This window comes from Nitrospira sp. Kam-Ns4a (assembly GCF_965152595.1).
In genome coordinates, this window is record NZ_OZ224218.1 from 3,826,516 (window position 1) to 3,879,474 (window position 52,959).

At 67.0% G+C, this 52,959-nt stretch carries 59 protein-coding genes, 1 tRNA gene and 3 pseudogenes (2 of these 63 cut by a window edge); 22 read left to right on the forward strand and 41 right to left on the reverse strand.

Annotated features, from left to right (window positions below):
* The 5 genes from rsmA to larC all read right to left on the reverse strand — a co-directional run.
* On the reverse strand, positions 1-118 hold the 5' end (the start) of the coding sequence (rsmA, locus tag ACWHYQ_RS18965; RefSeq protein WP_447973654.1) for a 16S rRNA (adenine(1518)-N(6)/adenine(1519)-N(6))-dimethyltransferase RsmA. The gene continues 686 nt to the left of window position 1, outside the view; only the first 118 of its 804 coding nucleotides appear in the window; its start codon is at positions 116-118; its stop codon lies off the left edge, out of view.
* A gap of 14 nt (positions 119-132) precedes the next feature.
* Positions 133-462, reverse strand: coding sequence for a hypothetical protein (locus tag ACWHYQ_RS18970; protein WP_447973655.1), 330 nt, complete (start codon positions 460-462; stop codon positions 133-135).
* Positions 463-464: 2 nt separating this feature from the next.
* Positions 465-1,541: a 4-hydroxythreonine-4-phosphate dehydrogenase PdxA gene (pdxA, locus tag ACWHYQ_RS18975; protein ID WP_447973656.1), complete on the reverse strand. Its 1,077-nt coding sequence runs from the start codon at positions 1,539-1,541 to the stop codon at positions 465-467.
* Between the two features lie 147 nt (positions 1,542-1,688).
* The gene (locus ACWHYQ_RS18980) at positions 1,689-2,687 is read right to left on the reverse strand and encodes a sodium:calcium antiporter (RefSeq protein WP_447973657.1); all 999 of its coding nucleotides are present in this window, start codon (positions 2,685-2,687) and stop codon (positions 1,689-1,691) included.
* Positions 2,684-3,892 (reverse strand): nickel pincer cofactor biosynthesis protein LarC, encoded by a 1,209-nt coding sequence (gene larC / locus ACWHYQ_RS18985; RefSeq protein WP_447973658.1) that lies wholly within the window; start codon positions 3,890-3,892, stop codon positions 2,684-2,686. The genes ACWHYQ_RS18980 and larC overlap by 4 nt, the downstream gene beginning before the upstream one ends.
* 205 nt (positions 3,893-4,097) lie before the next feature.
* On the opposite strand from larC, the gene ACWHYQ_RS18990 reads away from it, so the two are divergent.
* On the forward strand, positions 4,098-4,688 hold the full coding sequence (locus ACWHYQ_RS18990) for a hypothetical protein (RefSeq protein WP_447973659.1): 591 nt from the start codon (positions 4,098-4,100) through the stop codon (positions 4,686-4,688).
* A 67-nt stretch (positions 4,689-4,755) separates the two neighbouring features.
* Here ACWHYQ_RS18990 and larB read toward each other — a convergent pair whose 3' ends face one another.
* From larB to ACWHYQ_RS19005, 3 genes are all read right to left on the reverse strand, one after another.
* Positions 4,756-5,517, reverse strand: coding sequence for a nickel pincer cofactor biosynthesis protein LarB (gene larB / locus ACWHYQ_RS18995; protein ID WP_447975603.1), 762 nt, complete (start codon positions 5,515-5,517; stop codon positions 4,756-4,758).
* A 4-nt stretch (positions 5,518-5,521) separates the two neighbouring features.
* Positions 5,522-6,559 (reverse strand): NAD(P)H-dependent glycerol-3-phosphate dehydrogenase, encoded by a 1,038-nt coding sequence (locus ACWHYQ_RS19000; RefSeq protein ID WP_447973660.1) that lies wholly within the window; start codon positions 6,557-6,559, stop codon positions 5,522-5,524.
* Positions 6,560-6,706: 147 nt separating this feature from the next.
* Positions 6,707-7,309 carry a hypothetical protein gene (locus ACWHYQ_RS19005; protein WP_447973661.1) on the reverse strand — a complete coding sequence of 201 codons (603 nt, stop codon included), beginning with the start codon at positions 7,307-7,309 and terminating at the stop codon, positions 6,707-6,709.
* 194 nt (positions 7,310-7,503) lie between these two features.
* Between ACWHYQ_RS19005 and ACWHYQ_RS19010 the strand changes: the two are divergent.
* The 3 genes and pseudogenes from ACWHYQ_RS19010 to ACWHYQ_RS19020 form a co-directional block, all read left to right on the forward strand.
* Positions 7,504-7,569 (forward strand): annotated as a pseudogene (locus ACWHYQ_RS19010) (zinc-ribbon domain-containing protein); the annotation flags it as partial.
* A 54-nt stretch (positions 7,570-7,623) separates the two neighbouring features.
* A complete protein-coding gene (locus ACWHYQ_RS19015) occupies positions 7,624-7,866 on the forward strand; it encodes a hypothetical protein (protein ID WP_447975620.1) in 243 nt (80 codons plus the stop codon).
* A gap of 60 nt (positions 7,867-7,926) precedes the next feature.
* Positions 7,927-8,676, forward strand: a complete 750-nt coding sequence (locus ACWHYQ_RS19020) for an ROK family protein (protein ID WP_447973662.1) — start codon at positions 7,927-7,929, stop codon at positions 8,674-8,676.
* Between the two features lie 3 nt (positions 8,677-8,679).
* On the opposite strand, the gene ACWHYQ_RS19025 is transcribed toward ACWHYQ_RS19020, so the two are convergent.
* The 3 genes from ACWHYQ_RS19025 to truD all read right to left on the reverse strand — a co-directional run bounded on the left by ACWHYQ_RS19025 (position 8,680) and on the right by truD (position 11,964).
* Complete coding sequence (locus ACWHYQ_RS19025) at positions 8,680-9,480, reverse strand: dimethylarginine dimethylaminohydrolase family protein (RefSeq protein WP_447973663.1); 801 nt, start codon at positions 9,478-9,480, stop codon at positions 8,680-8,682.
* A 50-nt stretch (positions 9,481-9,530) separates the two neighbouring features.
* Positions 9,531-10,778 (reverse strand): ornithine cyclodeaminase, encoded by a 1,248-nt coding sequence (locus ACWHYQ_RS19030; RefSeq protein ID WP_447973664.1) that lies wholly within the window; start codon positions 10,776-10,778, stop codon positions 9,531-9,533.
* Positions 10,779-10,905: 127 nt separating this feature from the next.
* Positions 10,906-11,964 carry a tRNA pseudouridine(13) synthase TruD gene (gene truD / locus ACWHYQ_RS19035; RefSeq protein ID WP_447973665.1) on the reverse strand — a complete coding sequence of 353 codons (1,059 nt, stop codon included), beginning with the start codon at positions 11,962-11,964 and terminating at the stop codon, positions 10,906-10,908.
* A 36-nt stretch (positions 11,965-12,000) separates the two neighbouring features.
* On the opposite strand from truD, the gene ACWHYQ_RS19040 reads away from it, so the two are divergent.
* Positions 12,001-12,636, forward strand: a complete 636-nt coding sequence (locus ACWHYQ_RS19040) for a hypothetical protein (RefSeq protein ID WP_447973666.1) — start codon at positions 12,001-12,003, stop codon at positions 12,634-12,636.
* Positions 12,633-13,466: a metallophosphoesterase gene (locus ACWHYQ_RS19045; RefSeq protein ID WP_447973667.1), complete on the forward strand. Its 834-nt coding sequence runs from the start codon at positions 12,633-12,635 to the stop codon at positions 13,464-13,466. Before ACWHYQ_RS19040 ends, ACWHYQ_RS19045 begins: the two co-directional genes overlap by 4 nt.
* A gap of 5 nt (positions 13,467-13,471) precedes the next feature.
* Here the strand turns inward: ACWHYQ_RS19045 and ACWHYQ_RS19050 are convergent, their stop codons facing one another.
* Entirely contained in the window at positions 13,472-14,104 is a 633-nt protein-coding gene (locus ACWHYQ_RS19050; protein WP_447973668.1) for a HEAT repeat domain-containing protein, read from the reverse strand.
* Between the two features lie 123 nt (positions 14,105-14,227).
* Between ACWHYQ_RS19050 and ACWHYQ_RS19055 the strand changes: the two genes are divergently transcribed.
* The 3 genes from ACWHYQ_RS19055 to ACWHYQ_RS19065 are packed head-to-tail and all read left to right on the forward strand — an operon-like array spanning position 14,228 to position 16,022.
* Positions 14,228-14,686 carry a MarR family winged helix-turn-helix transcriptional regulator gene (locus ACWHYQ_RS19055; RefSeq protein ID WP_447973669.1) on the forward strand — a complete coding sequence of 153 codons (459 nt, stop codon included), beginning with the start codon at positions 14,228-14,230 and terminating at the stop codon, positions 14,684-14,686.
* 40 nt (positions 14,687-14,726) lie between these two features.
* A complete protein-coding gene (locus tag ACWHYQ_RS19060) occupies positions 14,727-15,248 on the forward strand; it encodes a cytochrome C (protein ID WP_447973670.1) in 522 nt (173 codons plus the stop codon).
* A gap of 21 nt (positions 15,249-15,269) precedes the next feature.
* On the forward strand, positions 15,270-16,022 hold the full coding sequence (locus ACWHYQ_RS19065; protein ID WP_447973671.1) for an MBL fold metallo-hydrolase: 753 nt from the start codon (positions 15,270-15,272) through the stop codon (positions 16,020-16,022).
* 10 nt (positions 16,023-16,032) lie between these two features.
* Here ACWHYQ_RS19065 and ACWHYQ_RS19070 read toward each other — a convergent pair whose 3' ends face one another.
* The 4 genes from ACWHYQ_RS19070 to ACWHYQ_RS19085 are packed head-to-tail and all read right to left on the reverse strand — an operon-like array spanning position 16,033 to position 19,403.
* On the reverse strand, positions 16,033-16,905 hold the full coding sequence (locus ACWHYQ_RS19070) for a SirB1 family protein (RefSeq protein WP_447973672.1): 873 nt from the start codon (positions 16,903-16,905) through the stop codon (positions 16,033-16,035).
* A gap of 7 nt (positions 16,906-16,912) precedes the next feature.
* Positions 16,913-17,692, reverse strand: a complete 780-nt coding sequence (locus ACWHYQ_RS19075) for an ABC transporter permease (protein WP_447973673.1) — start codon at positions 17,690-17,692, stop codon at positions 16,913-16,915.
* Between the two features lie 53 nt (positions 17,693-17,745).
* Positions 17,746-18,720 carry an ATP-binding cassette domain-containing protein gene (locus ACWHYQ_RS19080; RefSeq protein WP_447973674.1) on the reverse strand — a complete coding sequence of 325 codons (975 nt, stop codon included), beginning with the start codon at positions 18,718-18,720 and terminating at the stop codon, positions 17,746-17,748.
* Positions 18,721-18,725: 5 nt separating this feature from the next.
* Positions 18,726-19,403 (reverse strand): LON peptidase substrate-binding domain-containing protein, encoded by a 678-nt coding sequence (locus ACWHYQ_RS19085; RefSeq protein ID WP_447973675.1) that lies wholly within the window; start codon positions 19,401-19,403, stop codon positions 18,726-18,728.
* A gap of 133 nt (positions 19,404-19,536) precedes the next feature.
* Between ACWHYQ_RS19085 and ACWHYQ_RS19090 the strand changes: the two genes are divergently transcribed.
* From ACWHYQ_RS19090 to ACWHYQ_RS19100, 3 genes are all read left to right on the forward strand, one after another.
* Positions 19,537-20,706 carry a lipocalin-like domain-containing protein gene (locus ACWHYQ_RS19090; protein ID WP_447973676.1) on the forward strand — a complete coding sequence of 390 codons (1,170 nt, stop codon included), beginning with the start codon at positions 19,537-19,539 and terminating at the stop codon, positions 20,704-20,706.
* Between the two features lie 126 nt (positions 20,707-20,832).
* Complete coding sequence (locus ACWHYQ_RS19095) at positions 20,833-21,891, forward strand: WD40/YVTN/BNR-like repeat-containing protein (RefSeq protein WP_447973677.1); 1,059 nt, start codon at positions 20,833-20,835, stop codon at positions 21,889-21,891.
* A gap of 14 nt (positions 21,892-21,905) precedes the next feature.
* Complete coding sequence (locus ACWHYQ_RS19100) at positions 21,906-22,550, forward strand: histidine phosphatase family protein (RefSeq protein ID WP_447973678.1); 645 nt, start codon at positions 21,906-21,908, stop codon at positions 22,548-22,550.
* Here the strand turns inward: ACWHYQ_RS19100 and ACWHYQ_RS19105 are convergent.
* Positions 22,505-22,969 (reverse strand): hypothetical protein, encoded by a 465-nt coding sequence (locus ACWHYQ_RS19105; RefSeq protein WP_447973679.1) that lies wholly within the window; start codon positions 22,967-22,969, stop codon positions 22,505-22,507. The two genes, ACWHYQ_RS19100 and ACWHYQ_RS19105, sit on opposite strands and share 46 nt — an antisense overlap.
* A 422-nt stretch (positions 22,970-23,391) precedes the next feature.
* On the opposite strand from ACWHYQ_RS19105, the gene ACWHYQ_RS19110 reads away from it, so the two are divergent.
* On the forward strand, positions 23,392-23,958 hold the full coding sequence (locus tag ACWHYQ_RS19110; protein WP_447973680.1) for an HTH domain-containing protein: 567 nt from the start codon (positions 23,392-23,394) through the stop codon (positions 23,956-23,958).
* A 201-nt stretch (positions 23,959-24,159) separates the two neighbouring features.
* Here ACWHYQ_RS19110 and lpxC read toward each other — a convergent pair whose 3' ends face one another.
* On the reverse strand, positions 24,160-25,104 hold the full coding sequence (gene lpxC / locus ACWHYQ_RS19115; protein WP_447973681.1) for a UDP-3-O-acyl-N-acetylglucosamine deacetylase: 945 nt from the start codon (positions 25,102-25,104) through the stop codon (positions 24,160-24,162).
* 271 nt (positions 25,105-25,375) lie between these two features.
* Between lpxC and ACWHYQ_RS19120 the strand changes: the two genes are divergently transcribed.
* The gene (locus tag ACWHYQ_RS19120) at positions 25,376-26,029 is read left to right on the forward strand and encodes a sulfite oxidase-like oxidoreductase (RefSeq protein ID WP_447973682.1); all 654 of its coding nucleotides are present in this window, start codon (positions 25,376-25,378) and stop codon (positions 26,027-26,029) included.
* 49 nt (positions 26,030-26,078) lie between these two features.
* On the opposite strand, the gene ACWHYQ_RS19125 is transcribed toward ACWHYQ_RS19120, so the two are convergent.
* From ACWHYQ_RS19125 to rplI, 5 genes are all read right to left on the reverse strand, one after another.
* Positions 26,079-26,753 carry a response regulator gene (locus ACWHYQ_RS19125; RefSeq protein WP_447973683.1) on the reverse strand — a complete coding sequence of 225 codons (675 nt, stop codon included), beginning with the start codon at positions 26,751-26,753 and terminating at the stop codon, positions 26,079-26,081.
* On the reverse strand, positions 26,740-27,855 hold the full coding sequence (locus tag ACWHYQ_RS19130; RefSeq protein WP_447973684.1) for a histidine kinase: 1,116 nt from the start codon (positions 27,853-27,855) through the stop codon (positions 26,740-26,742). The genes ACWHYQ_RS19125 and ACWHYQ_RS19130 overlap by 14 nt, the downstream gene beginning before the upstream one ends.
* Before the next feature lie 104 nt (positions 27,856-27,959).
* Positions 27,960-28,424, reverse strand: a complete 465-nt coding sequence (gene nrdR, locus ACWHYQ_RS19135) for a transcriptional regulator NrdR (protein ID WP_447973685.1) — start codon at positions 28,422-28,424, stop codon at positions 27,960-27,962.
* A gap of 22 nt (positions 28,425-28,446) precedes the next feature.
* Positions 28,447-29,703 (reverse strand): serine hydroxymethyltransferase, encoded by a 1,257-nt coding sequence (locus ACWHYQ_RS19140; RefSeq protein ID WP_447975604.1) that lies wholly within the window; start codon positions 29,701-29,703, stop codon positions 28,447-28,449.
* Positions 29,704-29,760: 57 nt separating this feature from the next.
* On the reverse strand, positions 29,761-30,249 hold the full coding sequence (gene rplI / locus ACWHYQ_RS19145; protein WP_447973686.1) for a 50S ribosomal protein L9: 489 nt from the start codon (positions 30,247-30,249) through the stop codon (positions 29,761-29,763).
* A 177-nt stretch (positions 30,250-30,426) separates the two neighbouring features.
* Here rplI and ACWHYQ_RS19150 point away from each other — a divergent pair, with 177 nt between their 5' ends.
* The 3 genes from ACWHYQ_RS19150 (at position 30,427) to ACWHYQ_RS19160 (ending at position 33,406) form a co-directional block, all read left to right on the forward strand.
* Entirely contained in the window at positions 30,427-31,905 is a 1,479-nt protein-coding gene (locus tag ACWHYQ_RS19150; RefSeq protein WP_447973687.1) for an AAA domain-containing protein, read from the forward strand.
* Positions 31,906-32,086: 181 nt separating this feature from the next.
* Positions 32,087-32,173, forward strand: a tRNA-Leu gene (locus tag ACWHYQ_RS19155).
* A gap of 204 nt (positions 32,174-32,377) precedes the next feature.
* Positions 32,378-33,406 (forward strand): hypothetical protein, encoded by a 1,029-nt coding sequence (locus tag ACWHYQ_RS19160; protein ID WP_447973688.1) that lies wholly within the window; start codon positions 32,378-32,380, stop codon positions 33,404-33,406.
* A 186-nt stretch (positions 33,407-33,592) separates the two neighbouring features.
* Here ACWHYQ_RS19160 and ACWHYQ_RS19165 read toward each other — a convergent pair.
* The 11 genes and pseudogenes from ACWHYQ_RS19165 to ACWHYQ_RS19215 form a co-directional block, all read right to left on the reverse strand.
* Positions 33,593-35,837: pseudogene (locus ACWHYQ_RS19165) on the reverse strand (type I restriction endonuclease subunit R); the annotation flags it as partial.
* Between the two features lie 13 nt (positions 35,838-35,850).
* On the reverse strand, positions 35,851-36,117 hold the full coding sequence (locus ACWHYQ_RS19170) for a hypothetical protein (protein ID WP_447973689.1): 267 nt from the start codon (positions 36,115-36,117) through the stop codon (positions 35,851-35,853).
* Positions 36,114-39,971 (reverse strand): AAA domain-containing protein, encoded by a 3,858-nt coding sequence (locus ACWHYQ_RS19175; protein ID WP_447973690.1) that lies wholly within the window; start codon positions 39,969-39,971, stop codon positions 36,114-36,116. The genes ACWHYQ_RS19170 and ACWHYQ_RS19175 overlap by 4 nt, the downstream gene beginning before the upstream one ends.
* Before the next feature lie 130 nt (positions 39,972-40,101).
* Positions 40,102-40,782 (reverse strand): hypothetical protein, encoded by a 681-nt coding sequence (locus tag ACWHYQ_RS19180; protein ID WP_447973691.1) that lies wholly within the window; start codon positions 40,780-40,782, stop codon positions 40,102-40,104.
* Positions 40,766-40,891, reverse strand: coding sequence for a hypothetical protein (locus tag ACWHYQ_RS19185; RefSeq protein ID WP_447973692.1), 126 nt, complete (start codon positions 40,889-40,891; stop codon positions 40,766-40,768). Before ACWHYQ_RS19185 ends, ACWHYQ_RS19180 begins: the two co-directional genes overlap by 17 nt.
* Positions 40,888-41,133 carry a hypothetical protein gene (locus tag ACWHYQ_RS19190; protein WP_447973693.1) on the reverse strand — a complete coding sequence of 82 codons (246 nt, stop codon included), beginning with the start codon at positions 41,131-41,133 and terminating at the stop codon, positions 40,888-40,890. Before ACWHYQ_RS19190 ends, ACWHYQ_RS19185 begins: the two co-directional genes overlap by 4 nt.
* On the reverse strand, positions 41,091-41,417 hold the full coding sequence (locus ACWHYQ_RS19195; RefSeq protein WP_447973694.1) for an ORF6N domain-containing protein: 327 nt from the start codon (positions 41,415-41,417) through the stop codon (positions 41,091-41,093). Before ACWHYQ_RS19195 ends, ACWHYQ_RS19190 begins: the two co-directional genes overlap by 43 nt.
* 94 nt (positions 41,418-41,511) lie before the next feature.
* A complete protein-coding gene (locus ACWHYQ_RS19200; protein ID WP_447973695.1) occupies positions 41,512-41,736 on the reverse strand; it encodes a type II toxin-antitoxin system MqsA family antitoxin in 225 nt (74 codons plus the stop codon).
* 302 nt (positions 41,737-42,038) lie between these two features.
* On the reverse strand, positions 42,039-42,998 hold the full coding sequence (locus ACWHYQ_RS19205; protein WP_447973696.1) for an IS110 family transposase: 960 nt from the start codon (positions 42,996-42,998) through the stop codon (positions 42,039-42,041).
* 86 nt (positions 42,999-43,084) lie between these two features.
* On the reverse strand, positions 43,085-43,375 hold the full coding sequence (locus ACWHYQ_RS19210) for a DUF4258 domain-containing protein (protein ID WP_447973697.1): 291 nt from the start codon (positions 43,373-43,375) through the stop codon (positions 43,085-43,087).
* A gap of 319 nt (positions 43,376-43,694) precedes the next feature.
* Positions 43,695-44,147: pseudogene (locus ACWHYQ_RS19215) on the reverse strand (type I restriction-modification system subunit M N-terminal domain-containing protein); the annotation flags it as partial.
* 623 nt (positions 44,148-44,770) lie between these two features.
* On the opposite strand from ACWHYQ_RS19215, the gene ACWHYQ_RS19220 reads away from it, so the two are divergent.
* Positions 44,771-45,064, forward strand: a complete 294-nt coding sequence (locus ACWHYQ_RS19220) for a hypothetical protein (protein WP_447973698.1) — start codon at positions 44,771-44,773, stop codon at positions 45,062-45,064.
* Complete coding sequence (locus tag ACWHYQ_RS19225; RefSeq protein WP_447973699.1) at positions 45,061-45,369, forward strand: DUF4410 domain-containing protein; 309 nt, start codon at positions 45,061-45,063, stop codon at positions 45,367-45,369. The genes ACWHYQ_RS19220 and ACWHYQ_RS19225 overlap by 4 nt, the downstream gene beginning before the upstream one ends.
* 179 nt (positions 45,370-45,548) lie before the next feature.
* Here the strand turns inward: ACWHYQ_RS19225 and ACWHYQ_RS19230 are convergent, their stop codons facing one another.
* Positions 45,549-46,154 carry a hypothetical protein gene (locus tag ACWHYQ_RS19230; protein ID WP_447973700.1) on the reverse strand — a complete coding sequence of 202 codons (606 nt, stop codon included), beginning with the start codon at positions 46,152-46,154 and terminating at the stop codon, positions 45,549-45,551.
* A gap of 96 nt (positions 46,155-46,250) precedes the next feature.
* Between ACWHYQ_RS19230 and ACWHYQ_RS19235 the strand changes: the two genes are divergently transcribed.
* A complete protein-coding gene (locus tag ACWHYQ_RS19235; protein ID WP_447973701.1) occupies positions 46,251-46,787 on the forward strand; it encodes a hypothetical protein in 537 nt (178 codons plus the stop codon).
* Between the two features lie 69 nt (positions 46,788-46,856).
* Positions 46,857-47,438, forward strand: a complete 582-nt coding sequence (gene pyrE / locus ACWHYQ_RS19240; RefSeq protein WP_447973702.1) for an orotate phosphoribosyltransferase — start codon at positions 46,857-46,859, stop codon at positions 47,436-47,438.
* Positions 47,439-47,475: 37 nt separating this feature from the next.
* Here pyrE and ACWHYQ_RS19245 read toward each other — a convergent pair whose 3' ends face one another.
* On the reverse strand, positions 47,476-47,784 hold the full coding sequence (locus ACWHYQ_RS19245) for a hypothetical protein (RefSeq protein WP_447973703.1): 309 nt from the start codon (positions 47,782-47,784) through the stop codon (positions 47,476-47,478).
* Between the two features lie 69 nt (positions 47,785-47,853).
* Between ACWHYQ_RS19245 and ACWHYQ_RS19250 the strand changes: the two genes are divergently transcribed.
* Positions 47,854-48,282 (forward strand): rhodanese-like domain-containing protein, encoded by a 429-nt coding sequence (locus ACWHYQ_RS19250; protein ID WP_447973704.1) that lies wholly within the window; start codon positions 47,854-47,856, stop codon positions 48,280-48,282.
* Positions 48,283-48,306: 24 nt separating this feature from the next.
* On the opposite strand, the gene ACWHYQ_RS19255 is transcribed toward ACWHYQ_RS19250, so the two are convergent.
* The 5 genes from ACWHYQ_RS19255 to ACWHYQ_RS19275 form a co-directional block, all read right to left on the reverse strand.
* The gene (locus ACWHYQ_RS19255; protein WP_447973705.1) at positions 48,307-49,176 is read right to left on the reverse strand and encodes a phosphodiester glycosidase family protein; all 870 of its coding nucleotides are present in this window, start codon (positions 49,174-49,176) and stop codon (positions 48,307-48,309) included.
* Between the two features lie 165 nt (positions 49,177-49,341).
* Positions 49,342-49,758: a hypothetical protein gene (locus ACWHYQ_RS19260; RefSeq protein WP_447973706.1), complete on the reverse strand. Its 417-nt coding sequence runs from the start codon at positions 49,756-49,758 to the stop codon at positions 49,342-49,344.
* A gap of 288 nt (positions 49,759-50,046) precedes the next feature.
* Entirely contained in the window at positions 50,047-50,838 is a 792-nt protein-coding gene (locus tag ACWHYQ_RS19265; protein WP_447973707.1) for a group II intron maturase-specific domain-containing protein, read from the reverse strand.
* A 39-nt stretch (positions 50,839-50,877) separates the two neighbouring features.
* On the reverse strand, positions 50,878-51,303 hold the full coding sequence (locus tag ACWHYQ_RS19270; RefSeq protein WP_447973708.1) for a hypothetical protein: 426 nt from the start codon (positions 51,301-51,303) through the stop codon (positions 50,878-50,880).
* A 946-nt stretch (positions 51,304-52,249) separates the two neighbouring features.
* Positions 52,250-52,959 carry the 3' end of an NADH-quinone oxidoreductase subunit N gene (locus tag ACWHYQ_RS19275; RefSeq protein ID WP_447973709.1) on the reverse strand. It continues 784 nt past the right edge of the window, so 710 of the gene's 1,494 nt are visible here — the last part of the coding sequence; its start codon lies off the right edge, out of view; the stop codon is at positions 52,250-52,252.

Consider the following 52,959-nt stretch of genomic DNA (forward strand, 5'->3'; position numbering starts at 1 on the left):
AGACCGTGTCCGTGGAACCCAGCGCCGCCGCGGCGACGATCTTGCGGACGATATTCTGGTCGATGAGGAAGTGCTGGCCGAACCGTTTGAGAACCCGCGGGGCGGCAGGGGTGGTCATGGGCAGCGAGCTTGTCAAGATGGCGGGGGCCCCGGGTGGGCCGCGCGCTTCCTCAGGTCCTCCAGCAACGAGAGGAGAAAGGTCCGGTACTCCTCGGCCTCATCCTGCATCTCCTCCTGCAAATCGTTGGCGAAGGCGGGGCCGGTCCCCTTAGCCGAGAACCGCTGCGCCTCGGCCGCGCCGACCTGTTCGGCGAGCAGGCCGGCGGTCCGGGCCTTCCATTTCCTCATGGTCTCAATCCCGCGGATGGCGTTCAAGTCCTTCATCGCCTGGGCAACGATCTGATCCAGCTCCTTGACTTGCCGCCGAATCATCTCCATGGCGGAATCGGTGTGGCCGGGCATGCTCAACGCTCCTTTGACCGGAGCCGCCGGCCGTCGCCCGCTTGGACGGAGGACCGGTTGGCTCTCCCACGCCGCCGCGCTGCGAGCCGCGCCGCGAGCCGGGCCGCCGCGACCAGGCTGCCGCAGTCGGCCACACCCTGCCCGGCGATGTCGTAGGCCGTTCCGTGATCCACCGAGGTCCGGATGATGGGGAGGCCGACGGTCAGATTGACGCAGGTTCCGAAGGCTAGCAGCTTGAGCGGGATCAGCCCCTGGTCGTGGTACATGGCTACGACCGCGTCGTAGTCGCCGCGCGCCGCCTTGACGAACAGCGTGTCGGCCGGCAGAGGATCACTGACCGTGAGGCCACCGGCCCGCGCCCGGCGCACCGCGGGCAGGATGCTCGTGCGCTCCTCCCGGCCGAACAGGCCGCCCTCCCCGGCGTGGGGGTTCAGCGCCGCGACCCCGAGAGAGGGGCGCGGCACGCCGAACAGCTCCCGCATCGCCCGGTCGGCCAGCCGGATCGCCCGCCCCACACGCTCACGAGTCAGTGCCTGGGGCAGATCGCCGATCGCGACGTGGGTCGTGGTGAACATGATCCTGAGCGGCCCGCCGACGATCATCATCCCCACTTCCTGGCTCCCGGTCAGGTCGGCGAGCAATTCCGTGTGCCCCGGATAGGCATAGCCCGCGAGATTGATCGCTTCCTTGTTGATCGGCGCGGTCACGATCGCGTCCACCCGGCTGGCTTGCGCCAGACGGACGGCCGCGGCCACGAAGGCCACGGACGCGGCACCGGTGCTCCGAGCGACCGCCCCCATCCGCACCGGTCCCAACGGCCGGTCCAGCGGGTCCAGGACGGGCAGCGCGCCGCGGCGGCCGAGCCCGTCCTCCGGAGCCTCAATCGGGATGACGCGCAGCGGCAGCCGCAAGGCGCGGACCGTGGCCTCCATCACCGGGACGGAGCCGATCACGAGCGGGCGGCAGACGCGGGGCAGATCCCGGCCCGTGAAGGCCTTGGCCACCACTTCAGGCCCGATCCCCGCCGGGTCGCCCATCGTGATGCCGAGGATGGGCTTGTCCGCAGTCTGACGTGTCATGATGACGAATAAGCCTTCAGACTCGTCCTCCCGGCGACTGCCAGGATCCAGAAACGGCCAACTAGCCTCAGCCGGAACCCTGGCGGGTGCCGAGGGAACAGCCTTGGGGCGGCGGCTCGCTGATGGCTGATCGCTGACCGCTTCAGTTCATCCCGCCAGATAGATTGTGTACCCGATGTACAGCACCGCGCACCCACCGAGCAGCCAGGGCCGCCAGTGCCCGCCCCAGAACAGTTGCGCCAGGCTGAACGCGGCCCCGACCAGCGCGAGCCCCATGGTCGCCACAGCCGGCGGCGCCAGAACCCAGGACGTCCCGAGCAAGCCGACCGAAACGGGGAAGGTTGCCTGGAACACCATCGCCCCGGTGACGTTCCCCACAGCCAGGGCGTCCTTGCGCCGGTAGAGCCAGAGAAAGCTGTTGGACATCTCGGGCAGCTCCGTCGCCAGCGGCGCGACGAGCAGCGCGAGCAGCAGCGGGGAAACGGACAACGAGGCGGCGATGGACTTGACCGCCGTCACGAACAGGTGCGCGCCGGCGACCAGGGCGACCAGGCCGACCGTGCCCTGCAGCCCGATGATCGCATAGGCCGGCCGGGCCGACCGCCGCGCGAAGATGAGCGGATCGAGCCCGGATGGGCCAGCGTCAGGCTCCGCGGAGAACTTCTTGTAGGCATAGACGACGTAGAGCAAGACCAGCCCAGCGGCGACGACGTAGTGGACCGGCTTCGCCGGAACGAACGCGCAGGCGACGCCGAGCCCGTAGGCAACCAGGAAGAACCAGAGATCCATGCGGACCTCGCGGTAATCCAGCTTGAACGCCGGCGCCCGCTTGCCCAGCCGCGCGTACAGCAGCAGCAATCCCGCCAGGATCGGCAGCACCAGCGTGCTCAGCATGAACGGCGCCCCGAGGATCGCCCCGATCCCCACCTCCGCCCGTTCCTGCCCAGTGCCGAAGAAGATGGCGATGACGGGGATCGAGGTCTCGGGCAGCGTCGTTCCCACGGCCGCGAAGATGCTCCCGACCGCCCCCTCCGGGACCTTCAACCGCTTGCCGAGCCATTCAATCCCGTTCGTGAACAGCGCGCAGCCTCCGAGCGTGATGATCACGGAGGCCGCGAACATCGCGACGTACAGCAGGATCGTCACCGGGCCTCCGCTCTCTGCCCCTTATTGCCTTTGCGTTTCGCAAACGCCAACAGGGCTTCCTCCATGATCTCCCGAAGGGGGCGGCCCGTCCGCTCCGCGAGACGCCTGCAGTCCTGGTACTCGGGAGCCGCCTTGACCAGGCCCGGCTCAACCTCGGCCACCTTGACCCGCACCGCGCCGGCGCGCGTCCGGACGGACATAAGCCGGCGCGGCAGCACGCGCCGGTGCAGCTCCTGCAGTCGGACCCCGAGCGTGGTGGTCTCCCGTAGCACCGCGTCGGCGACCGCGTCGGCCCGCTCGGGCGGGGCCAGAGCTGCGAGCACCACCCCCGGCCGACCCTGCTTCATGATGACCGGCGTCAGCGTGACATCCAGCGCGCCGGCCTTAAAAAGCCGCTCCATCACGAGGTCGTAGGCCTGCGGGCTGAGGTCGTCCAGATTCGTCTCGACTTGGACCACGCAGTCGGTCCGGCCGATCGGGCTGGCGCCGCTCTCGCCGAGAAACACGCGGAGCACGTTGGGCCAACTCTCGGGATCGGCCCCGCCCGCGCCGTAGCCGACGGCGGTCGGGCGCATCGGCGGCAGCGGCCCAAAATCCCGGGTCAGGACACGCAACAGGGCCAGCCCAGTCGGGGTCGTCAGCTCATAGCTCGGCCCGTGACTGTACACGGGAATCCCGCGGGCCAGCGCGGCGACGGCCGGGCCCGGGACCGGCAGCGTGCCGTGGGCCGCCTCCACCATGCCGGCGCCCAGGTTCACGGCCGACGCCGTGACCCGCTCCACGCCCAGCAGGTGGCATCCCAGCAGCCCTCCCACCACATCCACGAGCGAGTCGATCACCCCGACCTCGTGGAACCGCACTTCGTGGCGCCCCACCCGATGCGCGACGCCCTCGGCGCCAGCCAGCCGCTCGAACACCTCCCGCGCCTGGCGCTTCACCCGTTCGGGCAGGCGGCTGGCCGCGAGGAGCCGATCAATCCTCCGCAGGCTCAAGGGCGACCGGAACCCATCCCGGATGAGGACGTCCACCTTCGTGGCATGCAGTCCGGCGCGCAGGACGCGCCGGGCCCGAAGGGTATAGCCATCGGCCGGCAACGCCTTGAGGCCCCGCGCCAGCTCTTTCAGCGGGAGCCCGGCGTCCACGAGCGCGCCGAGAATCATGTCGCCGCTGATCCCCGAGAAGCAATCGAAGTGCAAGTGCGTCATCGCGGCACCGGCTCCGAGACCTCTACGCAGAAACCTGCGGCCATCTTACACGGAAGCGAGCCTTCCCAGCAATGCGCCGAGGCGGCAACCGGCACGCCGGAACACAGCCGCCGCAGGCGGGTGGTTGACAGGGTGCACGCCCTATGTTATCCACGGGGCGGCGTTGCACCTCCGCAGGCAATCTGTTGCGACCCCACGGATCCGGATGCCGCTCGTTCCCAGTCAGCCAGGCTCCTTCTTCGCCCGCGCCAGGAGCGCGTACGCGCTGGCGGCGCTCGTGGGCACGCTCTGCCTGTTCTGCTTGCCGGACCAGGTCGCCGCCAAGCGCAAGCGCGTGCCCGTCAAGGAGCCTGATCTCAAGATCCTCGCCGTGACCCTCTCGCCGACCCCCTATTCCCCCCAGGAAGGCAGCCTGGACCTGTCGGTGCGCGTCCAGTTGCCCAAGGAGCTGGACGGCGCCTCGATCCTCGAAGTCTCGTCCTTGATCAGCTCGCCGTCCAAGCGCTCGATGCGATTTCTCTCCAAGCGCCAGCCGGTCGAGACCCCGTCGGCGGACGCCCCGGCCGACCCGGGCGCCGCGCCGAGGCAGCCCGCAGTCGAAACCGGCCAGCCAGGCGCCGGGGCGGGCTACGTGGACGTGACGCTGACGTGGGACGGAACCGACCAGAGGAAACAGGTCGTCGGGCAGGGCGAGTACCATTACGAAGTACGGGCTAAGCTCCTGGCCTCCGGCGACAATGGCATCCGCACGCAGATGGTTTCCTGGCCGAAGCGGGGCGTCCTCGAAGTGAAGTGATCGGTGATGAGTGATGCGTGCTGGGGCGTGCCTGAAGAATTCTTCTCATCACTTCGCTGATCGCCCATCACCCTTCCCGCTTTCCTCCCAGGATGTTGATCCGGTGCGCCAGGCAGCCGGCGCCGAACCCGTTGTCAATGTTCACGACGCCGACCCCGGCCGCGCAGGAGTTTAGCATCGTCAGGAGCGCCGCGAGTCCTCCGAAGCTTGCGCCGTAGCCCCGGCTGGTCGGCACGGCGATGACCGGCCGGTCGACCAGCCCGCCCACCACGCTGGGCAGCACGCCGTCCATGCCGGCGACGACGACGAGCACGCGCGCCTGCCGCAGCCGCGCGTGGCGGTCCAGCACGCGATGCAACCCGGCCACGCCGACGTCGTGGAGCACGCTCACCCGGCTGCCCATCACCTCCGCCGTCACGCGCGCCTCCTCCGCGACGGGCAAGTCGGCGGTTCCCGCCGTCACGATCAGGATGTCCCCCTTCGGCCTCGCCTTCTGCGTGCGCACGACGACGGTCCGGGCTAGCTCATGGTAGGTGGCGCGCCGATCTAGCTTGGCCAAGGCCGCCGCCACCTCTGGAGTCGCGCGGGTGGCGAGCAGCGGCCCACCCCGCTTGAGGAGCCCCCGCGCAATCGCCGCGACCTGCTGGGAAGTCTTCCCCTCACAGAAGATCACCTCGGGAAAGCCCTGGCGCAGCGCACGATGGTGGTCCACCGAGGCGAACCCCAGGTCTTCATACGGGAGGGACCGCAGACGCTCGAGCACCTGCGGCACGTCGGCGCGCCCGGCCCGCAAATCCTGCAATAGCCGCCTCAGGCGAGTCAGCTCCATCGCGTCACCCGGCGCTCCCGTCCAGCTCATCCTTGGCAGCCCGCTCCATGAGGTCGGCCACGGCCCGGGTCGGGGCCTTGCCCTCGAAGAGCACCGCACAGACCTCGCGCACGATGGGCATGTCCACCCCGTAGCGCTGCGCCAGGCCCCAGGCGGCTCGCGACGTCCGCACGCCTTCGGCGACGGTCCGGGTCTCGCTCAGGACGCGTTCCAGCGAGTCCCCCCGTCCCAGCCGCACGCCCACCGCGTGGTTCCGGCTGAGCGGGCCGGTGCAGGTCAGGACGAGATCGCCCAGGCCGGATAACCCGTAGAAGGTCCTGGGGTCGGCTCCCATGGCGGTGCCGAGGCGGATCATCTCGGCGAGCCCCCGCGTGATCAGCGCCGCACGAGCGTTGTGCCCGAGCTCCAGGCCGTCCACGACGCCGGCCGCGACGGCCATGACGTTTTTGAGCGCCCCCCCGAGCTGCACGCCGATCAGGTCGGCGCCCGCGTAAACCCGGAAGACCGGCGTCATCAAGCAGGCCTGGAGGCGCCGGACCAGGGCGGCGTCCTGTCCGGCCAACACGACCGCGGTCGGCTGCCCGCGGGCGACCTCGATGGCGAAGCTCGGGCCAGAGAGCACCGTCAGCCGGCGGCCCATGCCGGACGGCAGCGTGTCCTCTATGACCTGGGACATCAGTGCAAAGGTGGTCTCCTCGATGCCCTTGGTGGCGCTGATCAGCGGCACGGGCTCCGTCAGCAGCGGGGCCATTCGTTCGAGCACCGAGCGGGCGGCATGGGAGGGAACGGCGAAGACCAGCAGGCTGCAGCCACAGACGGCCTCCGCCAACACGTTGGTCGCCGATACCGGCGCCGGCAGGCTGACGCCAGGCAGAAACAGTTGGTTCTCCCGTTTCCCGCGGATCGCTTCCACCACGTCCGGCTCGTAGGCCCAGAGCCGGACCTGGTAGCCCTTGCCCGCCAGGTGCTTGGCCAGCGTCGTGCCCCAGGCGCCCGCCCCGACAACCGCGATCTGCTCGATCGGTTCTTCGTCACCGGTCATACGTCCGTCCTCGCCCCTCCTCCCTGGGAGCCGGACCGTCAGGGCACCGATCGGAGCCCGCAGCGAGCCTGCTCGCAGACGATCGCCTCGGCCAGGGCCGCCAACATCTCATCCACGCCGCGATCCAGGGCCTGCCAAACGCCGGGATCATACCCCCCCCTCCCGCGCGATGTGGTGCCCGGCCGACCGGGTGGGCACCGTGACCTCGTAGGTCCAGAGGACGAGCCCGGTCTCGACGCCCACGACCTTGGCTAGGACAGAGACGGGCGACAGCGCAGCGCCGCTCTCCGCGAACATCCGCTCGGCGAGGTCGGGGGTGACGATTCGGTACAGCACCAGCGCGTCGGCCCCGACCAGCCGGCCCAGCGACACGAGGCTGTCTTCGGCCGCCGGCTGGGCATACTGCCAGTGCTGCTCCGCCTGGACCGACGGCAGGTCCGTCCGCTCGGCGACCTGGCTCCCGAGGACGGTCTGGAAGAGATTCGCCGTTCTGGACTCCAGCTTCGCATAGGCGGTGGCGAGCATGCGGTCCGTGGTGTACGGCACAAGGATGGCGACCCGCGCCGGCTGCACGCCCAAGGCCGGGACGCGCTCAGGCTTGGTCGTCCGCGGCTCACCGCCCGTGGCGCAAGCCGAGAGGACCGCGACGAGGAGCACCCCCCAGACAACCGGGCCTGGCGAGCCGAGCCACGCCGCGGGTGAGCCTCCAACCCCCTTGCGAGCGCGCGCCCTTCCTGTCACGGTTCCCATCTCACAATTCTCACAATGCGCCTCTTATCGCACAGACGCCGCCCGACTGTCTATTATGGCTGGCCGACCCCTGGAACACCCGCCATCCCCTGGACGGGCAGGCTCGGACAGGATCGGCGAGCCGCAAGCTCGAACTGGAATCCTGGCGCGATTCCAGGTAGGCTTCAATTCCGACGCTGCCGACGAGGTCGCCGATGAGCCTCTGCAGCCATTGCGGGCAATCCCTGCCGGAGGAGAGCCGGTTCTGCATCCGCTGCGGCCGTGTGGTGTGGCCCGGCGCAGGTTCCACACCGGGTAGCCGTGAGGCTGAAGCGATGAACATGACGGCACTCTACGTCATGGTCCTCTGCCTCGTCCTGGCGGCGCTGTTTCCCCCGTGGGAGACCCCGCCGGGGCAGCCGCCGGAATTCTTGGGCTTCCACTTCGTCCTGAACCCACCGCGCCTGAAGGGGAACGGAACGGGGGTCATCAGCCGCGCCCTGATGACGGTCGAGTTCGTCACGATCGCGGTCGCGGGCTTTTACGCTTCGTGGCTGTTGCGGTCCCGCCCGAAGTGACGGCGCACCTGACCGGGGACCGGGCGAGCCGCAAGGCTCTCGGCGCGGGGAGGAGTAGCTATGCCTCAGGAACGAGCCACGGACCGTGCCGCACCGCGGCCCCGCACGCTCGCCGTGGACATCGGCGGGAGCGGGATCAAGGCGATGGTCCTGGACGCGGACGGACGGCCGCTGACCGAACGGGCCCGCGTGGCGACCCCGCGGCCGGCAACGCCGGCGGCGGTGCTCGCCGCCGTGGTCGCCCTCGCCAAGCGACAGGGCGAGTTCGAGCGCGTCTCGGTCGGCTTCCCCGGCGTCGTCCGGCACGGGATCACCCGCACAGCCCCCAATCTCCATCCCTCGTGGGCCGGCTTCCGTCTGGCCGAGACCCTGGCCAAGCGGCTCGGCAAGCCCGTCCGCGCCGCCAACGACGGCGACGTCCAGGGTTACGGCGCGATCGAGGGCCGGGACGTCGAGCTGGTGCTCACCCTCGGAACCGGCCTCGGGTCGGCCTTGTTCGTGGACGGTGTCCTGGTGCCGAACCTGGAATTGGCCCACCATCCGTTTGAGGACGGCAAGACCTATGAGCAGCGGCTCGGCAACCGGGCGCTCAAGCGGGCCGGAGTCAAGAAATGGAACAAGCGGCTACGGCGGGCCATCGCGCAGCTTGAGCAAGTCTTCAACTACGATCGGCTCTTCATCGGGGGCGGAAATGCGGAGAAGATCACGGGCGCGCTGCCGCCGAATGCGAAACTCGTGTCCAACCGCGCCGGCCTCCTCGGGGGTATCGCCCTGTGGCGGGAGGACGCGAAGACCGCGGGACCACGTTAAGAGTCAATCGAGCGCGAGCGTGAGGCACTTGGCCGAGCCACCGGCCTTCATGAACTCGTCGAGCAGGACGGGGTGCGACCGGTAGCCCTTCGCCGCCAGCATCCGCATCGTCTCGGGGCAGCCGGTCGGCAGCACCACGTCCCGCCCGACGCAGACCGCGTTGCAGGCGAACCGGAGGGCCTCGGCGGCGGGCACGACGAGCCGCCGGTCGGCGGGGACACGGTCGGCGATGACGGCTTGGGCATAGGGGTCGAAAGCTGGCGGGTAATACAGCAGCTCGCCGCTGCTCAACGGGCAAAAGCAGGTATCGAGGTGGTAGAAACGGCTGTCCACCAGCTCGACCGGGATGATCTCCTGCCCGAAGATCTCGCTCAGCCGGACGTAGGCCCGGATGTCCGACCGTTGCCGGTACCCCCCGAACCAGAGGCCCGGCCAGCCGAGGAGATCCCCCGCCCCCTCAAAGTACAGGTCCCCGTCCAGCCGGACCACCTCATACCCGTGGTTCCGGAACCAGGCTTCGAAATATCGCTCCTCGCCCTGCCGCTCCGGATGCCGGAAGCGGCTCAGCACGGCGAGGTGGCCCATCACTGCGCCCGCGTTGGCGGTGAAGACCAGGTCGGGCTGCTCCGGCACCGGCGCCATCCGCTCCAGCGTGACGCCGATGTCCTTCTCCAGCACGGCCATCAGGCCCTCCCACTGCTCGCGCGCGCGGGGCGGATCCACCCGATTGGACCGGCGCATCCAGGGGTTGATCTCGTAGTCAATGCGGAAGTAGTCGGGTGGGCAGACCAGGAACCGGCTCATACCCCCTCCGCAGAACCTATCACGCAGCACCTCGCCGACGTCCGCAGGACTCAGCCCTTCCAACCCAGCTCGCGGGCCAGCTCGCGGAGGAACGAGGCCGCGTCCATCACGAGGCCGACGGCCTGGAAGCTCCCGCGGTCAGCCAGCTTGGTCGGGACGGCGGGATTCACGTCCACGCAGACCGTGGGGACCGTCGCCGGCAGCAGGTTCCCGGTCGCCACGGCATGCAGCGTCGAGGCGACGAGCAGCGCGAGGCTCACGCCGGGTAGCGCCGCCCGCATCGCCGCCTGCGCCGCCATCGTGTCCGTGATGACCCCGGGGAGCGGACCGTCGTCCCGGATCGAGCCGGCGAGGACAAAGGGCACGCCGCGACGGACACAGGCCGCCATGATCCCGTCGGTGATCACGCCGGTCTCGACCGCCCGTTGGATGCTCCCGATCGCACGGATGCGGTTGATGGTGCGGAGGTGATGCTCGTGCCCGTGGGGCACCGCGCGCCCGGCCGCGAGCGCATAGCCGAGGGAGGTGCCGAACAGGTGCGCCTCCATGTCGTGGGCCGCGAGCGCGTTGCCGCAGAACAGGAGGTGGATGAACCCCGCGTCAATCAACCAGGCGGCGGCCTCGCGGCCGCCGGCGTGGATGATGGCCGGCCCGCCCACCAGTAAGACCTTCCCGCCCGCCTCGCCGTGCCGCTCGCGCGCCTCGCGAATCGCCCGCATGCGGCGGGCGATGTCCGCGATGATGTGGGTGTGAGGGCGCTCGGCCGACACCTGCGCCTGCATGAAGCTGAAGACGTCCCGCTCCTTGGGCCGCTCCAAGGGAAGCACCCGGATCCCCTGCCGGCCCGTGACGATCAGGTCGCCGCGCTGCACCGCGCCCATGGGGATGGCGCGGGCGGAGGCCAGACCGGGGTCCACGCGGATCCCCAGGTCCATTTCGATGGCCTCGACTTCCACCCATCGCCCCTGCAGACAGACCTGAGTGGGAAAGTGGCTCGTCGCATAAAACGCGTCCGGGAACACCCCGTCGGCCGGGGCGGGCTCGACCGTACAGTCGCCTTCGCGCTCGACCGAGGCGCCGTGCGGCTGGATCGCGCGGAGAATCTCGGCCAGCAGTTCCGGCGTAGCCGCCTGGACCACGATCTTCGCGTGGGACGGCTCCTCCCTGGTCTTCCCGATTCGCACCTCGCTGAAGTCGAAGGTGCCGCCCATCATCAGGATGGTATCCAGCACCTTCGCCAGGATCAGCGAGTCGATGATGTGGCCCTGGAGAACGACGGTCTCTTGAGAAGCGGCCATACCGACCTCAGCGTTCGACGCTCAGCCGTCAGCAGTCAGCCCGCACCCGATTCCTCCCCGCGAATGCCTCGCGACGAGCCGACCGCCGTCGGTCCGCCGATTCTACCACGCCGCGCGCCCCTGGCCTCTAGTCCGTTTTCATCAGCTCGCGGAGCACGTTGGTGGCGTAGGCGCCGGGAGGGAGGGTGAACGAGAGGGTGAGGACCGAGCCGTCCAGCGACCAGTCCAGGTCCCTGAGCGGGACGCGCAGGGCGCGGCGCTCCCCGCGGAATCCGCAGGCGGCCGCCGCCCGGCGGAGGGAGTCCGGCGTGGCGCCGAACTCGCGGGCGACCGCCAGCTCGATGGCGCCGGGCTCGCCAGTCGCCCAGGGTGCGCGCGAGCCGAACAGTGGACCCGTGGGGCTGATCTCGAAGGCCGCGGCCCGGGGTTGCTCGCGCTCCGCGTCCTCGACCGGAAAACAGGCGCCGTTCGCATGCTTGATGGCCCAGTCCCCCGCCAGCACCCGGTCGAGCCGGTCCAGCCGACGCGCGAGCACCCGGTTGAAAAGCAGCGACTGATACGCGTGCAGGTACCAGAGACGCTTGGACCGCGGCATCCTCGCCCTGCGCGCGGCATCGCCCAGCAGCTCGGCTCCCCGCTTGTAATTGAGGCCGCCTCGGCCCTGTCGCTGCGGGCCGAAGAAGTTCGGGACCCCGCGCGTCGCCAGGGTCTCCAGGATACGCGGGACCGACGTGGGCGCCCAAGGCGCCACGTCCCGGACGATCAGGCGGAACCGGTTCCCGGCATGGTGCCCAGTCCGCAACCGGTTGCGGTGCCGCCCCAGCACCTGCACCGCCAGGATCTGCGCGTCCGGCTTGAGCCGCCCCGCCGCGTCCGGGGACAACCCCTGCACCGAGACCATCTGGGTGGCAACCGCCCGCGCGTCCTTGAGCCCGGCCACGCCGATCCCCATCATCTTGACGCCGAACGTGGAGGACAGCCGCTTCACCAGGTCCGGCGTGGAGAGCCCGCGCTTCGTGATGCGCAGGTAGAGATGCTCGCCTTCCCCGCAGGGCAGGTACAGGGGACACTCCTCCACCTGGAAGTCCTCCGGCTGTGCCCGGATAACCCCGCCGATCCCGGGAATCTCCCTCGTCAGATGGGGTAGCACTTCGGTTGAGAGCCCTGCTGGATTCGGGATCATCATGGTATACTAGCCGCAGCCACTAAGGGCCGCCCCTTCATGAAGCGCCACGTAATGACCGTGCTTGCCCTGCTCGCCTGGACCTGGACCGGCGCGGCGCCCGCAGCCGTCGCCGAGACGGGAGACCCGGCCGACGTGTTCGGCCGCTTCACGGCGCACATCGGCGAGCAGATTCAGTCCGACAAGCGCACGTTCCTCGACGCCCAGCTCTGCACGGAATGGTTCTACAAGCAGCGATACCAGAAGCCGCCGCGCCCGGAAGTGGAGGGCGTGTCCTGGCCAGCCCGCTCGACCCGTCAGCGACCGACCTTCGCCTCGGCTGAATGCGAGACCCGGTACCCGGGCGGACTCGAGTCGGCACGGGACGATTTCAGCCGGCGGCAATCCACGCTTTCCATCAGCCTGACGTTTTACGAGCTGGCCCTGGTGGGCGACCGCAACGACGACCAGCGGTACAGCGCGGCGGAGTTGCAGGACATCCTCGAGTCGTTCGGCCTGCCCTACGACGCGCTACTGGCACCCTCGGCGCACTTGTCCGTGTTGAACGCCAAATTCGACGCCCTCCGCCGAGCCGGGGACATCGAGCCGCTGATAGCCAGCTTGGGGACCCTGTTCGACCGCGGCTACCGGTTCACCGAACAGGACATGGCGGCCCTGAACCGGGTTTCCGGATGATCCCCCAGCACGTTCCCTGGCCCCGACGGGCCTGGTTTGTCCTGACCCACAAGGTCGAAAACCAAGTCGTTCGGCTGCATAACGTGGTGCCCTGGCTCGAAGTGGGGCTCTCTCGGCCCGCCTTCTCCAGGCTCGCCTGCCGGTCCGCGCCGCTGGCCGGCCGGCGGGCCATCCACATCACCGACCTGCACCTGAACGTGTATCGGCCCCGGCACGACCGGATACTCGCCGACATCGCCCGCGCGCATCCGGATTGGATCTTCGTGACGGGAGACCTGCTGAGCCTGCCCAGGTCGCTGCCGCATCTGTTTCGCTTCCTGGCCGGGTTGCGGCAGATCGCCCCAGTCTATCTCACGCTGGGCAATCACGACCACCTCAGCCGCATCCCGCCTGACCGGTTCAAGGATCTGGCGGACCGGCACAAGCTGACCCTGCTGATCAACGAAACGGTGTTCGTCCCGCTTCGAACCGGAGAGCTGTCCGTCGTCGGCCTCGACGATCCCACCCTGCATCGGGCGGACGTCCGCTGTATTCCGCCGCGAGCGCCGGATCGGTTCACCGTGCTGCTGGCCCACGCGCCGGCGGTCTTGGACCTGCTGGACGGGTCCCACGGGGTGGACTTGGCCCTGTGCGGGCACAGCCACGGCGGGCAATGGCGGCTCCCCGGCATCCGGCCGTTCTGGATGCCCTATGGCTGTCGCGGGCGGGTCGCGGGCCTCCACGAGCGCAACGGCCACTGCCTCTACGTGAATCGCGGGCTTGGCTGGTCGGGGCTGCCCATCCGTCTGAACTGCCCCCCGGAGATCCTGCAGATCGAATGGTCGGAGTGAGCAGGCTACCCCAGCCGCTCCAGTGCCTCGCGTGCCCGGCTGCGCACGGTCTGATCCCAGTCCTCCTTCGCCACCTCGGCCAGCTTCTCCTTTGCCTCCACGGCGCGCATCCGCCCCAGGGCCAGGGCGGCGCAGCCCCGGACGTAGGCGTGGTCATCCTCCAGGGCCTTCAGCAGCAGGGGGACGGCCCGCTTGTCGCGGAGCACGCCCAGGTGGCTTGCCGCCATCCCGCGAATGCGATGCTGCTTGTCGCCCAGCGCGGTCTGAAGCGTCCTCGTGAACAGCTCCGCCATCGCCGGCGCGACGCGCTCGAGCCCCTCCAGCTCGTAGTCGTTCAACTCCACCAGCTCGAAGGCCAGCTCGAGCCGCTTCTCGGGCGAGGGCTCCCGCTCGAAGCGCGCGATGAGCCGCTCCCGCCGGCGGCGGACCAGCCGGCGGCGACGGAGCTTCCGCACCACAGCCAAGACGACCGCGCCCGCCGCCGCGGCCGCAAAGGCAAGCGGGATGCCCCGTTCGACGATCTCGTCGCGGGTATCGAGCGGAATCCGCTTCCACAGCCACACGCCCGCCACCACGACACCCACCAAGAGGAGCGCCACGATCAGATTGGGCTGGCTTTGCCGCGTCTGCGTAGCCATCGGACCCGCATCATAGCAGGAGGCGGAAAACGTCTGCCAGCGGAGTTCGGCACACCCGACCTGGCGCCGACCGGAGAACCTGCCTTGACTGTTATTCTAACTAGTACTACCATGAGCGCGTTCATGGACCTCCCCGACTTCAAGGATGACCCCTACCTCAAGGTGCTCCGCCCGCTCGTGGAGGCATACCTCGCCTTCTCCCGGGAGGACAACCGGCACATCCGGTCCATGCACCTGACCCCCTCCCAATTCGACGTGATCGCGACATTGGGCGACACGGACGGCATGACCTGCTCGGAGCTGTCCGCGGCCACGCTGGTGACCAAGGGCACGTTAACCGGGGTCCTGGACCGCCTGGAGCGGAAGGGGCTCATCCGTCGCGACCCAGTCGCCAGCGACCGGCGCTGCAGCCGGATCTGCCTGACCGAGAGAGGCGCAGCGCTGTTCCGCAAGACCTTCGCCGCTCACGCGGCGTTTCTCCGGCCCTATTTCGAGCGGGCCCTCACGCAGAAGGAGGCCGATCAGGTCCGAGCCCTGCTCTTGCGCATCCGCGACAGCTTCCGGCAGGCCAAGCCCGCTTGAGAGGCGGATCGGCTTCGTTGTCCACTGGGAGGCGACTGCCATGCGATTATCCAGCCTGCCCGCTTGCCCGATGCTCCTGGCCCTGCTCGTGGTCGCGTCCATGGGTGCGTCTGCAGCCGACCCCGTCATGTCATCGAACAGGCCGGACCAGCAAGCCGGGGCGGCCGCCATTGAGCGGGGGTGTTACCTCGTCAAACTCGGGGGGTGCAACGATTGCCACACACCGGGATACGCCCAATCCGGAGGAAAGGTTGACGAGGCACGATGGCTGGTGGGCGACACGCTCGGCTGGCGCGGGTCCTGGGGCACGACCTATGCGTCCAATCTCAGGCTCTACATGCAGACCCTCTCGGAAGACCAGTGGGTCCAAGTCGCTCGCACCCTGCGAACGCGCCCCCCCATGCCGTGGTTTACGCTTCGGGGTCTCCACGAGCACGACCTGCGCGCGATGTACCGGTTCATCAAGCACCTCGGGCCGGCCGGTGAGCCGGCGCAGGCTTACCTCCTGCCGGACCAGGAGCCGCCGCAACCCTACGTCCAGTTCCCGCAATCTCCGCAATGACTCGGCAAGCGCGCCGCGACGATGCGCCTGACTATCCTCGGCTCTGGCACCAACGTCCACCCCGCGCGGGCGGCCGCGGGCTACCTGGTCCAGACCGACCAGACACTGTTGCTGGACTTCGGCCCGCGGACCCTGATGAACCTCATAAAAACAGGGGTGGACCGGCATCGGATCCGCACCCTGCTCTTCTCCCACTTCCACGCCGACCACTTCTCGGACTTCATCACCTTCTTCTTCGACGCAGCGTTCTACTCCAAGTACGTCGGGACGCGGCCGGACCTCACGATCATCGGGCCGCGCGGCACGAAGCGGCTCTTTCGCGCGATCCTGAAGGCATTCCCTGGATTCGGTAGTGCCGCGTTCCGGGTGCGCCTGCGCGAGGTCGGCGACCGGAGCTTCATGCTCGGCGAGACCCGGGTCACGCCGCGGACCGTGGTCCACAGCCCGCGGCTGCACTGCCTGGGCTATCGGATCGAGCACGAGGGCCGGAGCCTGGTCTACTCAGGCGACTCCGAGTACTGCGCCGCGCTGGTCGGCCTGTGCGAGGGCGCGGACGCGGCGGTCCTGGACTGCTCGTTCCCCGAGAGCCGGCCCGGGTCGGGGCATATGCATGCAGGTGAATGCGGACGCGTGGCCGCTGAGGCTGGCATCGGCCGGCTCGTGCTCTCGCACTTCTATCCGGCCGCCGAGCGGGCCGACGTGAAGGCGCAGGCAGGACGGCGATTCAAAGGAAGGATCGTGACGGCGAAGGACTTGTTGTCGCTGGAAGTGTGAGCGGTGCGGGCTACCCGCCTGATTCGCATTCGTCCGGCTTCCGCCCGTCCAGAATGCTCATGAACCGCGCGAGCCGCGTTTCCTTCACGCCTTCGTCCAGTTTGTGGTAGATCGCGATCAAGTTCTTGAGCGTGCGGACCAGGATCGCGCGCGGGGAGCTGCGCTGCAGGTACTTCTGGTCGAAGCCGTACCCCGCCTGGATGAGAAACCGGGCGCAGTCCTTCTCGGTGAGCAACGCGCCGGCGTTGAAGCAGTCCACGAAGACCTTGTAGCGCTCCGAGTCGAACTTCACGAGGAAGTGCCCCGGCATGCCGATCCCGTACACCGGCAGGCCGAGCCGCTGCCCCACGAGGAGATAGACGGTCGAGAGGCTGATCGGGATGCCGGTCCGCCGGTCGAGGACCCGGTTGAGGTAGCTGTTGTCCGCCTCGTAATAGTTCTTGCTATTCCCCCGGAAGCCCTGCTCCGTAAAGAGGTAGCGGCTCATGGTCTTGACCGCTTCCTCGCCCGACACGCGTCGGCCCATGCGATCCCGGATCTCGGCCGCCATCTCGTCCAGCCGGCGCCGGTACAGGCCGACGTCCAGCGTGGGGTAGGCGTAGCGCGCGATCAAGAAGGCGCCCGCCTCGAGATCCACCTCCTGATTCGGACAGGCGGCGAGTTGCCGCATTTCCTCTTCCAGCCGGTTCCCGCGGATCTCGTCGAGCACCTGCTCGACCCGGCGCGACAGCTCCGGCTGCTCGATCTCCGCTTCCAGGAGCAGCGGGACGGCGCTCTCGCCGACCTCGACCAGCTTGTCGCGGATCGTCCGCACGATGCGCTCGCTGTCATCGGACAGCAGCCGGATGAGGGCTTTGATCTGACTCTCACTGATGGCCGCCATCGTCAATTCACCCCATGGCCCGGTGGAAGGCCCGCGAGCTCCCATACAGGCAGAGGGCGTCGAAGACCACCATGATCGCAACGACCATCCCGACCTTCGGCAGGGCCTCCGCCCAGCCCGACAGGATCAGCGGGCGCACCGCGTCAATCGCCCAGGTCATGGGATTGACCTGGGCGAGGACTGCCATCCAGCCCGGCATGGCCGAGAGCGGCACGAGCGCGGAGCTGAGAAAGATCATGGGGAGCGACAGGAAGCCCAGCATGGAGAAGAAGTCGCCGTGGCTCTTGACCGAGAAGGCCAGCGCCATCGAGATCGCGGTCAAGCCGACCCCGAACAGCATGCCGATGAAGAGGATCACCGCCACGCCGGCGACGCCGGTGGCCGGCCGGACGCCGAAGAGGAAGGCGACCCCGAGGATCACCAGCACCTGCAGACAGGTGATCGTCGTGACGAAGAGGAACCGGCTGAGGACCACGGACGTCCGGCGGATGGGCGCGGCCATCAGGCGCTCGAGGAAGCCGTTCTCCTTGTCGAACAGCAGGTCCACGCCGCCGGCCAGCCCGTTGTTGAGCACGGTCATGACCACCACGCCGGCCGCGAGGAAGCTGATGTAGTTCGGCGCCTGCATGACCTGCTGGTCCGCCGCCCGCTGGAAGAGGTTGCCGAAGAAGATCAGCCAGAACAGCATGGGCTGGACCAAGGTGAACAGCATGCTGAACTTCTCCCGGCTGAGCCGCCGGACCCAGCGCATCGTCAGCGCCAGAACTTCTTGGAGATATTCAGACATACCACCAGTTTGAGTGTCAGCTTGGAGGGTGGTCAACGCGAGAACTTGACAATTTACAACTCCGGCTCTGCCGGAAATTCCTCCCGGAGCGCGTGGCCTGTGTGCGCGACAAACACGTCGTCCAGGCGGGGCCGATGGTAGTCAATGAACTCCAGCCGGCAGCCGACACGGTTGGCCGCCTCCAGCACCAGCGGCAAGGCTTTTTCGGGCGACTCGACCCGGATGTCGAGGCCGTCCGGTCTCGTGCTGACGGCCCGGATCGCAGGCCCGCCCTTGATCGCCGCCGCCAGCCGCTCCACCCCGTCCATCCCCGCAGGGACCACGGTCACGGACACGATGTCCCCGCCCAGGCCGGCCTTCAGCTCGGCGGGCGAGCCGATGGCCTTGATCCGGCCGCCGTCAATGATCGCGAGGCGGTCGCAGAGCTGATCCGCTTCGTCCAGGTAGTTCGTGGTCATGACGATCGTGATGCCGCGCGCCTTGAGCCGGCGGATGTAGTCCCAGATCCGGAGCCGGCTCTGCACATCCAGCCCCAGCGTCGGCTCGTCGAGGAAGAGGACCTTGGGATTCGGCAACAATCCGCAGGCAATGTCCAGCTTGCGCTTCATGCCGCCCGAATAGGTCTTGGCGGGCCGGTCGGCCTGCGCCTCGAGGTCCACCAGCCTGAGCAGCTCGGGGATCCGCGCCCGCGCCTCGTCCCGGGAGAGATGATATAGGGCTGCGAGCAGCTCGAGGTGCTCCCGCCCGGTGAGAAACCGGTCAATGGCACGCTCCTGGGGTACGTAGCCGACCAGCCGACGGACCCGGTCAGCCTCCCGGACAACGTCGTGGCCCAGCACGAGGGCTTGCCCGGAGGTCGGCTGGAGCAGCGTCACCAGGATGCGGAGCGTCGTGCTCTTCCCGGCACCGTTGGGTCCCAGCAGCCCGAAGATCTCGCCCGCGTTGACTTGGAAGGACAGGCCGTCAATCGCCGTGACGGCACCATAGACCTTCCCCAACCCGGAGGCTTCAATCGCGGCGGCACCCATGGGGCTCAGCACTCCCGGCCTTGCGCGGCGTCGCCCTGGCACAACTTGAATTGGATGAGGTCCATCGCCCGGCGGGCCCGCCGGAGCAGGGTATCCGCTTCGAGCAGGAACTGCTTCTCCAGCGGCGTGAAATCCAGAACGGTCGCGATCGTGTTGACCAGCACGTCGTCCGGCGCCTCCGGCCGACCGTGCTCACGCCACCGCAGGTCGCGCCGGCACGCGCGCAGGTAGTCGGCCAGCAAAGCCAGCAGCTCGGCGCGAATGGCCGGAGGGAGCGTCTGGGCCGCGGCTTCGGGCTTCAGCTCGATCACCGCCTCGCGATAGGGCTTCTCGTAGATCTCCTGGCGCACCTCGTACCGCGACAATCCCTGCAACACGATGTCGTAGCGCCCGTCCGGCAACCGTTCCACGGACACCAACCGCCCGACGCAGCCCACCGGATGAATCGGCGGGTTGCCGTCGTACTCCGGTTCCCACCCTTCCTTAAGCAGCGCCATCCCGACGCACTGGCCGCCGCCGACGGCGTCCGTGATCATGCTCCGATAGCGCGGCTCGAAGATATGGAGCGGCAAGTAGGTCCTAGGGAAGAAGACGACGTTCGGCAGGGGAAAGATGGGGATGCGCGCGGGGACCCGAAACCCCGCTATCTCGCTCGGCCGCGGACGGTCAGACTCGATTGGCATGCCTCACGATAGCCGAAGGCCGAAGACCTTGTCAACCAAGCGTGGAGCCGTCGGCGACGCGGTCACGACGCGCGAACCGTCCAGTCAGCACAGAAGATTTGCGCGCTCCAGATCCGCGTGGTATAAGCCCCCCATGGAGGCTCTGCACAAGCCGCCTGCGGCCCCACGACGGCGCCAGCCCGCCGGGTCCTGCGCCCTCGTCCTCCTCTCGCTGGGAGCGCTGCTTCCCGCGCCGTCCCCCGCGGCCCGCTCCGAATCGGCCGACGCCGAACAGTTCCGGCAGGCGGCTCCCGGCTACCGCTACGAGTTCCCGCGCGACCACGGCTCGCACGACGAGTTCCGGACCGAATGGTGGTACTATACGGGCCATCTCGCCGCTGCGGACGGTCGGCGATTCGGCTACCAGCTCACGTTCTTCCGCAGAGGCGTCGCCAGCCAGTCGGTCCACACTAATCCCGCGCGCTGGGCCATCCGCCACGTGTACCTGGCCCACTTCGCCCTCTCCGACATTGACCGCGGGCGCTTCCGCTTCGCGGAAAAGGTCAGCCGGGCGGGCATCGGTAAGGCCGGCGCGGCACCCGACCGGCTGCACGTCTGGATTGATCGGTGGCGCGCGCAGGACGTCCACGGGCAGCATCACCTCGCAGCCTCCGCCGAAGACATCGCGATTGCGCTGCGCCTGACTCCGGTCAAGCCGCCGGTCGTCCACGGCACGGAGGGCATCAGCCGAAAGGGTGCCGCGCCAGGTCAAGCCTCGCATTACTATTCGCTCACCCGCCTGGAGACCGCTGGGACGGTGACGGTGGCCGGCGAGCGGCTGGCGGTGACGGGCACGAGCTGGATGGACCACGAGTTCGGGTCGGCCGACCTGGGCGAAGACCAGGTCGGCTGGGACTGGTACAGCGTACAGCTCGACGAGCGCACCGAGCTCATGTTCTATCGTCTGCGCCGGGTGGACGGATCCGCCGATCCAGTCTCGAGCGGCACGGTGGTGCTCCCCGAGGGCCGATCCCGCCATCTGCGGCTCGACGAGGTGCGCGTGGACTCGCTGGGCACGTGGACGAGCGCCCGCAGCGGGGCCCGCTACCCGAGCCGGTGGCGGTTGTCCGTGCCGGATCTCGACCTATCCCTCGAACTGCGGCCACTCCTCCCTGACCAGGAGCTGATCACGACCAACAGCACGCAGGTCATCTACTGGGAGGGCGCCGTCGCCGTGTCTGGCACGTTCCGCGGCCGACCGGTTACCGGGCACGGCTACGTCGAGCTGACCGGCTACGCCGAGCGCTTCCGGCAGCGGCTCTAGCCGCCGGCGCTCCACCGGCGGCGGCCACGCTCTTGACTCCGCGGTTCCCCTATAGGTAGGGTGGGCCGGCCGCCGGTGGGCGCTCGCTGGCGGCGTTCAGGAAGGACCGCGCGCCGCACGCTGGCCATGAGGCTCACCACCGGTCAGATTCCCACGGCCATCCACGCCGCGTGGCTGCTGCTGACCCTCTGGCTGCCCGGCTGCGGCAACCAAAGCGAGACGATCGCCGCGATCGCGCTGCACCCCACGAACCCGAACATCTGGTACGTCGCAACCAACGACTCGGTGTACAAGACCCGGGACGGCGGCGCGACCTGGGAGCAGTTCCCCAATTTCAGCGCGCGGCGGGTCACCACTCTGGCGCTCGATCCCGAGTTTCCCGCGAACGTGTTCGCCGGCACCATGGGCGACGCCGTGTACAAGAGCCCGGACGGCGGTCAGCACTGGCTGCCGCACAACGTCGGGCTAAAGGAGCACGTCTCCTACGTCAACCAGTTCGTCTTTCACCCGACCCAGCACGACACGATGTACGCGGCCACGACGGTGGGGATCTTCCGCACCACCGACGGCGGGCGGACCTGGGAGGAGCAGATGAACGGGATGAAGGAGGTCCACATCGTCGTCACCCTGGCCATCAACCCACACAACCCGCGGATCCTCTACGCGGGGACGACGGGCGGCGCCTATCGGAGCTTGGACGCCGCCGCCTCGTGGCACAAGATCAACAACGGGCTGATCCCGGCAGAGGTGCTGGAAGCCTCGCTCTCCCTGGGCATCAACACCCTGATCATTGATCCGGCGAACCCCGACACCGTCTACGCCGGCACGACCAAAGGCCTGTTCAAGACGACGAACCGCGGGGACCTCTGGGTCCGGATCGGCCAGTCGCTCGGGGACCAGTTTGTGAGCAGCCTCGTCCTCCATCCGGGGAACCCGAATATCCTCTACGCCGGCGGGCGCGCAGGGGTGTTTAAGAGCCTCGACGGCGGGCAGACCTGGCAAGCCATCAACGAAGGGCTCGCGACACTCAATGTGCGGACGATCGTCATGAACCCGAAAAACCCCGAAACCCTGTTCTGCGGCACCAACGGCAGCGGGCTCTACGTGAGCAGGAACGGCGGCAAGACGTGGACCCGGGTGCCCCTCACGGCCGGCCCAGGCCGGGCGCTCCCTCAGAGCACCTAGCGGCGATTCAACCCATGCCCATCCTCTATCTGGTCAGGCACGGCGAGACGGACTGGAACCGCAGCGGGCAGATTATGGGCGAGCGTCCCGTGCCGCTCAACGAGACCGGCGAGCGCCAGGCGCGGCGCCTGGCAGGCCACGTCGCCGGCCTGGCGATTCGCGCCCTCTGCTCGAGCCCCGTCGCGCGGGCGCGCCAGACGGCTGAGATCCTCGCCGCCAGGCTTCACCTGCCGGTGACGGAAGATCGGGGGCTGACTGAGATCGGCCTGGGCGAGTGGGAAGGGCTGTTTTGGAGGGACCTGCCAGATGAGATCACGCGGCGCAACCTCTACGCCGCGCCCGAGGAGACCTGTCCGCCGGGCGGCGAGACGCTGCGTGCGGTGCAGGAGCGGGCAGTGGCGGCGGTCGAGCGGGTCCTCGCGCGCGAGCCGGACGGCCCGATCCTGTGCGTGTCGCACGCGGACGTTGTCCGCGCAATCGTCGCACATTACTCGGGCTTGAGCCTCCGCCTCAGCCGGCAACTGCGCGTTGACCACGCCTCGCTGACCGGCCTGTCCCTTCACGACGGCGCGGCTGAGCTGCTCGTTCTGAACTACGTTCCGGCGGCGCCGGATCAGGAGCCGCCCGACCCGCTTTTGCCCGCGTCCCTCCGCTGGTAGCGGCCGCGATACTCGCTGAGCGCGTCGTTGACGGCCTTCCACTCCTCGGCCGTCATCAGCTCCTTCATCTTGAACCGCATACCGAGGATCTTCGACGCCGACCGCATCCGAGCGTTATTGAGCTCGTCCAGCACCTTCGTGAAGTCCTCGGGCGCCGCCTCGTAGCGGGCGTTCAACTCATAGAGCTGACGGTGAAGCCTGCCGTTCTCCTCCCGGAGGTGCTTCACCTCCGCCACGATGTCACCGAGGATCACCTGCGCCTGGTTGGCCTTGTCCGGGTCTTTCACGTGCTTGGCGAGAATCGCCTTGGCATCCTCCAGACCCTTCTCCATCGAAAACGCCTTGCCGTGGTAAGGCCTGCTGCACCCAAAAGGAACGAGCACCACCAGGGCGAGCACGTACAACCAGACCGACTTCATTGGACCCTCCATTCCTTGCTAGCCTGGACCGCTCGCCTCATAATTGTGGCGAGCGGATACGTACCTTCAGCAGTCTTTCCCCGTCTTTCCTTGCTTGCCTGGGCCGCACAGAGTACCCCTTGCTCTCCTTCGTGCCCTGGGTCACAGGCGCGACGGGCCGCCCACCTATGCGGCCAGTGGGGGAGTACCTTCGCGGCCGGCGTTTTTTCCCTTTGCGCATCGGGTATGCACCATAGCACAGCCCTTCCCAGCAGGCCAGGGCTTCCAGCGCAGCCCAGCGGGCGAGGGCACGCCTCGCGGACCGGGACGGAAGCCACGCGATCAAGCAAGGCGATCAAGCCTTATCCCTCCATCGAACACAATTCTGATCAAGAGCGTGTCTTGTGCTCAAATCCCTGTCACGCGACATGGAGAAATTTTAGTTGACAAGCTATGCAAGCTGTGCTACAAAGCAAGCGTGCTCTCAAGAGGACTTGCATGTGGAAGAGCTGAAAGACATCATTGTTGGACTTGAGCAGCGCATCAGCGTGTACAAAAACCGCCTCCAGGAGCTGGAAAAGAAGCGCGGACGCCTCGAAGAGGAAATCGCGACTATTAAGAAATACTTGGAACTCGCCGAAACTCTCTACCGTGTCGAGGCCGACAAGGCCAAGCTCGCTAGCCTCTCCAGCCAGATCATCACCGACGAGAAGGGTGCCCGGCCTCTGCCTGTCACTGACGTAACGGACCAATCCCGGGAAATCCTGCTTGGGCGGAGCAAGTACGTCGGCATGAGCGTACCGGAGGCCGCCTATCAGATCCTGCGGGAGGCACGCCGTTCCATGCACGCGAAGGAGCTGTTCCAACGGCTTGTCGAAGGCGGCATGCAGATCAAGGGCAAGACGCCCCTGACATCGGTCGCGACATCGCTCAAGCGGGACAAGCGATTCAGGAAGGTCGGACCCAATACATTCGAAGCCTTGGAAACCCCGTTGACGGAGGCCGTCTGAGGCCGGCATCCAACGAGCGCAGTGCGAACGCTTAGCCCACGAAAGGAGGTGAGGGTCTTGGCGACGAAGAAGGCTGCGAAGAAGAAGAAGAAGTAAACCCACCCCACGACGATGCCGGGGGCAGGGCCACCTGCCCCCGGCGTCCTATTTTCCCCTCCGGGCGGAGAATCCCACGTCGGAGCCAGACTGAAAGACGGGCAATCAGCAGGCAGTGGTTGCTTGGAGCGGCGGGGCCTGTGCGGGCACGAAGGTAGGGCAAGCCTCCAGGGCGGCAGCGGCCCGCGCCTCTTCCTCACTGGTGACAAGCATCCACTTGTCTCCCTGCGTGAGGACCTGCTCCACTAACCTGGTGTGCAGCGCGTGGCCAGACCGGTCGGCGATCAAGTGCCCGATAAAGGGCATCCCGAGCAGCGCCAGATCGCCGATCAAGTCCAGCACCTTGTGGCGGACGAACTCGTCCGCGAAGCGCAGCCCGGACCGATTCAGGATACCGTTCTCCGACAGCACGATCGTGTTGTCGAGCGAGCCGCCTAGCCCCAGGCCCTTGGACCAGAGCATCTCGACCTCGTGCAGGAACCCGAAGGTCCGCGCGGAGGCGATCTCCTCAGCGAAGGACGCGGCGGAGATGTTGCAGCGGTAGGTCTGAGTTTGGATCAGCGGGTGATTGTATCGAATGGTGTAGGTAATCCGTGTAGATACCGAGGGCTCGATAACCACCCGGCGGGCGCCGTCCACCACCTCGATAGGCTGAAGGATCTTGAGGTAGGGCTGCGGCCGGCCTTGGACCGCAATGCCCGCCGTTCGGATCAATTCCACGAAGGGAGCGGCGCTGCCGTCCATCGCCGGCACCTCGCCCGCATCCACCTCGACATAGACGTTGTCAATTTCCAGCCCGGCCAGCGCGGCCAGCACGTGCTCGATGGTCTTGATCTCGGTGCCGTTCAGCCGGATTGCCGTGCATAACTCGGTGGGCGCAAGGTTCGCCACAGTCGCTCGCACGGCCACCGTCTTCCCGTCATGGCGGCGAATGAAGACGATACCCGTATCCGGAGGAGCTGGCCGCAGCCTCAGCGTCACCGACTGGCCCGAGTGGAGCCCGACACCCGTACAGGAAACCGCCCGAGCCACAGTCTGTTGCTGGCGCATGCCTCCTCCTTCTGTAGTGCGAAGAAATGAGGAAGCAACTGGCATGCCAAAGTGGTATCGCACAAGTGCTCGAAATTGTGCTCTGCTCTTCTAGACCCGCAAGGTATCCTGTTGTAAAAACCAAACACTTGTGGCTTTTTCTCAGGTGATCGCTGCGTCTTCTCCATACTTTCGTGGTGCGTGTGGAGCGCCGTCCGTGGTACAGTTCGGCGGTTTCTGCGGCGCCGCGGGCGGCGCCGTCCGTGCGCATACAAGTCGGGAGGCCGGATTCGTGGAGCCGAATCAACGTCTCATCGCCAAAAAGGAAGAATGGGCGAAGCTGAAGCGGGGACTGGTCGAAGAAGGCGTCGCCCAGGATCAGCGGCCGCGCCTGGATCGCTTGCCGCCCGGCCAGCATCCCACGAAGGGCTGGCCTGTTCTTGATCTTGGGATTCATCCCAGCATTGTCCTTGAGGAGTGGACCCTGACCGTCGGCGGCCTGGTTGAAAACCCTTTCACCTGGACTTGGCAGCAATATTTGTCCCAGCCGCAAGTCCAAGTTGTCTCGGATTTCCACTGTGTGACGACTTGGAGCACCTTCGATAACGTCTGGGAAGGGGTCGGCTTCCGCACCCTGCTCCGCGTCGCCCGCCCGCGTCCGGAAGCTCGGTTCGTCTTTTTCACTTCCTACGATGGGTACACGACCAACCTGCCCCTGGAGGCCTGCGACGCCGAGGACGTGCTTATCGCCCGGACCTTGAACGGCGAGCCGTTGTCACGCGAGCACGGCGGGCCCGCTCGCGTCATCGTGCCCTCGCGCTATGCCTGGAAGGGCGCGAAATGGATCAAGGACATCGCGTTCCTGGAGCGGGACCGGAAGGGCTACTGGGAGGTGCGCGGCTATTCGAACACCGCTCTACCCTGGGACGAGGACCGCTACGCGTGAGGGACAATCACCGACCCCTGACCCCATTCTTCCGCCACTGACCACAGTCTCATGGATGCGGCTCGAGCTGGATGAGCCCCTTGCGGATCGCCAGAATCGCCGCCTGCGTCCGGTCATAGACCTGCAGCTTGTGGAAGATATTCCGCACGTGGTTCTTGACGGTCTTCTCGCTCAAGTCGAGGCTGTTGGCGATCTCTTTGTTGGTCTTGCCGTCTGCGACGAGCTTGAGCACCGTGATCTCGCGCTCCGTTAGATCGTGCTCCACCCAGGTCGGCTTCTTCCCCTTGCCCTTCTGCGCCAGCAGGGAGAACTCCGCCAGGATCTTGCTCGCCACCGACGGGTGGATCAGCGACTCGCCCCGGTAAATGGCCCGGATCGCCGCCACGATCTGCGCCGAATCCGTGTCCTTCAAGAGATAGCCGGTCGCACCCGCCCGCACGAGGTCGAAGATATACTGCTGCTCTTCGTACATGGTCAGCGCGACAACGCCGATGTGCGGGAACTCCCGCTTGATGATCCGGGTAGCCTCGACCCCGCTCATGCGCGGCATGCTCACGTCCATGAGGATCACGTCGGGCATGAGGGCCCGGGCCTTCTCGACGGCCTCCTGGCCGTCCTGGGCTTCCCCCACCACCTGGATGTTCTCCTTGGTTTTCAGGATCGCCGCCAGGCCCTCCCGCACGACCCGGTGGTCGTCGGCAATCAAGACCTTAATGCGCTCCATCTCGCCTGGCCTCCTTCTTTACGAGCGGCACCGCGATGGCGATGCGAGTGCCCTGCCCCTTCCGCGACTCGATCCGGGCCTCCCCGCCGATCAGCCGGGCGCGCTCCTCGATCCCGCGCAGCCCGAAGTGGTCCCACTTCTCCGGATCACGCGACACGGTGTCCACGTCGAAGCCAACCCCGTTGTCCGTAATCGTCGCGGTCAGCGCGTCCCGTCCGATCACGAGTTCCACCGAGACCCGGTCCGCCTTCGCGTGCTTCTGCACGTTGCTCAACGCCTCCTGCACAATGCGGAAGAGAAAAATCTTGGTCTTCGGGAACAGCGTGGTCTCGTCCCCGGAGACTGAGAACTCGGTCTTGACGTGGTACTGGGTCTCGTAGGACTTGAGATAGTTGGTGAGGGCCGGGATTAGGTCCAGCTTGTCGTACTGCACGGGTCGCAGGTTGAAGATCACCTGCCGCGCCTCCTGGATGGCAAGCTTGAGCTGCTGCTTCGTCTCGCGCAGGGTCTCCTGGCAGGCGCGCGGGTCCCGCTCCAGCAACTCCTGGCAGAGGTCAAGCTTGAAATTCACGCCCGCCAGGTTCTGGACCAATCCGTCGTGGATCTCGCAGGCGATCCGGGTCCGCTCCTCCGTGACCGCCGCGCCGGACTCCTTCACGTACAGTCGGTAGAGGGACTGGTACTTGTTCAGCGTCTTCTCGATCTCGGCGGTCGCCCGGATGCGGGCCTCGATGAGCTGCCACATGAACTTCGCGCTGGCGCCGCCGACGACCGCGACGCCCGTCCGGTGAAAGGCCTGCAGGCTCCGCTCGACCTCGGGGTTCCCGCTCACATCAATGACGAGGTCTACCGATTCCATCTCCAGGAGGTCCTTGTAACTCCGCAGGACCGGGATCCCCAACCGGCGGGCGAGTAGGATCCCCGGGGCCTTCGGGCTCACCTCCGCGACCCCGACGATCTTCACCAGCGGGTCCTTGGCAAAGATTTCCATCAGGGCGGTGCCTCCGCGGCCCGCTCCGATGATGGCGACGTGCGTGGCCGCGGCCGACTCGCTCGGCTGCCGGCTCTTGGAAGCGCGGGGCTTGGTTCGTTTGGCTCGCATCGGCTGATCCATCGCGGCGTGCCGCCGCGATCCGCAGCCCGGACCCCGGGTCCGCGCAACGGGCGGCGGCTCGGACGGGTGAGCGGGGGGCATGGCCGAGCGCGCTACTTGTCCCGCCGTTCGCGGGCCAGCGCCTTCAGCTCGTCCATGAACTGATCAATGTCCTTGAACTCCCGATAGACGGACGCGAACCGGACGTAGGCCACCTGGTCGAGCTGATGCAGCTCGCGCATCACCTCCTCCCCGATGGCCTGGCTCGAGACCTCCGTCTCGCCCAGCTCCTGGAACCGCTTCTCGATGCGGTCCGCCACGGCCTCGAGCGTGGCCGTGCTGATCGGGCGCTTCTCGCAGGCTTTCTTGAGGCCGACCAGGATCTTGTTGCGGTCGAACGGCTCGCGGCGCCCGTCTTTTTTCACCACCATGGGCAGGCTCTCCTCGATCCGCTCGTAGGTGGTGTACCGGCGCTTGCAGGCCAGGCATTCACGGCGGCGGCGGATAACCTCGCCTTCCTTGGCCATCCGGGAATCCACCACCTTGTCTTCGAGCTCGTCGCAGAACGGGCACTTCACGAGGGATTCCTCGCTCTGCCGTTCAGGATGGCGCCGTCCTGTCGGTGTGAAAGAACGGAAAGCGCGCGCAGAGGGCCTTCGCCTGCGTCCGGACTTCCCGCTGCACCCGCTTGTCCGACCGGTGCTGGAGCACCCGGTCAATCATCCCCACGATCTCCTGCATCTCGGCCTCGCGCATCCCGCGCGTGGTCACGATGGGAGTCCCCAACCGGATCCCGCTCGCGACCGCCGGCGGCCGCTCGTCGTAGGGCACCGCGTTCTTGTTCACGACGATCCCGGCCGCATCCAGCGCCGCTTCGGCCTCCTTGCCGGTCAGCCCCTTGGTGCTCAGGTTGATCAGCATCAGGTGGGTGTCCGTCCCGCCGGACACGACCCGGTAGCCGCGCTCGGCCAGCCCCGCGGCGAGCGCGCGCGCGTTCGCGAGCACCTGCTGCTGATAGGCCTGGAAGGCCGGCGACAGCGCCTCCTGGAGCGCCACGGCCTTGGCCGCGATCACGTGCATGAGCGGGCCGCCCTGGATGCCCGGGAAGATCGTCTTGTCCACGGCCTTCGCGTGCTCGGCCCGGCACATGATGATCCCGCCCCGCGGCCCGCGCAGCGTCTTGTGGGTGGTCGTCGTCACGAAATCGGCGTAGGGAACTGGATTGGGATGCAACCCGGCCGCAATCAGCCCCGCGATGTGGGCGATGTCCACGAGCAGGTAGGCGCCGACCGCATCGGCGATCTCCCGGAACTTCGGGAAGTCCAGCACGCGGGGGTAGGCGCTCGCGCCGACCACGATCATGCGGGGCCGGCACTCCTCCGCGATCTTGCCCACCGCGTCGTAGTCAATCGTCTCGGTGGCCCGGTCCACGCCGTAGAAGTAAGAGCGGAAGAGGATGCCAGAGAAGTTTACGCGACTGCCGTGGGTGAGATGGCCGCCCTGGGAGAGGTCCATGCCGAGGATGACGTCGCCAGGCTTGAGCACGGACAGGTAGGCCGCCATGTTCGCCTGGGACCCGGAGTGGGGCTGGACGTTGACGTGGTCCGCGCCGAAGAGCCGCTTGCAGCGCTCAATCGCGAGGGCCTCGACCGAGTCCACGAACTGGCACCCACCGTAGTACCGCCGACCGGGATACCCCTCGGCGTACTTGTTCGTCATGAGGCAGCCTTGCGCGGCGAGGACCGCCGGGCTCGCGAAGTTCTCCGAGGCAATCAGGAGGACCTTTTCGCGCTGACGCCGCTCCTCGCCCTGGATCGCCTTGTAGACGGCCGGATCGGTCTGCTTCAGCGCTTTCAACGAGCCGACGGCGTTACGCATGCACGCTCCTCATGGTTCAAGGCCTCCGGTCGCCCCTTACGCGTCCGCCCGGGCCGGCTCGGCGCCGTCCTTTCTGGCTTCTTCCTTCTTCACCACCTGCACCGACACGCTCGCGAGCACGTCGCGGTGGAGCTTGATCGGGACCGCGACGGTGCCCAGCTCCTTAATCGGCTGGGCGAGCTGGATCTTCTTCCGGTCCACCTCGAAGCCCTGCTCGGCCAACGCCTCCGCGATATCCTTGGTCGTCACCGACCCGAAGAGCTTGTCGTCCTTCCCCACCTGAGCGGTGATCATGATCGTAACCGCGGACAGCTTCTTGGCCAGCGTCTCGAACTCGATCTTCTCTTTCCTGGCCTTTTCCGCCATCAGACGCTTGGCGTGCTCGAACGCCCTGACGTTGCGGGGATTGGCCTCCAAGGCCTTCTTGCGGGGCAGCAGATAGTTGCGGGCGAACCCGTCCGACACGTCGAGCAAGTCCCCGACGTGCCCGACGCCTTCGACGTTCTCCTGCAGAATGACTTTCATGGGTCTAACTCCTTCGTCGTGGAAGCAAAAAGCATACTGGCCGCATGGTCAAAAGTCAACGAATGTTCTCCGGCCTTCGCGGCTGGACAGGCTCGAAGGCCGACGAGTAAGATAGCCACGCCGTGGCAGCCCAGCGGGGGCCGCGGCTCCAATCAGCCGGGACGTCCACCAAGTCACGTGAAGCTCCTCGAACTGCTCGACCACTTCTCGCACGCGCTCGCCGAGGAGCGCGACGCCGCCGCCTCGCGCGGGCTGGACCGGCCCGTTCCGTGCACAGCTGGGCGGCGGCTCCTGACCATCGGCACCCTCCATCTCTACACCTTCTCCGTCCCCGCGGACACGCTGGGGATCGAGGACCTCCCGGTGACCGTCATCCCGCCCGAGGGCACGGAGCCCACCGAAGGGGTCGTCGTCGGCCGCGCCCAGGGCACCGTCTGGGTCCAGACCTTCGACGCCATCGGCCCGACGCTGCCGTCCGCGACGATCGTGCCCGACGCCACCGCCTTCTTCGACACCGCCGCCAAGCGGCTCGCCGAGATGGCCGTCAAGACCGACTGGTACGCGCTGGGGCCGGCCGAGCGCCTGGTGCCCTGGCTGGACCCGGAGCAGGTCGGACGCGACCAGACGGCGCGGGTCGGCGGCGGCTCCGCCGCGTTCACCACGCTCTGGGCCGACAGCCTCGCAGCCCGGCGGGCCAAGCTGGCCGCGCTCGCCGTAGAGCTGGTGCGGGCGAACAAGCGGCTCCTGCTCGTCAGCCCCAGCCACCGCGACGCCGACGAGATCCTCGGCCTCATCGCACGGACCATGCGCGCGGGCGGGCTCACCACCTACAAGAGCTTGCTGTGCCGTTACGAGCTCGCCGTGGTCGGTGAGGCGGCCGGGATGCCGCTCCACGACCTCGGCTTCGAAGCGCAAATGCACCAGTTCTTTGCCAAGGCGCGGTCGGAGAAAGCCTCGCTGCGCCGCAAGTACGAACGGTTTCGGGAGCTCACGCCGCTCCTCGCCTACAAGGCTGAGAAGCAGCGCGACCTGGACGAGGTCAAGCACCTGGAGTGGCGCCTCCTGCACCAACTGAGCGAGCTGCAGGGAAAAATCAAGGAGATTGACAAGACCCTCGCCGAGTACGAGGCTCTCCCCATCTGGAAGCGGCTCGCCATGCAGACCGTCGGCAAGAACCTGGAATCGCTCCCGCAGTATCGGGCCCTGTACGAGGAGCAGGTGCGGAGGCTCATGGGGGAGCTGGAGATCGCCCAGCACCGGATCGAGGAGCTGAAGCCCGAGGCGGCGATCCCGAAGGAGCTGCGGCCGGAATACAACGATCTCAAGGAAGAGATCAAGCGGCTGGGCGGGACCAAGAAGATCCGGGAACTGCTGGCGGCGGAAGAGGGAACCAACCGGCAGGGGTTCATCCAGAACCGCCGCCTGGTTATCACGACGGCAGCCCGCGTGGTGTCGGATCCGCTGTTCCGCCGCGTCCGGTTCGACGTCCTCCTGGCCGACGAGGCGCCGCTGATTCCCGCCCCCTTCCTGCTCGGCGCCGCCGGGCTCGTCCGCGAGCGGATCGTCCTCAGCGGCGACACCCGCGACATCCCGTCCGAAGGCTGGCGGCCGGTCGCCACCATCTCCGGCCTCCCTCAGCCGACCGGGTCGCCTTGACGCGCCCGCGGCCGATCAGGGATAATGCGGTCTCCGAAGGCGGTGGTTGCCCCATTCACATGTCGGGAAAGGCCGCCAGGCCACAGCGAGCGAAAGCCCGAGGCGTACTCTCTGGCCGGTACGTCGAGGGTTTGAGCGAAGCGAGAACGCAGTTATAGGCTTATTTCAGCATCCCTCGAGTGCCGAAGTGGCGGAACTGGCAGACGCGCTAGATTCAGGGTCTAGTGCCCGCAAGGGTGTCCGGGTTCAAATCCCGGCTTCGGCACCAACCGCTCTTTCAGGCGGGGTCCTCGTCCTCGCCCAAGCTTGCGCCTGCGCCCTCCACCGTTTCCACCCCTGACTGCCTGAGTGCTGCCGGACGATGGCCCCCGGCCGGCTCCGGAGAAAAGGTATTCACGCCTCTCCGGCCTTGTGCTACATCACCAATGCAGTCATGAACCAACAGGCAGTCTTCCAGGCAAGGGAGGGTACCATGACACGGCTGGCACGGTCCCTACAGCTCTTCACGCTGTCTCTTGTCTCGTTGCCCTTCGTGCTCCACCCGGCGCCCCTGTTGGCCGCCAAGGACGCGCATCCCTTCTGGACCGAGAAATCCTCCTTCCTCGAGGGGGACGACCTCTTCGTTGTGGGAGTCGCCTCCAACGTGCGCACCGTCGAGGAAGGCCGACAACTGGCCTTTGAGCGCGGGAAGACCGAGCTCATGAACTACGCGCAGGTGTCCTCTCTGGACGCCCAGGGGCTCCTGATCGAAACCCAAATGACCTACGAGGAACCGAATCCCGACGGAACGCTCACCGTCTTCCGGCTGCTCCGGGTTCCCGTTGCAAAGCTCCTGGCCATCCAGCGTCGTGCCCAGGCGAAGAATCGGCAGCAGGAACTGGCGCTGGAACAGACCGCCCGCGAACTGCTCGAGTCCCAACAGGTTCTTGCGGAGAAGTCCCGGCAGGTCGAGCAGCAACAGCGGGAAGTCGAGCGATTGCTGCGGCACCATCAAGCGCAGGCCCAAGCGTTGGAAGCAATGCAACGGGAACTGCTGGTCTCGCAGCAACTCGTGGCCGAAAAAGCGAGCCGGGTCGAGCAGCAACAACAGGAAGTGGAGCGCGCGCTCCGCCAGCTCAGGCAGCACCTTCAAGCCAGGGGCGTGAGCCCCCTTCCGCCTTCGGGGTCACCGTTGGCGGACCTCAGGCGAGTCGAAACCGTCTTGGACCAGCAGGACCAGGCGTTGGCCGCCGCGCTCCAGCGCGTTCGCCAGCGCATCGAGGCAGAAAAGCGCGAGGCCCACGAATACCGCAGCCGGATCTGCGCGCGGCTCGTCCGGGGCATGAACAAGACGGAAGCCCAGGTCCTCCTCGGCGATCCGTCAGAGATGCGAAACACGCACTTCTGGATTTACGGCAAGCGGGACAAGGACAAGGTCGGCATCTACTTCAACCGCGACGACGAGGTGTTTTTGGTGGACGGCTGCAAGCAGGGGGATGCGAGCAGCTATCGCGCCCCCTAGCCAACTCGAAGTGGGCGCAATCATGCCGAACGTTGGAGGCGCGTAGCGCTGCATGGGGTTCCGGTCCGGAGTGCTCATCGCGTCTCCCTGACGATCGTGATCTCCTCCGGCCTCAGCCCGTAGAAGGCGTTGTGGTCGGCACGCTTGACGCCGAGTGTAGAGACAACAGGTGGCCGACACAACCAGTCACGCCGCCGCCCATTCCGCCGACAGCACCTCGGCCTGCTCCAGCACCGTCTGCGTCGCTTTCTCTTGCTTGTCGGGTGGGTAACCGTACTTCCGCAGAATGCGCTTGACCAGCACGCGGAGTTGGGCGCGCACGTTCTCCCGCAGCGTCCAGTCGATCGTCACGTTGTTGCGCACAGTCTCGACCAGCTCGCGGGCAATCTTCCACAGCGTCTCGTTGCCGAGCACCTTCACCGCGCTGTCGTTGGTCTCCAGCGAGTCGTAGAACGCCAGCCTCCTCCTCCGCAGGCCCAAGACCTCGCCCCGTGCGTTCGCCTCCCGCATGTCTCTCGCGAGCTGGATCAGTTCCTCGATCACCTGGGCCGCCTCGATAGCGCGGTTCTGGTAGCGCTGGATGGTCCGCTCGAGCATCTCGGCGAACGAACGCGCTTGCACGACGTTCTTGCGCCGCCGGGTCGCGAGCTCGCCCTTGATCAGCTTCTGGAGCAGCTCGACGGCGAGATTTTTCTGGGGCATGCCGCGCACCTCGGCCAGAAACTCTTCCGAGAGGATCGAGATGTCGGGCTTCTGGAGCCCCGCGGCGGCGAAGATGTCGAGCACGCCTTCCGGCACCACCGCGCGCGAAATGATCTGCCGGACCGCGTGATCCAGTTCTTCCTCGGGGCGGGCCTCACCCGGCGCACGCTTGGCGAGGACCGCCTGCACGGCCTGGAAAAAGGACACGTCGTCGCGGATGCGCAGGGCCTCCTCGTGCGGTACCGCGAGCGCGAAGACCTGGGATAGCTCGCGGACCGCCCGCACGTAGCGGTCTTTGCCATTCTCCTGTGCGAGGATGTGCTCCTGCGCCGTCGGCAACAGGGCGAGGCGCTCCTCGGGCGTGCCCGCCGTCCACGGCGTGCGGTCGAACCCATGGAAAAGGTCACAGCAGACCTCGTACTTCTCCTGCATGACCGCCACGGCCTCGTTCTGGTCGAGCGCCGTGCGCCCCGTCCCACGGCTCTCGGTGTAGGTCGCGAGCGCGGCCTTCAGTTCATGGGCGAGGCCGAGGTAGTCCACCACCAGTCCGCCCGGCTTGTCGCGGAACACGCGGTTCACCCGCGCGATCGCCTGCATGAGCCCGTGACCGCGCATCGGCTTGTCCACGTACATCGTGTGCAGGCTGGGACAGTCGAAGCCGGTGAGCCACATGTCGCGCACGAGCACGAGCTTGAGCGGATCGCTCGGGTCGCGGAAGCGGTTGGCCAGCGCCTCCCGCCGCGGCTTGTTGCGGATGTGGGGCTGCCAGTCCGAAGGGTCCGAGGCGGAGCCGGTCATCACCACCTTGATCGCCCCGCAAGCATCGTCCTCGTCATGCCAACCAGGTCGCAACGCAATCAGCTCACGGTACAACTCAACGCATATCCGCCGGCTCATGCACACGATCATCCCCTTGCCGTCCAGCGCCTCGAGGCGCTTCTCGAAATGCTCGACGATGTCCCGGGCGATGAGCTTCAGGCGCTTCTCGGCGCCGACCACGGCCTCGAGCTGAGCCCACTTGGTCTTGAGCTTCTCCTTGCGCTCGACCTCCTCGCCCTCGGTGGCTTCCTCGAAGTCGGGGTCGATCTTCGGCCGCTCGGCCTTATCCAGCGCCAGCTTCGCCAGCCGGCTCTCGTAGTAGATCGGCACCGTCGCACCGTCCTCGACCGCGCGCTGGATGTCGTACACGCTGATGTAGTCGCCAAAGACTGCGCGCGTGTTGGCGTCGGCCTGCTCGATGGGAGTGCCGGTGAAGCCGATGAACGAGGCGTGCGGCAGCGCGTCGCGCATGTGGCGCGCGAAGCCGTCGATGAAGTCGTACTGGCTGCGGTGCGCCTCGTCGGCGATCACGACGATGTTGCGGCGCTCGGAGAGCGTCGGGTGCCGGCCTGCCTGCCGCGCGCCGCTTGGCGCAGGCAGGTCACCCTTCTCCCCTGCCTGCGCCACGTTCCGCGACGCGGCAGGCAGGTCGGGGAAGAACTTGTGGATGGTCGTGAACACCACCCCGCCCGCCGCCACCGACAGGAGCTCGCAAGGTGGCGAAGAGCTGGTCGTCGAGGTCGTTGCGGTCGGTGAGCACGACGAGGGTCGGGTTCTCCATCGCCGGCTCGCGGATGATGCGCCCCGCGTAGATGGCCATCGTCAGGCTCTTGCCCGAGCCCTGCGTGTGCCAGACGACACCGATGCGCCGGTCGCCGGGTTTGCCGCCTGGCTTGCGGCCCGCCTCATATGATTTGTGCTCGTCATGGGCCCCTGCCAGTTCCCCGTCGCAGGTCTTTTACAACTCCCTTCAAGCGCTCTTTTATTCGGCTGACTAGCCGCTCGAATGGCAGCGTCTCAAAGATCTCACGGATGAGTTCCTCGTCCGTACGTAGCAAACCGTCGGATATGACCCACTCGGCGATCTGCCGCAATTCGCGGTCGCTGTACTGGTCGATCGTCTCGCGCACCGGCACGAGCGGCCGTGGCCCGCGCTGCCGCCCGACTGGTTGCTGCTGAGCCTGCATCATGGATTGAGCCCCGTCCGTAGCTTGTGGGGGCAGGTATCGGCGTCCGACAAATCTGCCCAGCGGACAGCCTCCTCGTAGGCCGCAATCGCGCGCTCAAGCTCCTGCTCGCGGTGGTAGAACCAGTCGGTCGACCAGATGCGGTGAAACCGCCAACCCAGCCGCTGAAGATGGGCTTGCCTAAGCCGATCGCGGTCTCGTGCGGTGGCGCTCGAATGATAAGACGCCCCATCGCATTCGATAGCAAGGACGGGGCGGCCTGGCTTCTTCGGATGCATGGCGACCAGATCAATGCGATAGCGAGACGCGCCAAACTGCGGTCGCGTCTTGACGCCCCGGGCCTCCAAGGCGTCACGGACATCGGCCTCAAATGGATTGAGACTAACTTCTCCCGCGCGCTCATCCTCAGGCAGGCGTGTGCCTCCACTAGCAGCGTACTCCAGATACGCTTTGAGCAGTTGTACGCCCCGACTCCCGGAGCGGTTCAGATCGATCTCGTCGTGGGAGAAGGAACTGATGACGCACATCCGGCGCTTCGCCCGAGTGATGGCCACGTTCAGGCGTCGGTAACCGACGTCCTGAGTGAGCGGACCAAAGCGATGCGGCAGATCGCCATTCGCAGTTTTGCCATAGCCGATCGACAAGATGATGGCATCACGCTCATCACCCTGCACGGTCTCCAGGTTCTTGACAAAGAAACGCTCTTCGCGGTCGAGCGAGAAGAAATCCGCTAGGTCGGGCCGGCGGTCGAGGGCGCGGTCCAGAGCAGCCTGTATGCGGTTCGCGTGCTTGATGCCCATAGTGATGACACCGAGGGACTCGTAGGGCCGCGTCTCCGCGTGCAGGATCACCTGACGCACAACCTCCTCGACTTCCCGCGATGCACTTTCCTCCTGTCCACCTAACGCGGGGTCGTGCGGTACAAGGATGTGCCGAATTGCCTCCTGGCCACGCGCGCTCGGAAAGGTCACGAGCCGCCCCGTGTAGACGTGGGCGTTGCTAAACGTAATCAGGCGCTCGTCCTCGCTACGGTAGTGCCACTCCAAGAGCCAGTTCGGCAGGAAGGCTTCCAGAGTATCGAGCAGACTTTCGAACCCGCCAATTGACGCCGTCGCCATCGCCTCTGCGCTCCGCGCTTCCTCATCGTCATCGAGGATTTCGTCCTCGCCTTCGACAGCCGTTGCAAAGAACGTCGTGGGCGGCAATTGGTGCCGGTCACCGGCTACGGCCACCTGTCCTGCACGGTAGAGCGCCGGGATCGCCTCTTCTTGAAGGATCTGGCTCGCCTCGTCGAAGTGCCGCCTGCTGCCATCTAGCAGTTGGCTAACCGACAGCGGACTCGCGACCCAGCAGGGTGCGATCCGCGTGAGAACCTCAGGCGCACGGGCTAGCAATTCGCGCAGCGGAATGTGGCGTGACTTCTTGGCCGCCTCTCTCCGAACCAAATCTGCCTGATCGAAGTGCCTGTTCATCGCCTCGATCGCACGCTCGGCATGGAGTCTGCGCACGCGCTGGGCAGCGAGGCGGACGCGTTCACGATCCAAGCGCTTGAACTCCTCGATGACCTGCTCGTGGGTGCGGCCGTTGAACGAAGCGAGAGCTGGATCGGATGCCAACGCTTGCTCCAGCGCCGAGTAAAGCCAGACGTGCTCGAATCGCGCCAACCAGTGCTCGGCAGCAACACCATGATTGCGAAGATCATCGACAAAGCCACCGAGCCCCGCCTTGCTGAACAGCGATCGAAGATCGTAGATGCCTGGCAAGCGGAACGGGGTCTGCCGGTCGCAGGCGAGCGCCCGCAACCGTGAGGCCGCCGCCGAAAGCTGCATGCCGCCGAACGGGCCCGCTTCCGTCATGGCCCCGAGTTTCTTTGTCGCCTCGTTGAGGGCGCCGAACGCGGCACTGAGTTCGATTTCAGCATCCGACTTAACAGGCACGGCTGAGGGTGGGGCAAAGGCTTGCCAACGGCGGAGGACATCCTCGGCTTGCAACGCCTCCTGTCGCAACGTTGCGGGCGGTGCCGGCGCCGCGCGCAACGCGCGCAGGCGTTTGCGTGCGGCGCGGTATGCCGGGTTGCTCAGGAACGCCCAGGCGCGGGCGATCGGACCGCCGGTCGCTGGCTCGAGCGCCCGCGCGAAGTCCCCAGGCTGCGATGAGAAGATCTCGGTGCCGTACTGCTGGCGGATGCCGCGTGCATCGTGCAGAACGGCCAAGAACGAAGCCACCTCATCCAGCGTGCTCGGCGGCCGAACGCCAAGCTGGTTCACTACCTGTTCGAGAAGTCGCTCGAACTCGGGCCAGAGCTCGTTGGCTGCCTTGGTGGCCAGGTCCAGCGCTTCCTGTGCGCGGCGGCCGTCCCTGATATCCGCGTTGTTCCACGGCGAAGGGTCTGTGCCGAGGAACAGAGTCGGATTGGCGGCACCCTCGAGGATCCACTGCTTGACTTCGTCTGCGCGCTCGGCCGTGAGTGCGGCCAGTGTCTCGCCGCGGAGTCGAAGCGCGGATTTCGCCGCTGCCGGCAGGCGGAGCAGTCTGCCGACCATCTGGTTCACAGAAAGGCCGGTCGGTTGGCGAATCTGGTTCACCCGACGCGCGTGTTCGTTTAATTGCTTGCGCCGAGCCTCGAATTCCCGGTGGACCGCCTCGGCACCGTCAACCGGCAGCGCGTTACGTATCTGCTCCAATGCGTGCGCAAGCCGCGCCATCACCTCCTTCCGCGAGACGGACGCGCCGTGCAGATCGAGCACCAGATGACCGAGCCCCACAGCCGGATGGGTCAGGCGCTTGATGACCGCATCCAGGGCCGCGCGCTTCTCTGCCACGAAGAGCACGCGGCGCCCCTCGGCCACGCTCTGCGCGATGAGGTTCGAGATCGTCTGGCTCTTGCCAGTTCCCGGCGGCCCCTGCACGACGCCGTTCTGCCCTTTGCCGACAAGCACGATGGCGCGGTGCTGCGTGGAGTCCGCATCGAGCACGAGGTAGTCGTCGGACGCGGGGCGCTCATCGAGCTGGGCGGGCTCGATGTCGATCACCGCTTGGGCCAGCTTCTGTCGTGAGACCGAATGGCCGGCAACGGCCGCAACGATGGCGCTCGAAGATATGGTGTCCCCGTTCCTTTTCAGATCCTCGACCATGGCCATCTTCGCGAACTGAAAGTTGGCCAGGATCGCGCGCCGCGTCACCTTGAAGCCCGGTACGGTCGTGGCCGCGCGCTCGATGCGCGCGAACACGCCCTCTGGGTCGATGCGCCACTGTCCCGATTCGTCCTCGCCGCCGCACTCGCTCAGCACCGCAGACGCATTGATACGGATCGCGTAATTCTCGTCGAGCACATACAGCAGCACCGGGTTTAATTGCGGCTCGCCCGCGACTGCGAGTCGCAGGTCGTCGCCCGGCCGGCCGCGCGCCTCGATGCGGGCCGGCAGCAGCAGCACGGGCGCATCGTACGGCCGCCCACCATCGGAAGCGGGCCATGTAGCCATCCCCATTGCCAGGTGGAGCGTCTCGATACCTTTCTCCTCGAGGTTGCTCAACGCCTTGCGCTGGAGCGCTACGAGCGCGCTTCGTACCTTTTGGCGCGCCTCGGCTTCGGCCCGGGTACGTACGACGGGGTCAGGGCCCTCCGCATACCGGCCTGCCGAGACCAGCGACTCAACTGTCAGTTTGTCGCCTGCGAGCAGACGGCCCACAGCCTCCGTCTCCGCAGTCAGGTCGAGAGTGCCGACCTTGAGGTCGCGGTAGAAGAGGAGGGAGTTCGCTCGCGAGTGGTCGATGAGCCGGCGGGTCCATACACCGCGCGCGGCATCGACGATACGGCGAATCTCCGGATTCAAGTCGATGGATTGAGGTTCTGTCATCGAACGCCAGCCTCACTGCCTAGAGCCAGAGCATAAACTTCATACCCCAGCTCCTTCAGATTCCTGACAAGTGCGGCATCGAGCCTCGCGGCCTCGGTTTCGTGCGAACGTGCGATTGTCAACCTGTGCATCACAGAAACCCCGCGATAAGTCCGGCGACCTTCTGGACGAGGGTTAAGCAGCCGTTGATGGAGGCGGCCGCTTTGACGCTTTCCCACGCCGCCTTCACGATTCCGCGATTGGGTTCAGGCTTTGCCAGTTGCGGCTGAATCGTCTCGATGTCGGCCACTAGGCTCATCTTGGTCTCTTCGGGCGTTTCAGATTGGGTAATCGCGTCGCGGAGCTCTGCCAGGGAATTTCCGAGGTCGGCGAACTTCGCGTTAATCTGATTCCCGTCGCCTACGGTGATGATGTTCTGGCCGGTGGCTTCTATTTTGATTCCATGAAACTTCGGCATCGTGAATTCTCCCGGCCCTTCGATCTTGTCGATCCCGGCAGCCGTGATCTTGTAGAAGTTCGTAGTGGAAGGGATGACCGTTCCTCCCGGCGCAGTGAACGACTTTTCCACTCTGTCCTCTTCGACCCAACCCTGACTGATCAGGTACGTTAGGTTGCTCTGAACTTCCTGTTGTGTAAGCCCATTGGACGCTTTGAGCTCCTTCTTGACGGCGCTGATCTTTACGGCTGATCCCTTCTTGCCACGCGCGCTGGTTGCGTTTTTGTTACGGTCGTAGAAGTACTGAAGCAAGATACGGCGAATGTCCGTATTCGTCGGGCGTGCCGGAGTTTGCTTATTAATATGCTTCGCCATACCCCAGCTCCTTCAAGTTGGCGGCGATCACGGCATCGAGCCTGGCCGCCTCGGCCTGCTGCCCGCGCAACTGGGTCACGGGCACCGACATGATCGCCCCCGGCCTCATGCTTCCTTCTCCCCCGCTCCGAACCCGATCCTCCGCTTCGGCTTCGGCGCTGGCGGGTTCATCAGCTCGCGGATCGCGTCGAACACGACTTTGAACTGCGCGTCGTACTTTTTCTCGAGGGCGTCGAGCTTGCGGGCCAGATCCGCATGGGAGGCGAGGAGCTGCCGGAGGCGCACGAAGGCGCGCATGATCTCGATGTTCACGAGGACCGCCCGGCGACTGCGCAGGACGCTCGACAGCATGGCGACCCCCTGCTCCGTGAAGGCATAGGCGTGGCCCGGCGCACACCGCCCCAACTTGAAGTCACAATCTGTGATTTCAAGTTCGCGGACTCGCCGGCGGTCAACTGGAACATGAAATCCGGGGGAAAGCGATCCCGGTTTCGCCTGACGGCCTGAATGAGCGCGCGGGCCTGCACGCCATAGAGCGTCGCCAGGTCGCTGCTCAACATCACCTTATGGCCTCGGAGCAGGAAGATCCTGGACTCGATGCGCTCGACGGGCACGACTCCAGTCCTATCCGCCATACCCCAGCTCCTCCAGGTTGGCCTGCCTCACCGGCAGGCAGGCGGCCTCGGCCTGCTGCTCGCGCAACACTGCGGTGTTCATCGTGCCGGGTTCTCAGGCCGCATAGCGCAGGATTTCCACCTCCGCATGGCGTCTGGCCGCCTCCTCGGCCTGCGCGTAGAGCTTCCGCCCGACCGCCTCGTCGAGGTAGTACTCGCCGCAGTTCTGGCACACTTCTGCCGGTGTGCCTTTCACGAGGACGGTCGTCTCGCCGCGGTGCAACGTGGCCGTCACCGTTCCGGGGCGTGTCTCCCCATTCCTGCAGATCACGCACTTCATGTTCACCTCCCATGAATAGGGCCTCTGTCAACAGGGAATACGAGGCCCTGACGTTGTCAAAGATGGACCGTTCACCTCCCATGCGGGCTCGATCGCCCAACCTTCCGGTGCAAAGACAGCCGCCCAATCTCCAACACGAGGTCGGGTCCTCAAGGGACATGCGGGCTCACTGTCTGTGCCTGTCCATCCGGGTGAGACAACCTGGCCCGACCATACGCTGGCACAGGCCCTCCTTACGCAGGCTGCAGCTTCCGCGGATCATAGGGCTGGCCGGATTTCAGGACCCCGTACACCGTGGTCAGTCATGTCCGGGCCAGTGCCACGACCGCACTCGTCTTGCCCCGTCGCCGGGCGATGCGGGCAAAGAAGCGTTGCAAGGGCTTCGCCCCCTCGCTCTTCATCCGGGCCACCGTATGGGCACATGGCCACAACACGCGCCGGACCTCGCCCCGCCCATCCCGATTGATCCGCCCGAGTTGCCGGACCGTCCCGCTCTGATAGATGGTGGGAGCGAGGGCACCGTCGTGCGCCACGGCCTTCTGATCGTCAAACCGCCGGGCCTCATCGAGCGCACTCACCAGGACGCGGGCGGCCAGCGGGCCGATGGCCGGGATGCTCTCCAGCAGCGGACACCGCGGATCCTCGATCGCCCGCAGCCGCGCGGTGAGCTGCCACTCCGCCGCCTCGAGCGCCTCGATGCTGGCCATGAACGTCTCGATGATCAGCGTCAGCGGGGCGCTCACCGGCAGCCGCGCCAACTTGGCCCGCCAGGTGGCGCCGGCAAAGAACTTCTCGGGCAGCCGATGCCCCTCTTGGTACACGTAGCCCCGGATCGTATTGATCAACGCCACCCGCTTGCTCTGCAGTTGGTGCCGCGCACTCACCAACTCCCGCAGCTTCCGCACCGGCCCCTCCACCACGTGGACCGCTCGCGGCAGCAGCCCCGCGCGCGCCAACTCCGCCAGTTTCTTCGCATCCACCCGATCCGTCTTCCCGCCACTCTCCGTGATCCACTTCACCTCATTCGGATGCACCCCATGCCCCTGCACCCCGTCGATCTGCTTCAGCGTCTCCGCGATCCATTTCATCTGATTGCCCGCTTCACACACGACCAGCTTGGGGCCAACGCCCACCTGCCGCAGCAGCGCCCGCAGGCCTACCCGGGAGGCCGGCTGCTCCCCCTCGAACACGCGCTGCTTCCGCTCATTGACCCCATAGGCCACCAGACTCTTGCCACTGACATCCAATCCGATGTACACCATCGTCTGCCCCCTTTCGTTGGTGATGGTTGTTCACCCCTGACAGTCGGGCCTTCGTACCTCGACTGTCGACCAACGTAAAGGGGGCCCTATTCATAGAATCTCCTGGTTCTGAAATCGTCGCTCCAAAGCTTCGGATCCGGTGTATACACCGTCACCACGAAGCATATTCGGTTCTCGGGATCTTGTGCCACAACCACATGAAGGGGGTTTCCGCCCTCGAACCCCAGGATCAAGACGCTGGGGTACGGCAGGTCGTCCGGATAGGACGCGATCACCTCGCCTTCTTGGATGATCCGAAGCACGGCATCCGGATGGACCGCGCGCTCAAAGAGGCGTTCGAAGGCGTGGCGTGTGAACCGAACGGCGCTACACTCCATATCCCAGCTCCTTCAGGTTGGCAGCGATGGCGGCGTCGAGTTTCGCAGCCTCGGCCTGCTGCTCGCGCAGTTGCGCGACGAGCCGCTGCATCTTCTCCTCGAACGGCTCGCCGTCGTCCTCCTGCGCCTCGGCGCCGACGTAGCGGCCGCGGGTCAAGACCCAGCCGTGCTTCCGAATCTCTTCGAGGGTCACGGACCGGCAAAATCCCGGGACATCCCGATAGCTGAGTGCCGCTGGGTCACCCTCACCCGTTGCCCCTCTCCCACTGGGAGAGGGGTGGCCGGCAGGCTGAGGTGAGGGTTGATCTGATCGAAAATCGAGATTCGAGATCAGATCAATGAGCTGGCCGAGGCGGGTCTTGTCGAGCGCGGGTCGGGCGTAGTCCTTCGGCAGCACGCCCTTGAGCGCCGGGTTATCGCGCTCGATGCCGGCCATCGCATCGTCCACGAGCTGACCGATCGCGGGTTGCTTGGCCTGGGCCTTCAGATGCGCCCAGCGCGCCTCGGGCGGCACCCAGAAGATGTTGTGCGCCCGGTACTCATCCGGGTCCTCTGGGTCCGCACCCTGCGCGCGCTCGGCTTCGAGCTTCTTGTGCTGCTCGTCGAAGGCATCCGAGATGTACTTGAGGAAGATAAGGCCGAGGACGACGTGCTTGTACTCGGCGGCGTCCATCGAGCCGCGCAGCGCGTCGGCCATCTTCCACAGCTCGGCTTCGTAGCCGACGGTGGCACCGGTGCTTTGATTGCTCGTACCCTGAGCCTTCCGTGCCATAGTTTCTCGCGGTCAGGAGGCGTCCTGCGATGGCTCAGCCCTTCTGGATGGCACGAAGAGATGCTGCGCGTCGTTCCTCTCGGGCATGGGTGAGCCAGTTCGGCCACCTGACCCCAGCCAGGGAGGTTGAGAGTCCGACACAGAACGAACTCGCCCCCAGCTTTCCCCGTGCATGCTGGGGCTCAAGGTTATCCAAATCCGCCTCCCCTGTCGAGGGGGGAACCACTAAGCAGTTGAAACGATGGTGCCGTATCGCGCCGCGATGGGCTGGCCGGGTCCAGGGCAGTCCGGATCAGCTCCGAGGCCCCGATCCCGATGTGATAGCCAGGAAACCAGTGGGCCCAGGAAACGGGCGGGACCAGACTGGTATCACGGGGGGGGACGCCCCACTCGTGGCGCGAGAGGGCAACTCAGCGGGAGCCGGGGCTCGGCGCCGCCCCGGACGGGTCGGACAGAAGCCCGGGATGCTGTCCCGCGGGCTTCACGGCGTGCCAGCGGGCGGGCTCGCCGTTCGGGCGGTCAACGGCTTGACAGATCGCTCCCGGCATGGGACCATGCCCGCCCTGACCGCGCCGACGCACTCGCGCGAGCTTCTTCACGGGCGAACGAAATGGAGGACCGCTATGCGTTCCGGGGCAAGCCTGACCCGACTCAAGATGGTGGCGGGATGGAGCGCCGTCGTGCTCGCCGTCGGGTGCGCGACGGCCAAGGTGGAGACCCTCAAGGAATATTCCGGCAAGGATCCTCTGCCGCGGCCGACCCGCGTGCTCGTGCACGATTTCGCGGTGTCGCCGGACGAGGTCTCGCTCAACAGCGGACCCCTCGCCAGACTGGCGAGGGCCTTCGCGGAGGTGCCCAGGAGGAGCAGCTCAAGGTCGGACGGGCGGTCGCCCAGGCCCTGTCGGAGGCGCTGGTGAAGGAGCTGCAGGCCCTGGGCTTCCCGGCGGAGCGGACCACCGCGACGGCTCCCGAGGGCGACGGGGTTCTCTCGATCACCGGAGCGTTCCTGTCCATAGACGAAGGGAACCGGGCACGGCGCCTGGTGATCGGATTCGGCGCCGGCGGCACAGCCGTGAAGACCCGGGTCGTTGCGACCCTTGGCACCCGATCCGGTCCCCTGCTCCTGCAGCAATTCGAGACCGTGGCGGAGAGCTCCAAGAGGCCAGGGATGGGGCCCATGGCGGGCATGGGAGCGGCGCGACGGGGGCGGCCAGCGAACTGAACCAGAACGTCGAGGGCAACGCGGCGCGCGCCGCGAAGGAAGTGGCGAAGGCGCTCTCCCAATTCTTCGCCGGACAGGGCTGGATTCCGAAAGAGAAGATTCTCCAGTAGGCAAGCAGCGGGGGCCTCAGGGAGCAGGGGCCATGGCGGGTCCCTCGGCGCCGCGTCAGCGAGGCGGCCTCACGGAGGAGCTTTCGAGGCGGCGACGGCGCACATGTCGGCCGAAGGAATCCGCTCCACGCCGGGAGGCCGGAAGCCCCAGGCCGTGGCCATCGCCTGGCAGGCCAGCCGCGTGAGGGACTCCTCGAGGTTCTTCACGGGCTCCGGGTACTGGGCCGTGCCCCTCCACAGCTCCTGCCCGTTCGCGACATCCAGCCCTCGCACCGTGACCCGGGGCAGGTACACGACGGTCCGCAGTAGCTCAGAGGCCGATGAGAACCTGGCGCCGGCCTCCGCCCTCACCATGACGGCCACGTCCGCCCGCAGGGACCGGCCGAGGGCCAGGAGCTGCAGATCGTCCAGCGACGTGCCGGTCAGCCGGATGTGCTGCTCGTTCAACGCCTGCCGGACCCGGTCGCCGTCCAGCACGGCCAGGCCCCGCCGCTGAAGCCATAGACTCACGGTCTCCACGGCTGGTGGGTTTTCCCCCCAGACGATCGTCCGGGCCCCCTCCGCTGGCAACTGCTTGTGAAACCCCTCCGTGACCGGATACACGCATCCGGTGAGCCAAACCAAACTCCAGATAACGACCACGCACCGCCGGATGCTGCTCCAGGGGTTGGGCATGCGGCATACTAACAAATGCGTGGAGGCGAAGGACAGGCGCGGAAGACTTGTGCTAGCCTAGGCGCCAACCAGAACGAAGGGACAAGGAGGCCTGCCATGCCACGATCGCGCCACGATCCGGTTCCTGCGCGCTTGCTCGCCTGCGCCTGCCTGACGGCCATGTTCCTCCCAGCCGCACCGGGCGTGGGCGCCGAGCCCGACCAGGACAGCCGGGCGTCGCTCCGCGGCCTGCCGGGGATCGAGGTGATCGTCGAGGAGCTGAGCCCCGACGTGGTGGAGGCGGGGCTCCGGGCAGGGGACCTGGAAGAGGCGGTCAAGCAACGGGTCCGGAAAGTCGGGCTCCCCTTGCTGGGGCGGCAGGATCGGCTGAAGACCGCGCCGGCAGCCGCGCTCGTGCTCCGGGTGAATACGCTGCATGACAAGATCGGGCGGTACTTCGCCTGCATCGAGCTGGCGCTCCACCAGCGGGTGCAATTGCTTCGGGAGAAGGAGACCCTCGCCACGGCCTCCACGTGGGCCCTGCCCGCGCTGATCACCGTCGTTCCCGACGACGACGTCGCGCAGATCCGGGAGATCGTGGCGCGCCGGGCCGACAAGTTTGCGAAGGCCTACGCCGCAGCCAACGGGAAATGATCCGGGCTTGATCGGCCCAGCCCGCGCCGGTATGATCGCGGAGCCGCGACGCGCAACCCAGGAGCGCCCATGCTGCAAGACGATCTCGCGCAGGCCTTTCTCGCGACCCAGTCCTTCAAGTGGGACAGGGTGACCGGCTTTAAGCTGGCTTCCGGGGCGGTGAGCCCCTTTTACGTGGATTGCCGCAACCTCATGGCCAATCCGGGTCCCCGCCACCTCGTGGCACAGCTCGCGTACGAGCGGCTGGCCAGCCTGCCTTTCGAGTGCATCGGGGGGTTGGAGATCGGGGCCATCGCGATCGCCACGGCGATCTCCGACTACGGCTACCGGGCGCCCTCGCGTCGAGAGTGGCGCACGTTCGTGGTCAGGAAACAGCCCAAGGACCACGGGCTGGGCAAGCTGATCGAGGGGGCCGTCAAGCCGGGCGACCGGGCGGTCGTCGTGGACGACGTGCTGACCAGCGGAGGCTCCCTGCTGAAGACGCTGCAAGCCGTGCGCGACGCTGGCCTGAAGGTCGAGCAGGCGCTCGTGATCGTAGATCGCAAGGAGCAGGGGGGCCGCGAGCGCGTCGAGGCCCAGGGCGTCACCCTGCTCTCCCTCCTGACGATTGACGACCTGCTCGCGGCACATCGCGCGACCGGCGACCAGTGACGCCCGCGCCCATCCCATCACCCAGCACGCATCCCCCCTACCTGCACCGGAACCGGATCCCCCACCGGTGCTCGGTGACCACTTCTCCCCCGGTGAGGGTCGCGTTGATCCGGTTTCGCCCCTGGACCTCCCCTTCCTTGATAATGGCGTATCCGCCGGGGCAGTGCTCTTCGATCAACCGAATCGCCTCGCCGCGAAACCTCGTCGCCATGTGGCCGACCTGTTCCCGGTAGGGATAGGTCGCAACGCCGCCCTGCTCGTCCGCCTGCACCAGCTTCGCCCCTTCGCCGCACCCCGCACCGAGCAGGAGCAGCGCGGCCAGCGCGACTCTTGACCACCGTTTCACCAGCGTCCTATGATGGGGGCGAGAGTCGCCCACCGACCACCGTTTTACATCCGGACAGGAGGCTGATCCATGACACCCCGAGCCGTGATCGCACTTGTCGGATTGGGGCTCGTGCTGGCCCTGGCGGGAGGGGGCAGCGTTCAGGCCTACCATTCCTACGTCTTGACGGTCTCCCAACTCAGGGCCGGTCTTGAGAAGGCTCCGACTCCCGACAAGAAGGGCTTTTTCCTGATCGATGTCCGCTCCCCGCAGGAGCACGCCGGCGGCGTGATCCCCGGCACGGACATGAACATCGAGTACACGCAGATCAAGCAGCGGCACAAGGAGATCGGCGCCAAGCTGGACGACCACATCGTGGTCTACTGCCAGTCCGGGAAGCGCAGCAACATCGCGGCCGAGACCCTGGCTGACCTCGGCTACAAGCACGTCTACAACGTCGCTGGCAGCATGAACGCCTGGCTGGCGGCCGGCTATCCCATCGCGCCACCGACCCGCTGAGGCAGGCGGCGAAGCCGACCGCGTTCAGCGGCTGAGAGCCGGCGGCTGAGGGCTTCCTCTGGGGAAGAGCCCGATCACCGCAGGCAGCGGGATGTGCGCGGTGCCGCTGCCGTCCAGCAGGCGCAGCCAGGTCGGGCCCTCGGCGTCCCGGCCCGTATGTGCGGCGAGCGCCGCCCCGGCCACCAGCACATCCGACGAATTCCCGCCGTCCATGGCCATCGCCTGCACGAGCAAGGGAAAGCGGTCCCGCAGGCACAGGGCAAGGTCCCAGAGCGTCGTCTCGTCCGCGGTCTTCAGAATGAGGATGTGCCCGGCGCCGTCTTCGCCCACGACGGTCTGGTGCGCGCGCTTGCCGGTCTGCCGCACGCGCGGCTTGCCCGACCGGTCCACCAGCATGAGCGATTGCGCAGCCTCCCGATAGGCCGGACGCTGCGGCGCCAGGGGCTCGGCGGCAAGATCCACCACGCGGGCCTTGCGCAAGCCCGGTTCCACCGGTTCCGCCACGAACAATCCCTGCCACTGCGGGTGCCGCTTGCTGCCCAGCGAGCGGCCGTTCCTGTAGAGCAGGCCCAGGTAGGAGTAGTCCTCGCGGAACAGGCCGGCGTTGAACAGGACCGTCGCGCCGAGCCGCCGCTGCCACTCCTGGACCGTCGGCGGTGACGCCAGCCCCTCGTCCCGAAAGTGGTACGTCGCAAAGCGGTAGCGCTCGGGGTCCACCTTCACGATGGCCAGCGGAGGGACCTGATTCCGGCAACCGTCGCCGGGAGTCCAGAGCGCCGCCTCCAGTCCCGGCGCCAGACTGTCCCACCGGATCTCCTGAGCCGGGAGGGAGGCTGGCGCCACGGTCCAGCAGCCGACTAGGACGCAGGCGAGCCCCGCGAGCGCACCGTGCATGGTCCGCTCCTCTCGCCTCCGATGGAGCCTCTCGCCGCGCATCCTCCGCTCCCCATGATCGTCCCCGCTTGGGCCGAGTATAGAGAGCCCGCGCCAGGGGCGTCAACGGAGGAGCAGCGCGACCGGGCCTGCGCTCCCTGATGCGGGGCACGGCGAGCGGCGGGGCTACATCACCCCGAGCGCCTTGCTCGCCTTCTTGAGATCCTTCGGCTTCACCCACAGGATCGCGGCGTACCGCCCGACGCTGCCGGCCACGACGGCGTCCACCGCCGTCACGTTGATCTTGGACTCCGCCAGGCGGGACAGGAGGTCCGCCACCGCCCCGGCCCGGTCGTCGCCCTCCACGAGGAAACAGGTCTTGGGCGCCTGGAGCTTGAGCTTCGCCTGCTTGGCCGCCGCCTTGAACGCCACGGGGTCGGCGGGCACGAAGTCGAGCTGGGCACGGCGGTTCCGGGGAAAGCCCGAGAAGGCCAGCATGTTCACCCCCGCATCCCGCAGCACGCCGAGTATCCGGGCTCCCTCGCCCGGCTTGTCCGGGACCTGCGCCTTGAAGTACTGAGCGGTCCGAATTGTGTCAGCCATACACACCTCCTTCCCTGCTTTCACAGGGGATGTCCCTCGGTCCCGAAGGACGGCCCGAAGCCTCGTCTGGTAATGCCCACTAGGAAATGGAACGGTCGGACGCCAGGCCGTATTGTAGCGCACCGCACGGGACGCAAGCAAAGGGGCGCCACACACAGGGTGGCCAGCGCCAGGGATGGGGCAGGCCAGCGGCGCGCCGGGGCGGTCCGGGGATTCCCTGACGGGTCGTGCCTCAGCGGCGTACGACGGCGCTGGCCGACAGCAGTTAGCTGGTAGGAGGAGCCGCCCTCAAAATGGACAGACCGACGGCTCCGTCCCCCGAACGAACGTAGCGTGCGGCTTTCCCGCACTACGCTCTCCCGACCGGGTGCCGGCCCGAGGCCGGACCCCACGAGTGCGGATGAAGTCCCGACGCAAGGCGTACAGCCGCGTGAGCCCCAGATGAGCCCAGAAGACCTGGTCCGGATAGCGCCGCCAAAGTTGATTGCGCCACCGCGTCGCCAGGAACGCACGCAGCCGCCGCGTGATCCAGCGATCCAGCCGGTCAAAGACCCCGGCCACTTGGGCGCGCTTAACGTATTCTCCCCAGCCTCGGACGTACCGATCCAGCCGGGGCACCAACGGGCGCAGGGCCACCCCTGCCGTCCGCCGCGTCACGCGGCGGATCTCGGCCCGGAAGCGGCGGACCCCCTTCGGGGCGAGGGACACGTTGAGATGTCCCTTCCGCTGGATCAGCCGATAGCCCAGGAAGTCGACTCCCTGGTGAAGCGTGACCAGCTTGGTCGTCCTCGGATTGAGCCGCAGCCCCAGGGTTGCCAGGACCGCCGTGGTGCGGTGGAGGGCCTGCCGCGCGGCCCGTGCTTTCCGACTACACAGTCGGAGCTCCTCCGCCTCGCGCACGAACCGGACCCCCTCCGCGTCCCACACCCGGTCCAGCTTGGCCAGGTAGCTGTTGGCCAACCGCGGGCTGATCACGCCGCCTGGCGGCGTCCCGGCCCGGGGCCGTCCCAGCCGGTCGCCGTCCTGGATCAGGGTCTCCAGGAACAGGCGCACCAGCCGCAGGACGCTCCCCTCGGCCACCCGGTCCGCACCGCGTCGATCAACGGCTCGTGCGGAATCTCATCGAAGCACGGCTCGATGTCCACATCCACGCAGGAGATGCAGCCGTCCCGCACGTGCCCGTACAGATCGCGCCGCGCCGGGACCGGACCCCGTCCCGGCCGACACCCCCTGGCTGTGAGGCGAGCACTCCACCTCGACGATCGGCTCCAGCACCTGGCGCACCGCCTGCTGCCCCACCCGATCCCGGACGGCCGGGATCCCCAGGGGCCGATGCCGCCCGTCCGGCTTCGGGATCCACACCCGGCGCACCGGCCGCGGGCGATCGGTCTTCGCTCGCAGCTCGGTGCTGCGCGTCGCCAGGTTGGCCTCCAGGTTTTCTCCGACGGCCTCCACCGTGACGCCATCGACGCCGGGCTCGCCCCGATTGGCGCGGACGGTCGCACCCGCCGCCCGCACCCGCCGCGGGGCCAGCCGTTGGCCCATGAGACTATGGGGCTTCCTCCGCGGTCCTCGTGGCGAGCGTCCCCTCGGCCCATGGCTCTGTCCTTCCCGCTCTGGGACCGGCGGCTTTCCCACAGGAACCTCCCTCGCCTCCAGAACGGTACTCCCTGCCATGGCTCGCGGTCGCTCCCGTTCGGGGACTCCCCTTCGCTCGGGGCCGTTCTCACGACACGTCCTCCCGACTCTGGGAGCCCTGACTGCTCGTAGTGCATCGGCCCGACACTTCGGCGGCGCCTTCTAGCGAGCCTTGCCCCTCCGGCTCTTCGGCCCCGCGGGCCTGCACACCATCGGAGACACCACGAGCCCTCCCCAGGTCAGACGCTCCTCTGTCCCTCCGTGCTGTCCGCACACCCCGTGTCTCGGACCGCGCTCCGCCGGTCTTTCCTTCGCTGTCAGGCTGCCCGCTCGGCTCCGCGCGGTCATGGCCGACCGGTTCGCCCTGGCTCTCGCCTCGGCGACGGCCCGGAGGGTCGACGCAGGCCCTTCGGATTCCACCTCGCAGTGGACCCCCTGCCCTCCGCCCCTCGAGGAGGGACGGCCGCCGGGTCCTGGCCCGGCCTCTTGTCTACGCATCCCCCCTGCGAGGGTGCGGCGGGACTTTCACCCGCAAGAGAAGCGCCCTGCTGGGCGCACAACCCTGATCCGAAAATATTTGGCACGCGGAACTGCGTAAGACAGAGTGGGTGGCGTGGCGAGCGGGTCCCCCGTCGCCCGCAGCGGAAGGGGCGAACCGCACAGAGACTCGCGCCGACCCAGCGCACAAAAGAGCGGCTGTGCGCCGATTGTGTAGCGCCCCCCAGGGGGGATGGGTGGAGCGAGGACGACGGGGGTGATCGCCATGACAGGACCCGCTGGAGCTGGTGCAGGCATCAGCGATTATTTTCGGATCAGGGCTAAGCCAGGGCTGGCAGGGATGATGGGGCCTTGGTTACCCGCCGAACGGAAACACTGGGGCCACGGACGCCGCCGGACCGACCATGTTCGAGAACATCATGGTCGCCGCGATGACCCACTCGATGATGGGCTTGGGGTAGATCCCGAGGATGAGCGTGCCCGCCAGGCCGATATAGACCACGGCCCGCATCGGCGCCGAGATGTCGAGCGGCGACGGGTCGTGCGGCTCGTTGATGTACATCTTCTTGACCACGACCAGGTAGTAGTACATCGAGATGATGATGTTGACCAGGCCGACGATGATCAGCGTGTACAGCCCCTCCTGGATCGCCGCGAGGAAGATGTAGAGCTTGCCGATGAAGCCGGCGAGCGGCGGCACCCCGGCCAGCGAGAGCAGGAACACGAGCATCGCGAAGGCCAGGAACGGCGACCGGCGATTGAGGCCGTTGTAGTCCTCGATCTCGTCGCTGTTGATCAGGTTCCCGATCGCGATCACGATCGCGAACGCGCCCAGGTTGGCGAAGAGATAGGTCAGCAGGAAGAACAGGATCGCGTCGCTCCCCATCTTGGTCCCAGCCGCCAGCCCGATCAGGATGTTCCCGATCTGCGCGATCCCGGAGTAGGCCAGCAGCCGCTTGATGTTCCGCTGGGCGATGGCCACGATGTTCCCGTAGGTCATCGAAAGGATCGAGGCGCCCACCAGGAGCAGCACCCAGACCGGCTTCATCGTCGCGAGCGACACCA

Excerpts from the sequence above, each read along its gene's own strand:
- ACWHYQ_RS18970 (WP_447973655.1), bottom strand. The coding sequence starts at position 462 with ATGCCCGGCCACACCGATTCCGCCATGGAGATGATTCGGCGGCAAGTC.
- pdxA (WP_447973656.1), bottom strand. The coding sequence starts at position 1,541 with ATGACACGTCAGACTGCGGACAAGCCCATCCTCGGCATCACGATGGGC.
- larC (WP_447973658.1), bottom strand. The coding sequence starts at position 3,892 with ATGACGCACTTGCACTTCGATTGCTTCTCGGGGATCAGCGGCGACATG.
- ACWHYQ_RS18990 (WP_447973659.1), top strand. The coding sequence starts at position 4,098 with ATGCCGCTCGTTCCCAGTCAGCCAGGCTCCTTCTTCGCCCGCGCCAGG.
- larB (WP_447975603.1), bottom strand. The coding sequence starts at position 5,517 with ATGGAGCTGACTCGCCTGAGGCGGCTATTGCAGGATTTGCGGGCCGGG.
- ACWHYQ_RS19000 (WP_447973660.1), bottom strand. The coding sequence starts at position 6,559 with ATGACCGGTGACGAAGAACCGATCGAGCAGATCGCGGTTGTCGGGGCG.
- ACWHYQ_RS19005 (WP_447973661.1), bottom strand. The coding sequence starts at position 7,309 with ATGGGAACCGTGACAGGAAGGGCGCGCGCTCGCAAGGGGGTTGGAGGC.
- ACWHYQ_RS19015 (WP_447975620.1), top strand. The coding sequence starts at position 7,624 with ATGAACATGACGGCACTCTACGTCATGGTCCTCTGCCTCGTCCTGGCG.
- ACWHYQ_RS19020 (WP_447973662.1), top strand. The coding sequence starts at position 7,927 with ATGCCTCAGGAACGAGCCACGGACCGTGCCGCACCGCGGCCCCGCACG.
- ACWHYQ_RS19025 (WP_447973663.1), bottom strand. The coding sequence starts at position 9,480 with ATGAGCCGGTTCCTGGTCTGCCCACCCGACTACTTCCGCATTGACTAC.
- ACWHYQ_RS19030 (WP_447973664.1), bottom strand. The coding sequence starts at position 10,778 with ATGGCCGCTTCTCAAGAGACCGTCGTTCTCCAGGGCCACATCATCGAC.
- truD (WP_447973665.1), bottom strand. The coding sequence starts at position 11,964 with ATGATGATCCCGAATCCAGCAGGGCTCTCAACCGAAGTGCTACCCCAT.
- ACWHYQ_RS19040 (WP_447973666.1), top strand. The coding sequence starts at position 12,001 with ATGAAGCGCCACGTAATGACCGTGCTTGCCCTGCTCGCCTGGACCTGG.
- ACWHYQ_RS19045 (WP_447973667.1), top strand. The coding sequence starts at position 12,633 with ATGATCCCCCAGCACGTTCCCTGGCCCCGACGGGCCTGGTTTGTCCTG.
- ACWHYQ_RS19050 (WP_447973668.1), bottom strand. The coding sequence starts at position 14,104 with ATGGCTACGCAGACGCGGCAAAGCCAGCCCAATCTGATCGTGGCGCTC.
- ACWHYQ_RS19055 (WP_447973669.1), top strand. The coding sequence starts at position 14,228 with ATGGACCTCCCCGACTTCAAGGATGACCCCTACCTCAAGGTGCTCCGC.
- ACWHYQ_RS19060 (WP_447973670.1), top strand. The coding sequence starts at position 14,727 with ATGCGATTATCCAGCCTGCCCGCTTGCCCGATGCTCCTGGCCCTGCTC.
- ACWHYQ_RS19065 (WP_447973671.1), top strand. The coding sequence starts at position 15,270 with ATGCGCCTGACTATCCTCGGCTCTGGCACCAACGTCCACCCCGCGCGG.
- ACWHYQ_RS19070 (WP_447973672.1), bottom strand. The coding sequence starts at position 16,905 with ATGGCGGCCATCAGTGAGAGTCAGATCAAAGCCCTCATCCGGCTGCTG.
- ACWHYQ_RS19075 (WP_447973673.1), bottom strand. The coding sequence starts at position 17,692 with ATGTCTGAATATCTCCAAGAAGTTCTGGCGCTGACGATGCGCTGGGTC.
- ACWHYQ_RS19080 (WP_447973674.1), bottom strand. The coding sequence starts at position 18,720 with ATGGGTGCCGCCGCGATTGAAGCCTCCGGGTTGGGGAAGGTCTATGGT.
- ACWHYQ_RS19085 (WP_447973675.1), bottom strand. The coding sequence starts at position 19,403 with ATGCCAATCGAGTCTGACCGTCCGCGGCCGAGCGAGATAGCGGGGTTT.
- ACWHYQ_RS19090 (WP_447973676.1), top strand. The coding sequence starts at position 19,537 with ATGGAGGCTCTGCACAAGCCGCCTGCGGCCCCACGACGGCGCCAGCCC.
- ACWHYQ_RS19095 (WP_447973677.1), top strand. The coding sequence starts at position 20,833 with ATGAGGCTCACCACCGGTCAGATTCCCACGGCCATCCACGCCGCGTGG.
- ACWHYQ_RS19100 (WP_447973678.1), top strand. The coding sequence starts at position 21,906 with ATGCCCATCCTCTATCTGGTCAGGCACGGCGAGACGGACTGGAACCGC.
- ACWHYQ_RS19105 (WP_447973679.1), bottom strand. The coding sequence starts at position 22,969 with ATGAAGTCGGTCTGGTTGTACGTGCTCGCCCTGGTGGTGCTCGTTCCT.
- lpxC (WP_447973681.1), bottom strand. The coding sequence starts at position 25,104 with ATGCGCCAGCAACAGACTGTGGCTCGGGCGGTTTCCTGTACGGGTGTC.
- ACWHYQ_RS19125 (WP_447973683.1), bottom strand. The coding sequence starts at position 26,753 with ATGGAGCGCATTAAGGTCTTGATTGCCGACGACCACCGGGTCGTGCGG.
- ACWHYQ_RS19130 (WP_447973684.1), bottom strand. The coding sequence starts at position 27,855 with ATGCGAGCCAAACGAACCAAGCCCCGCGCTTCCAAGAGCCGGCAGCCG.
- rplI (WP_447973686.1), bottom strand. The coding sequence starts at position 30,249 with ATGAAAGTCATTCTGCAGGAGAACGTCGAAGGCGTCGGGCACGTCGGG.
- ACWHYQ_RS19160 (WP_447973688.1), top strand. The coding sequence starts at position 32,378 with ATGACACGGCTGGCACGGTCCCTACAGCTCTTCACGCTGTCTCTTGTC.
- ACWHYQ_RS19170 (WP_447973689.1), bottom strand. The coding sequence starts at position 36,117 with ATGATGCAGGCTCAGCAGCAACCAGTCGGGCGGCAGCGCGGGCCACGG.
- ACWHYQ_RS19175 (WP_447973690.1), bottom strand. The coding sequence starts at position 39,971 with ATGACAGAACCTCAATCCATCGACTTGAATCCGGAGATTCGCCGTATC.
- ACWHYQ_RS19180 (WP_447973691.1), bottom strand. The coding sequence starts at position 40,782 with ATGGCGAAGCATATTAATAAGCAAACTCCGGCACGCCCGACGAATACG.
- ACWHYQ_RS19185 (WP_447973692.1), bottom strand. The coding sequence starts at position 40,891 with ATGAGGCCGGGGGCGATCATGTCGGTGCCCGTGACCCAGTTGCGCGGG.
- ACWHYQ_RS19190 (WP_447973693.1), bottom strand. The coding sequence starts at position 41,133 with ATGCTGTCGAGCGTCCTGCGCAGTCGCCGGGCGGTCCTCGTGAACATC.
- ACWHYQ_RS19195 (WP_447973694.1), bottom strand. The coding sequence starts at position 41,417 with ATGGCGGATAGGACTGGAGTCGTGCCCGTCGAGCGCATCGAGTCCAGG.
- ACWHYQ_RS19200 (WP_447973695.1), bottom strand. The coding sequence starts at position 41,736 with ATGAAGTGCGTGATCTGCAGGAATGGGGAGACACGCCCCGGAACGGTG.
- ACWHYQ_RS19205 (WP_447973696.1), bottom strand. The coding sequence starts at position 42,998 with ATGGTGTACATCGGATTGGATGTCAGTGGCAAGAGTCTGGTGGCCTAT.
- ACWHYQ_RS19210 (WP_447973697.1), bottom strand. The coding sequence starts at position 43,375 with ATGGAGTGTAGCGCCGTTCGGTTCACACGCCACGCCTTCGAACGCCTC.
- ACWHYQ_RS19220 (WP_447973698.1), top strand. The coding sequence starts at position 44,771 with ATGCGTTCCGGGGCAAGCCTGACCCGACTCAAGATGGTGGCGGGATGG.
- ACWHYQ_RS19230 (WP_447973700.1), bottom strand. The coding sequence starts at position 46,154 with ATGCCCAACCCCTGGAGCAGCATCCGGCGGTGCGTGGTCGTTATCTGG.
- ACWHYQ_RS19235 (WP_447973701.1), top strand. The coding sequence starts at position 46,251 with ATGCCACGATCGCGCCACGATCCGGTTCCTGCGCGCTTGCTCGCCTGC.
- pyrE (WP_447973702.1), top strand. The coding sequence starts at position 46,857 with ATGCTGCAAGACGATCTCGCGCAGGCCTTTCTCGCGACCCAGTCCTTC.
- ACWHYQ_RS19250 (WP_447973704.1), top strand. The coding sequence starts at position 47,854 with ATGACACCCCGAGCCGTGATCGCACTTGTCGGATTGGGGCTCGTGCTG.
- ACWHYQ_RS19255 (WP_447973705.1), bottom strand. The coding sequence starts at position 49,176 with ATGCACGGTGCGCTCGCGGGGCTCGCCTGCGTCCTAGTCGGCTGCTGG.
- ACWHYQ_RS19260 (WP_447973706.1), bottom strand. The coding sequence starts at position 49,758 with ATGGCTGACACAATTCGGACCGCTCAGTACTTCAAGGCGCAGGTCCCG.
- ACWHYQ_RS19270 (WP_447973708.1), bottom strand. The coding sequence starts at position 51,303 with ATGGGCCAACGGCTGGCCCCGCGGCGGGTGCGGGCGGCGGGTGCGACC.